The organism is Jannaschia helgolandensis (assembly GCF_900109285.1).
GTDB classification, from domain to species: domain Bacteria; phylum Pseudomonadota; class Alphaproteobacteria; order Rhodobacterales; family Rhodobacteraceae; genus Jannaschia; species Jannaschia helgolandensis.
On the sequence record NZ_FNZQ01000001.1, the window covers coordinates 781,213 to 836,202 of the forward strand.

Genomic DNA, 54,990 nt, shown 5'->3' on the forward strand with positions numbered 1-54,990 from the left:
CATGCGGCCGCACCGGATATGTCATTGACGGAAAACGCGGTTCTGACAGGTACTGCGCGCATGGGGTTGTTGCGAAACGGTTTCCTCAGCTGGTCCCGCGCCCGCAGCTTCGCGAAGGATATCATCGCCCAATTCGACGTGCGCACACCCGGCCCGGGGGTGGCGGCGCGGAGCTTGTCGGGGGGGAACCTGCAGAAGTTCGTGATCGGGCGCGAGGTATTGCAGGGACCCCGTGTGCTGGTGGTCAATCAGCCGACCTGGGGGGTCGATGCAAGTGCCGCCGCGGCCATCCGGCAGGCACTTCTGGACCTTGCCGCCGAGGGGGCCGGAATCGTCGTCATCTCGCAGGATCTGGATGAATTGCTTGAGATTTCCGACAGGTTCGCGGCTCTTAACGGTGGGGCTCTGGGCGAGGCGGTGCCGACCTCCAGCCTGACGATGGAACAGATCGGACTGATGCTGGGCGGGGCGCACGACCTGGAGGAAGCGCATGTGTAACGGACGTGCATACCGCCGTGCATATACAGGTATTACGTCGGTATTACCCTTTTGCGGGGCGATGTCGTGATCCGGCTGGAACGTCGCCCGACCCCGTCCCGCGTCTGGGCCGCCGCCTCGCCCCTGGTGGCAGTGGCGCTGACGATGGTGGCGGGCGGATTGATGTTCGCGGCCCTGGGCAAGGACCCGTTCGAAGCGATCCGCACGATCTTCTGGGACCCGGTGTTCGGCGAGTTCGCCTGGTACTTCCGCGGCCAGCTTCTGGTCAAGGCCGCGCCGCTGATCCTGATCGCGGTCGGGTTGGCGATGGGATTCCGGGCGGGCATCTGGAACATCGGGGCCGAGGGGCAATACATCGTCGGCGCGATCTGCGGGGCTGCCGCCGGTCTGGCGTTCTATCCGTCCGAATCGTGGCTGATCTTTCCGCTGATGGTGATCGCGGGGGCCTTGGGCGGGTTCCTTTGGGCGATGATCCCGGCGCTGCTGAAACTGCGCTTCGGGACGAACGAGATTCTGGTGTCGCTGATGCTGGTCTATGTGGCCGAGAACCTGCTGGCCTCGGCTGCGGTGAACTGGCTCAGGAACCCGGACGCGGTGGGCTTTCCGGGCTCGCGCAATCTGGGCCGTTGGGAGGCGGCGTCGAACCCTGAACTGATCGCGGGCACCGGTGCGCATTGGGGGGTGGTCGCTGCCGTGATCGCGGTGATCTTCGCGCAGATCATGATGACGCGGCACCTGATGGGGTTCCAGATCCGGCTGGCCGGAGCGGCCCCGCGCGCGGCGCGCTTCGGTGGCGTCAACACCGCGCGGCTGGTGATATTCTGCCTTGGTCTGTCGGGGATGCTGGCGGGCCTGGCCGGGCTGTTTGAGGTGGCGGGGCCTGCGGGTCAGATCAGCATCGACTTTGCATCCGGCTATGGCTTCACGGCGATCATCGTGGCGTTTCTGGGCCGGTTGAACCCGCTGGGTATCGTCGCGGCGGGCCTGCTGATGGCGCTGACCTATGTGGGCGGCGAGGCGGCGGCAGCCAATCTGGGCCTGCCCGGCGCGGCGATCTCGGCGTTTCAGGGGATGCTGCTCTTCTTCCTGCTGGCCGTGGACGTGCTGTCGAATTTCCGGGTGCGGGTTGGCCGGGGGGTGGTGGCGTGACGACTGCCGCACAAAGGGTCCGCTCGATGGGCACCATCGGGCAGCCCCCGACGGCCCCCACCCGCGGCCGGGGGCTGCCCTGTATTATATACACCGCGGTCAGTAGCCGATTGCCGAGGATATTATGGACCTGAGCAGTATCTCCCCCACCCTTCTCATTGCGTCCCTGATGGTCGCGGCGACCCCGATTCTGCTGGCCGCCCTCGGCGAAATGGTCGTCGAAAAAGCAGGTGTCCTGAACCTCGGGGTCGAGGGGATGATGATCATGGGTGCGATCAGCGGCTTCATCGCGGGCGTCGAGACCGGGTCGCCGTGGCTGGGCTTTTTCGTCGCGGCCATCGGCGGGGCGGCCATGGCGTTGCTGTTCGGGGTGCTGACGCAGGTGTTATTGTCCAATCAGGTGGCGACCGGACTGGCGCTGACACTGTTCGGGTTGGGGCTGTCGAGCCTGTTCGGGCAGGGATACGTGGGCATCAAGGCGAACTCCCTGAAACGGCTCGACATGGGGTTTCTTTCCGATCTGCCGTTTTTCGGACGTGTCGTCTTCGGTCATGATCCCATCGTCTATCTGAGCCTTCTTCTGGTTTTCGCCGTCTGGGCGTTTCTGAAATTCACCCGCGCCGGGCTGGTCCTGCGGGCGGTGGGCGAGTCGCACGATGCGGCGCATGCGCTGGGCTATCACGTGCGCCGGGTGCGGATGATGGCGATTGCCTTTGGCGGGGCCTGCGCGGGCCTGGGCGGCGCGTATCTGTCGCTGGTCCGCGTGCCACAATGGACCGAGGGCATGACGGCGGGCGCGGGATGGATCGCACTGGCCATCGTCGTTTTCGCGTCATGGCGGGCGGGCCGGGTTCTGATTGGCGCCTATCTTTTCGGCGGTATCGTCGTGTTGCAGCTTAACTTGCAGACGGCCGGGGCGAAGGTTCCGGTGGAGTTGCTGTCGGCGGCCCCCTATCTTGTCACCATCATCGTCCTCGTGCTTATTTCCGGACGTGCCGGGCGGGGCGGAGACACACCTGCCGATCTGGGCAAACCGTTCCACGCGTCCACCTGAGCGACGCGGGTCACCAAAGGGGAGACTACAATGAAATTGACTACACTTCTGGCGGGCGCGATGGCGCTTGGCCTGTCCACGCCAGTCCTTGCCGACGCCCATGACCCGGTGAAGGTCGGCTTCATCTATGTCGGGCCGATCGGCGACGGCGGCTGGACCTATCAGCACGATCAGGGTCGTCTGGCCGTGGAAGCGGAATACGGCGACAAGGTCGAGACCGTGTTCCAGGAATCCGTGCCCGAAGGGGCCGACGCCGAACGCGCGATCACGCAAATGGCGCTGGGCGGGGCGGACATCATCTTCACCACATCCTTTGGATACGGAGAAGCGACGAATGCCGTCGCGGCCAAGTTCCCGGATGTGAAATTCGAACACGCGACAGGTTTCATGCGCGAGTATCCGAACGTGTCGACCTATGATGCGCGCTTCTACGAGGGCCGTGCCGTCACCGGCACACTGGCGGGTTATCTGACCGAGACGAACAAGATCGGCTATATCGGGTCGTTTCCGATCCCCGAGGTGATCCAGGGCATAAACGCCAGCTATCTGCACGCCAAGAAGATCAACCCGGACGTCGAGATGGTCGTGACCTGGGCCTATACCTGGTTCGACCCCGCGAAAGAGGCCGATGCCGCGCGCGCGATGATCGACCAGGGCGTCGACGTGATTCTGCAACACACCGATTCGACCGCGCCGCAGGCCGCCGCGCAGGAAGCCAACGAGAACGGGGGCCGGGTGTTCACCTTCGGTCAGGCGTCCGACATGGCACAGTTCAAGCCGAGCCCGCGGGTCGCATCCATCATCGACGACTGGGCCCCCTACTACATCGAACGTGTGGGCGCCGTCATTGACGGCACATGGGAGCAGCAGGCATCCTGGGGCGGCATGCCCGAAGGCGAGGTCGTCATCGGCGAGATCACCGATGCGGTGCCCGCCGAGGCGAAGGCCGCCGCAGAAGAGATGATCGCGGCGATCACGGCGGGCGAATACCATCCGTTCACCGGCCCGATCAACAAACAGGACGGCACGCCCTGGCTGGCTGACGGCGAAGTGGCCGATGATGGCACGCTGGCGGGCATGGATTTCTACGTCGAGGGTATTTCGGGCGATATCCCGAACTGATTTTCGGGTCAGATAAGATTGAAACGCCCGGCGGAGTGATCTGCCGGGCGTTTCTTGTCGACCACGGAAGCTTATCTATCTTTCCCGGCCTTCATGGTTTGTCGCCTCAGGCCGCGACATCCTTCCGTTTCAGCGTCGGATAGTCCACATATCCCCCGGCCCCGCCGCCGTAGAACGTATTCGGATCCGGGTCGTTGTATGGCCCGTCGGCGGCGATGCGGGCGGGCAGGTCGGGGTTGGCAAGGAACAGACGACCGTAGCAGATGGCGTCGGCCCGGTCCTCGGCCAGCCAACTTGCGCCTTCCGCGGGGTCGAAGCCGCCATTGACGATCAGCGGGCCGTCGAAGGCCGCACGCATCGATGCGACGATCTCGCCTGCCGCGGCTGCGTCACCGCCGCCGTGGCTGTTGGGGCGGACGACGTGCAGATAGGCCAGCCCGCGCCCGGCGCAGAGTTTCGCCACCGCCGTATAGGTGCCCTTGGGGTCGGCGTCGGAACTGCCGCCCGCACCGCCCGATGGCGACAGGCGGATGCCGATGCGGCCCGGATCCATCTCGTCGGCCAGGGCGTCGAGCACCTCGCCGACGATGCGGATGCGGTTTTCGACCGGACCGCCGTACTTGTCGTCGCGCGTATTGACCGACGAGCGGATGAACTGGTCCATCAGGTAGCCGTTGGCGGCATGCAGCTCGACTCCGTCAAACCCGGCGGCCAGCGCGCAGCGGGCCGCATGGCGATAGTCGGCGATCAGGCGGGGGATCTCGTCGGTGTCGAGCGCGCGGGCTTCGGGGTGCGGAAGGGTCGGGCCATCGGGGTGATAGTCACCGACAAAGGCCTCTCCCTCGGGCGTCCAGACCGATGACGACACCGGGGCCGCGTTGTTTTCCTGAAAGCAATTGTGCGAAATCGCGCCGACGTGCCAAAGCTGACAGAAGATGCGCCCGCCCGCGTTGTGCACGGCGTCGGTGACCAGCTTCCAGCCCTCGACCTGCTCGTCGGTATAGATACCTGGCGTCCAGGCGTAGCCCTGACCTTCGCGGCTGATCTGCGTCGCTTCGCCGACGATGAGGCCGGCACCGGCCCGTTGCGCATAATACAAAGCGTGCAGCGGCGTCTGGACGTGCCCCGGTACTTTGGAGCGCGAGCGGGTCAGCGGAGCCATCACGACCCGGTTGTCGAGGGTGATCGGCCCGATATCGAGCGGCGTGAACAGCGAGGCGTTGGCAGGCGTGTCGGTCATTGTCTGGCTCCAGAAGTAATCGGTTCACCTGCGACATAGGAGCGGATCGGCGCAGGCAAAGGTGCGCAGGCGCACGAGGTTCCCGCGATATCCGCCTATTCGCCGAACTCCGCCTGGTCGGGAATTCGACCGAAGGCGATCTTCGCGCCGGTATAAGGCACCTTGTGCGGCGGCAATTCACCGAAGCGGATGGTGTCCTGACCGAACCGGGCATTGAGCGCGTCGATCTGGGTGCAGAGCCGTTCGCGCGCCGTCTGCTGCCCCGCCGCGCGGTCTTCGAAAAGGTCGGCGACATGGGCCTGCCGGTCCTGCAGGCCGCCCAGCATGACCGATACCGACAGGGGGTAAGCACAGGTCAATCGCGCCCAGTAGCGACCGAAGGCCTGCGACAGGGCGAAGGTATCCTGCGTCGCCGTGATTTCCCCGTCGTGCGATTGCCGTCCGTGCTGCGCACATTCCAGACCGATATGCAGCGACCGGGCGAACAGCCCCTCGCGGCGCAGGCGGGAGGCTGATTTGATCAGCAGTCTGCGCGCCACCGCCCGCGCGCCCTCGGGCGTCCGGTTCAGGGGGGTCAGGCGCTGCCCGTGGCCCAGCGAATGACGCCGCGTGGCGGGATAAACCACGGTTTCGCCGTGGAGCTGGCGCAGGAAGCGCTCTCCTTCGACGCTGCCCCAAAGGTGCCGGGCCCGCGCGGGGGTCATCGCGAAAAGCTGAGCCACGGTGTCGATTTCCGCACGCGCCAGACGGGCCCCGATCCCGCGGGAGATGCCGGGCAGGTCCCGCAACTGAAGATGCGCGATCTTGCCCGGCAGCACGTCGACCGTCAGCCAGTCGAGGCCCGCGGGCTTGTGCAGTTCCGCCGCGATCTTGGCCAGAAGCTTGTTCGGCGCGACCCCAACCGAAGATGTCAGCGCCGGGTGCACCTGCGTCAGGATCGCGCGCTGCACCGCCGCCCCGATCTGCAAGGCGCGGGGCAGGATCTGCTGCGACCCGGTCAACCGGCAGGAGAATTCATCCACGGAATGCGTCCGGTCGATCGGCAGAACGGTGTCGACCGCCGCCCGGATACGGTGGTGATACTCGACGAAGACGTCGTGTTTCGCCGCCCGAAAGACGATGCCGGGGCAAAGTTTGCGCGCCTCGGCCACACGGGTGCCCATGCCGATGCCGCGCATCTTGGCCTCGCGGCTGGCGGCGATCAGGGCGGCGCCGGGCGCATCCGTCGTCACCACGCCAAGGGGTCGGCCCATCAGCACCGGCTCCTCTGCCTGACAGACCGAGGCAAAGTAGGAGTTCATATCGAAGAAAAGGGTGGAGACGCGGATTTCCATGGTTCTGCCTGCAGATTCGGGGGCTCAAGCAAGTCTGGAACAAAAAGAGAACATTTGAAAGGTGCACGCTTGGCGACGGGGCTGGCCTGGGCTAGGATCAATCCATGACTGAAATCACAAGCCTGAACGGCACCGCCCTTTCGCCCCTTTGTTTCGGCACGATGCAGTTCGGCGGCAAGGCCGACGCAGCAGACAGCCGGGCAATGTTCGACGCCTGTCGCGCGGCGGGGGTGACATTCTTCGACACCGCCCATGTCTATACCGACGGCGCATCCGAGACCCTGCTGGGGGAGTTTGCGGCGGCCGAGCGCGAGAGTCTGATCGTCGCGACCAAGGCGGCCTATGGTGAGGGCGCAGGACGCAGGAACATTCTCGACAGTCTGGAGACCAGCCGCAAACGGATGAAGATGGACGTGATCGACATCCTGTATCTGCACCGCTGGGACGGCGACACGCCGCTGGAGGAGAGCTTCGAGACGCTGGCCCGCCTGCAATCGGACGGCACGATCCGCCACATCGCCGTCAGCAACTTCGCCGCCTGGCAGGTGGTCAAGGCGCAGGGTGTGGCCGCGACCTTCGACACCCGCATCGACATGATCCAGCCGATGTATTCCCTGGTCAAGCGACAGGCGGAGGTCGAGATTCTGCCGATGGCAGCCGATCAGGGTATCGCGGTCGCGCCCTACTCGCCCCTGGGCGGGGGGCTGCTGTCCGGCAAATACGCGCAGGGCGGCACCGGGCGGCTGACGGAAGACGACCGCTATGCCGCGCGCTATGCCCCGGACTGGATGCATGCCGCGGCGCGCGGGCTATCTGAACTGGCGTCCGAGGTCGGTCTGCACCCTGCGACACTGGCCGTCGCATGGGTCGCGTCGCACCCGGCGGTCACCGCGCCGATCATCAGCGCGCGCAACGCCCAACAGCTGGCTCCGTCACTGGCCGCGTCGGACGTGACGCTGGACCCCGATCTGATGGCACGGCTGACCGCGTTGACACCGACGCCCGCCCCCGCGACCGATCGGCTGGAAGAGGTCTAGGCCGTGGCATCTGTCCACGTCGCTACCATCGAATGGGTTCGCGACGGGGCCGATTTCGCGGATAGCGCCTATGCCCGGCGGCACCACTGGACGTTCGACGGTGGCGCGGTAATCGCGGCCTCCTCCTCGCCACATGTCGTGCCGGTGCCGATGTCCGATGCCAGTGCCGTCGATCCCGAGGAGGCATTCGTCGCGGCCCTGTCGTCGTGCCACATGCTGTGGTTTCTGGACCTGGCGCGGCGCGGCGGGTTCACGGTCGACCGCTACGCAGATGCGGCGACCGGCACGATGGGACGAACCGGCGAGGGTGCGTTCTGGGTCGCGAAGGTCGATCTGCATCCGGTGACGGATTGGGTGGGCGATGGCCCGGACGCGGCGGCATTGCGCGCGTTGCACGACGCGGCGCATCAGGCCTGTTTCATCGCCAACTCCGTCCGGTCCGAGGTCGTCGTGCACCTGGACTGATGCAAGGACCTGACTGATCGGCGCGAAAAACAGGGCGTTCCTGTCGTGCCGCTTGAGGGAGTCTGCCGTGATGTGACAGTGTTCCGCCCGTGGAATGGGATTTTCTGATTATCGGCGGGGGCATCGCCGGGGCATCTGTCGGCGCGGCGCTGGCTGACCATGGCTCTGTCGCCTTGTGGGAGGCGGAGGACGCCTTTGGCTATCACGCGTCCGGCCGGTCCGCCGCCCTGTTCGAGGAGAGCTATGGCCTGCCGCCGGTCGTCGCGCTGAACCGGGCCTCGCGGGCGGATCACGCAGCGAATGGCTGGATGACGCCGCGCGGGCTGATGCTGCTGGCTGTGGCGGGACAGGAAGACACCTTCGATCACGACCTGACGCATATGGCGATGGAACCGCTGTCGCTGGACGAGGCTCGCGCGATGGTCCCGATCCTGTCGCCGGACGTCACGCGCGCCGCGCTCCACGTCGAGGCCTTCGATCTCGATACGGACGCGATGATCCAGACCGGCCTGAGGGCTGTCGGGCAAGCGCGGGCCGGGCGGCGGGTGACCACGATCACACGCATTGCGGGCGGCTGGCGCGTGCAGGCCGGACCGGATGAAGCGACCGCGCGGCAGATCGTGAACGCCGCCGGACCCTGGGCCGACAGGATTGCCGCCATGGCCGGGGTGCGCCCGCTGGGCCTGACGCCACTGCGCCGGTCGATGGCGCGGATCAGGGCACCCGGCGGTCACGACGTCGCCCGCTGGCCGATGCTTATGGGAGCAGGCGAGACATGGTACGCAAAGCCCGATGCGGGCGCGCTGATCGTATCCCCGGCAGAGGAAGCGCCGTCCGACCCGGTGGATGCCTTCGCCGACGACATGACCCTGGCGGAAGGCATGGCCCGCTATCAGGCGGCGGTGACGCCCGAGGTGACGCGCCCGATCTCGACCTGGGCCGGTCTGCGGACGTTCACACCGGATCGCTGTCTGGCGCTTGGCGGATCCGAGGTCGAGGGGTTCTGGTGGTGCGCCGGGCAGGGCGGCTATGGGTTCCAGACGGCCCCTGCCGCCGCGCGTCTGCTGGCCGACCTGATTGCGGGGCGCGCGCCCGAACTCGATACGGCGACGGTTGCGGCGCTTGATCCGGGGCGGCTTCGGTGATGCGCCGCCTTCGATTGCCGGATGCGCCGCTGCCCGACAAGGATGGACGGCTGACCGCCGCTGCCGCCGCCCGCAACCGCGAGGCCATTCTGGGCGTCCTGCTTCCCCGTCTGCCGCGTCAGGGCGATGTGCTGGAAATCGCGTCCGGCACCGGCCAGCATATCGCCGCGCTGGCGGCGCACCGGCCCGATCTGTCGTTCCATCCCAGCGATCCCGACCCGGTGCGCCGGGTGTCCATCGATGCCTATTGCACGGGTTTGCCAAATGTCGCGCAAGCGGGCGATCTGGATGCCTGCCAACCCGGATGGGCGATCGAAGCGGCAATGGATATGGTGTTGATCGTCAACCTGCTGCACCTGATTTCAGATGGCGAACTATCGATTCTGCTGGACGAGGTGCGGCGGATCCTTGCCCCGGATGGTCTGCTGTCGATCTATGGACCGTTTCTGCGGGGCGGCCAGACGACCAGCGACGGCGACCGTGCGTTCGATGCCAGCTTGCGGGCGCAGGACGCGGCCATCGGCTACAAGGAGATCGAGGCGATCCAATCCGTTCTGACCGCACTCGACCTGTCCGTCGAACTTGTCGAAATGCCCGCGAACAATCTGATGATTCTTGCACGAGCGCCGATGGTTTCGGGGCTTTAGACGCCCAACCGCAGGCGCAGATCGTCCAGGTCCGTCTTCTGCGATTTGGTCCACTTCGCCGTCCGCGACCGGAACAAGGTCGCCTGACTGGCATGGATCATGCCGTCGGACAGCACCTTCAGATGGTTCGCGCGCAGGGTCTCGCCGGTCGAGGTGATATCGGCGATCATCTCGGCGGTATGGTTCAGGACGGTGCCTTCGGTTGCGCCCTGACTGTCAACAAGTTGATAGTCAGCCACGCCGTTATCCTGAAGGAATTCGCGCACCTGCCGGTGATATTTCGTCGCGATCCGCAGGCGGTGCCCGTGCCGCGCCCGGAATTGCGCCGCGGCGGCGTCCAGATCGTCCAGCGTGTCCACGTCGATCCAGACCTTCGGCACGGCAAGGATCAGATCGGCGTGACCGAAGTCCATCCTGGCAAGGGTCTCGACCTTGCTGTTCCAGCGGGTCAGCTTTTCGCGCACCAGATCGCTGCCGGTGACGCCCAGATGAAGGCGTCCCTCGGCCAGTTCGCGCGGCACCTCGCCCGCCGAAAGCAGGACCAGCGCGATATCGGCACCGTCCACCCGGCCCGCGTATTCGCGGTCGGACCCGGTGCGCGACAGGGTCAGGCCGTGCTTCCCGAACCAGTCGAAGGTCTTTTCCATCAACCGCCCCTTGGACGGCACGCCAAGCCGGATCATGCAAGATCTCCCAGCAGGCCGGGGCGGATCACGCCACCGACCGCGGGTACACCGCGTCCGCGGCCCAGAACGGATGTCAGCGCATCGTAGCGTCCGCCGGTCGCCAGGGGCGCCAGATCGAGACGGCCCGGCGCGGTAAACGTGAAGGTGAACCCGTCATAATATTCCATCGCCGTGCGGCCCCGTGCGGGTGCGAACGGCAGGGTATCGGGCGTGTGCCCCCGACGGGCCAACGCTGCAGCCCGCGCTTCCAGCCGGTCGATGGCCGGGATCAGGCTGGGCAGGTCGACGGCCATATCCCGCAACGGCGAGATCGCCTGCGCCATCGGGCAATCCAGCGCAAGAAGCATGCCGATCACTTCGGCCTCGGTGTGCGAAACCGGCGGCAGGGCGGCGTCTTCCGTCAGTGCCCTGACACGTGCCGCGATCTCGTCCGCGCTGCGCAACCCGACAGCCGGGCCTGCCGCATCGATCAGCGCTTCGACAGAGGTTTCGGCGACCTGTGCCAGCAAAGCGGTGCGCGTGGCGGGCACCGCGGCCTTGCCGGTGAACCGGTCCATCAAGCGGCGGAAGCGGCTGGGCCGCCAGATGTGACGGCGCAGCGCGGCACGACGCGGCTCGGACGTGGTCAAACCATCGACGGCGGCGGTCAGGATGCCCAGATCGCCGGTCACCGGATGGGTCGACCACGGGGCGAGGGCCGTGGCGATCAGGTCGAAGACCTCCGCATCGGCGGCGGCGGGATCGGTGCCGTCGAAGACCTCGAACCCGACTTGCAGGTATTCGCGGGGGCGGCCCTCGTCGACCTCCTGACGCCGGAAGACTTCGCCCGCATAACAGTACCGTGCGACGTCCGCCCCGTTGTTCATGTGCGCCTGAACGACGGGCACCGTGAAGTCCGGGCGCAGCATCGCCTCGCCCGTCAGCGGGTCATGGGTGGTGAAGGCGCGGGCGCGGATATCTTCGCCATACAGATCCAGCAGGGTGCCCGCCGGTTGCAGGATTTCGGTCTCGACAAGGGTCGCGCCCGCGTCGAGGAAACCTTGCAGAAGGGCCGCGGCCCGTTGGCGGTCGGCGGTGCGGATCATGCCAGAAGCGACTGGATGAATGGCACGAGGTCGGCCAGTTTCACTTCGGTCTGGGAGGGGTTTTCCTTCCATTCCTCGACCGTCGCGTCCTGCGCCAGTTTCGCGCCGAGGATCAGGTCCTTGACCTGCACGACACCGCGCGCGGCCTCGTCCGTGCCCTGGATGATGGCCGCCGGGGAGCCGCGTTTGTCGGCGTATTTCAACTGGTTGCCGAAGTTCTTCGGGTTGCCCAGGTAGACCTCCGCCCGGATGCCCGCCTGCCGCAGCGTGGCGCAGATCGACTGGTAATCGGCCATCCGGTCGCGGTCCATCACGGTCACGATGACCGGGCCCTGCGGCGTTCTGTCGATGCGCCCCTTGGCGGTCAGGGCGGCCAGCAAACGGTCGACGCCGATGGAAACGCCGGTGGCGGGCACGGCCTGTCCGGTGAAGCGCGTGACCAGATCGTCGTAGCGCCCGCCGCCGGCAACGGAGCCGAATTGCCGTGGGCGGCCCTTCTCGTCCTTGATCTCGAAGGTCAGTTCGGCCTCGTAGACCGGGCCGGTGTAGTAGCCGAGCCCGCGCACGACGGAGGGGTCGATGACGATCCGGTCGGGGCCGTAGCCTTGGGCGCCGAGGAGTTGAGAAATCTGACGGAGTTCTTCGATACCATCTGCACCAACAGGGCTTTCGCCCACAGCGATCAGTAAGTTCGCAAGAGTTTCTTTTGAAGTCGAACCCTTTGAAGTTAAAAACGCAATGACAGGGTCCGCTTGAGAATCGGTGAGACCGACCCCATCGATGAACGCACCCGATTCATCTTTTCGGCCTACCGTCAGAAGCTGCTTTACGCCCGTAGCACCGACTCTATCAAATTTATCGATCGTTCTAAGAACGTCATCTCGCTTGGTTGCGGTGTCGTAGGCTGCGCCAAGCTGTGCGTCTTCTGTGCCTTCATCAAAACCGAAAACACTGTGGAGCACCCCAGTCAAAACCTTCCGGTTGTTCACCCGGATCACATAGTCCCCGCGCTCGATCCCCACCGCCTCCAGCGTATCGGCCAGCATCGCGCAGATCTCCGCATCCGCCGCCACGCTCGCCGTGCCCACCGTATCCGCATCGCACTGATAGAACTGCCGAAACCGCCCCGGTCCGGGTTTCTCGTTGCGCCAGACGGGGCCCATCGCATAGCGGCGATAGGGTGTGGGCAGATCGTTGCGGTGCTGGGCATAGACGCGGGCCAGCGGGGCGGTCAGGTCATAGCGCAGGGCCATCCAGTCGCCGTCATCCTCGCCCGCTTCCTGCCACGCGAAGACACCCGCGTTCGGGCGGTCGACGTCGGGCAGGAACTTGCCCAGGCTCTCGACGGTTTCGACGGCGGCGCTTTCCAGAGCCTCGAACCCATAGAGGTGGTAGACCTCGGCGATCTTGTCCAGCATGGCCTTGCGTTCGGTCACTTCAGCGCCGAAATAGTCGCGGAACCCCTTGGGCGTTTCGGCCCGGGGGCGGCGGATCTTGTCTTTTTTGGCCATGTCGCTTCCGATCCCGTCAATCGCCCGCGTGCATACGTCCAGCGCCCTGCGCGCGCAACCTGAGGACACCTTCATGCAAGACCTCGAAGAACGCATCGCTCATCTGACCCGGCAGGTCGAGGACCTGTCCGATGTCGTCGCGCGTCAGGCCGACGAGATCACGACCCTGCAACGCCGCGTGTTGCGCCTTATGGAACGCGCCGCCACTGCGGAGGCCTCAGGCGGGGCTTCCGTCCCGCTGGCCGATCAGCGCCCGCCGCATTGGTAGGGCCGCGCTGATCGACGAACCCACCGAGTTACGCTGGTACAGTCGAGGGACGGGTCGCAGGCTGGCAGGACCCGAGCCTCAGGCGGAGGCGTCTCTGGCCTGCTGCGGTCCCGGTCAGTCGGCGACCGGGATGCGCCCGTCCAGTTCGTCCTCGATATGCGCGCGGATGATGGCATCCATGTCCGGCTCGGCCTCGAACCCCAGGGCGCGGGCACGGGCCGGGTCGAAGGCCTGCGGCCAGCCCGCCACGATCTTTGCGATCGTCGCGTCCGGTTCGCGCCGGATCAGGGCGACGGCTTTCGGTCCCGCGATCCGCTCCAGCGCCGCGATCTCGTCGCCCACTGTGGCATCGACGCCGGGCAGCGACAGGGCGCGGTTCTGCCCAAGCGGCGTCAGATCCATCTCGGCGGCATGGATCAGAAACCCCACGGCGGCGCGGGGTGAGGCAAACCAGTGTCGCGTTGTATCGGGCACCGGCAGAACCGCCGGATCGCCCACCAGAGGCTCCCGCAGGATCGAGGAATAGAAGCCCGAGGCAGCCGCGTTCGGCTTGCCCGGCCGGATGCAGATCGTCGGCAGGCGCAGGGCGATCCCGTCCAGCGCGCCGCGCCGGGACAGGTCGGAGATCAGCATCTCTCCCATCGCCTTCTGCGTGCCGTAACTGGTCAGCGGCAAGGTCGGCTGATCGTCGGGAATGACATCGGGCAGAGGTGCCCCGAAAACCGCGATGGACGACGCGAAAACAAAGCGCGGGCGATAATCCTCCTGCCGGGTGATTGCGTCGCAAAGCGCCAGCGTGCCGTGCAGGTTGACGGCGTATCCCTTGTGCAGATCGGCTTCCGCCTCGCCCGAGACGATGGCGGCCAGGTGGAAGATCACGTCCGGTCGCGCGTCGATCAGGGCGGGGGCGGCGGCGGCGTCCGACAGGTCGGCGGCCAGGGCCGCGCCGGGGACCCCGTCGGGCAGCACCGGAGCCGTGATATCCACCAGGGTCAGTCCGGTGATCGGCTGGTCCTGCAAGCTGCCTTTCGCCACCAGGGCTGCCGTCAATTTGCGACCGATCATGCCGGACGCGCCTGTGATGAGAATGTGCATGGCCGTTCCTTCCGCCAGATATATCGTCACGCTAGGCGACGGGGCGGCCCTGTGCCAGCCCCGCCGGATCGCAGATCGTCAGGTCAGCCCATGTGCGGCGAATAACGCGGCCACATTTTCCTGCGGGCGGGGACCGAAGTGGCCGATGACTTCATGCGCGCAGACCACGCCCATGCGCGCCGCCGTTTCCAGGTCGCGGCCCGATGCCACGCCATACAGGAAACCGGCGGCGAACTGATCGCCCGCGCCGGTGGCGTCGACGACCTGCGTCGGCGTGACGGGCGCGGTCAAGCGGGTATCGCCCGACCGGACCCAGACGTCTTCTCCGCTGCGCGTGCAGACGACGACATCACAAACCTCGGCCGCCTTGCCGATGGCGCGGTCCAGATCGTCGGTTTCATACAGCGTCGTCCATTCGGCGGCGTTGCCGATGGCGATGTCCATACCGTCGGCGATCAGGCGCAGGAAATCGTCGCGGTGGCGGTCGGCACAGAATGGGTCGCTGAGGGTGATGGCGGATCGCCCGCCTGCGGCTTTCATTTTGGCGGCGGCCTCGGCGAAGGCGGTTTTTCCCTCGGGCTTGTCGAACAGGTAACCTTCAAGGAAGAGCAGCCCTCCGCCGTCGAACATGTCGGGCACTTCCGACGACGAGATATCGGCACCCGCCCCCAGATAGGTGTTCATCGACCTCTCCCCGTCGGGCGAGACGAAGATCATCGACCGCGACGTTGGCAGGTCCACGGCCTGCGGCGGATACGGAAAGGCCGTGCCGGACGCTTCCATCGTCTGCGCGTAAAACCGCCCCAGCGCGTCGTCTTTCACCTTGCCGATGAACGCCGTCGACAGGCCCAGCGCACCGATTCCGGCCAGCGTGTTGGCGACCGATCCGCCGGGCGCTTCGACCCGTTCGGACATGGAGGCATAGAGAAGTTCCGCACGCTCCCGCTCGATCAGCTGCATGATGCCCTTTTCGATGCCCATCTGGTCGAGGAATGTGTCCGGCGCGGGCGAGATCACGTCGACGATGGCGTTGCCGATGCCGATGACGTCGTAGGTCTGGTTCATGGAGGCGTCCTTGATGATAGCGTCCGAGCGGGCGTTCTGCCGCCGCACGGTTGAGATATTTGAATGAAGTGATGCGTCAGGCCGGTTCGGTCTTGTCCTCGAACTGGCACAGATCCCGGATCAGGCAAGCACCGCATTTCGGTTTTCGCGCCACGCAGATGTAACGCCCATGCAGGATCAGCCAATGGTGCGCGTGGTGCTGATATTCGGCAGGCACGTTATCCTCGATGGCACGTTCGACGGCATCGACGTCCTTGCCCGGTGCAATGCCGCTGCGGTTGCCGACGCGGAATATATGGGTGTCGACGGCCTGCGCCGGATGACCGAACCACATGTTCAGCACGACGTTTGCCGTCTTGCGACCGACGCCCGGCAGGCGGGTCAGGGCGGCGCGCGACGATGGGACTTCACCGCCATAATCGTCGACGATCATCTGGCTCAGCTTGATGATGTTTTTTGCCTTCTGTCTGAATAACCCGATGGTCTTGATATGTTCGGTCACGCCGTCAAGTCCCAGCGCCAGCATCTTCTGCGGCGTATCGGCCACTGCGAACAATCCACGTGTGGCCTTGTTGACGCCGGCGTCCGTCGCCTGCGCCGACAGGGCCACCGCGACGACAAGGGTAAAGGCATTCACATGCTCCAATTCGCCCTTCGGTTCCGCCTCGGCGGTCTGGAAGCGGGCGAAGATCTCGCGCATTGCGGGGTAGGGAAGCTGTTTGGCCATCGGGCGGGGTATGGCAAGCGCGGGCGCAGGGGGCAAGGTTTCCGCAGGTTCCGGGTCGCGGGACGGGCGCGCCGGGCGTAGGTTGCGGATCAGGAGACAGCCTCATGACCGATCTTGCGCCCCACACCCGACCTGACACCGACAGTCGCTATCACTACGCATTGATGCGGCGTGCCATCGACCTGATCGACGCGCAGGCCGATTCGCCGCAGTCGCTGGACGATCTGGCCCGCCAGATGAATCTCAGCCCCGCGCATTTCCAGCGGGTCTTCAGCGCCTGGGCCGGGGTCAGCCCGAAGCGGTTCCGGCAATATCTGACGCTGGGCCATGCCAAGGTGCTTTTGTCGGAGCGGTTCACCCTGCTGGATACGGCCCTGAGCACCGGCCTGTCGGGCACCGGACGCCTGCATGATCTGTTTCTGCGCTGGGAAGCGATGTCGCCCGGCGAATATGCGCGCGGTGGTGCGGGTCTGACAATTCGCCACGGCTGGTTCGACGGACCTTTCGGCGAGATGCTGGTGATGGCGACCGACCGGGGCATCTGCGGGCTGGCCTTCTCGTCCGAGACCGGGCGCGACGGAGCATACGCCGACATGTCCAGCCGCTGGCCCGCCGCGACCTTCGTGGAAGACGCCGCAGCGCTGGCCCCACAGGCGCAGGCCCTGACGGATTTGCGCGGCGAGGCGCATCTGCACCTGATCGGCGCGCCGTTCCAGATCAAGGTGTGGGAGGCGTTGATGCGCATCCCCTCGGGCCACGTCACCACGTATGGCGAGATCGCGAATGCGGTCGGCAACCCCAGGGCGGTGCGCGCCGTAGGGACGGCTGTCGGCAGAAATCCGGTCAGCTGGCTGATTCCCTGTCACCGGGCGCTGCGCAAATCCGGTGGACTTGGCGGGTATCACTGGGGTCTGCCGGTCAAGCGCGCCATGCTGGCATGGGAGGGTGCACGACTGGACGCGACCGGATGACCGACGACTGTTATTGCCTATCTGGCGATCCGCGCGCACCTGCTGCGGCGGACGCCCGCGCACCAGGTCAGAATCCGACCGTGACGATGGAACGGGTTATCGCAATCGTGCGTTGTGCCACGGCATAACCGAAAAACCGGAAAGACGGACATGACCCTATTCAAGACCCCCCTCGTAATTGCCCTTGGCGGCACGCTGACCCTCGCGGGATGTGTGGATGTCACGACGGGCGAACCGAACCGCACCCGCAACGGTGCCCTGATCGGTGCCGGTATCGGTGCCGCAGCCGGTGCCATCACCGGCGAAGGCAGCCGCCGTGACGAAATCCTGATCGGCGCCGCGGTCGGTGGACTCGCCGGTGGGGCAATCGGTGCCAACTTGGACCGTCAGGCCGCCGATTTGCGCCGCCAGTTGGGCGATGATCGCATCCTGATCACCAACACCGGCAACGAACTCATCGTGACTCTGCCTCAGGATATCCTGTTCGACACCGACAGCGCCGCGCTGCGGGCTGACCTTCAGGCTGACATTCGTGCCCTGGGTCGCAACCTGAACCAGTATCCGAACACCCGCGTACAGGTCATCGGCCATACCGACAGCCAGGGTTCTGCCGCCTACAACCAGGATCTTTCGGAACGTCGTGCCCGCGCCGTCACCAATATCCTGCTGCAGCAGGGTGTGCCGGGCAATCGTGTGATCCCGATCGGTCGGGGCGAATCGCAGCCCGTCGCGTCCAACAATACTGCCGAGGGACGTCGTCAGAACCGCCGGGTCGAGGTCATCATCACACCCACCCGCTGATCCGATCCGATCAATCAGTCGCAGGCCTCCGGTTCATCGCCGGGGGCCTGTTGCATTGGCGGAACCGTAGTTTCCGGAATGCTTCAATGCTGGAATGACTTTTGCCGCCCTCCGCTCCGCCACTCCCGGCAACCGGGCAGGGGGTCACAGTTTCTGGTTGCGTTCCTTCCGCGTGGTCATATCTTCTGACCAATTCCCGGAGAGTCCCCGTGCCATTCCAGAAGATCACGTCCGAAAAGCTGGCCTCTGCCGTGACCCGGCAGATCGAACAGCTGATCCTGCGGGGCATCCTGCGTCCGGGTGATCGTCTGCCGCCGGAGCGGGAGCTGTCGGACAGGATGGGCGTGTCGCGCCCCTCCCTGCGTGAGGCCGTGGCGGAGTTGCAGGACCGTGGACTGCTGGCAACCCGCGCCGGGGCCGGGATCTATGTCGCCGATGTTCTGGGCAACGCCTTCTCGCCCGCGCTGACCCGCCTGTTCGCCAGCCACGAAGACGCGCTCTTCGACTATATTGCCTTTCGTCGTGACATGGAGGGGTTGGCCGCCGCCCGCGCCGCCACACATGGCAGCGATACCGATCTGGCGCTGGTCGACACGATCTTTCGCAAGATGGAAGCCGCCCACGACAAGCGCGACCCGACCGACGAGGCGGCACTGGACGCCGATTTTCACATGGCCATTGTCGAGGCGTCGCACAACGTCATCATGCTGCACATGATGCGCTCCATGATGGACCTGCTGCGCGAAGGCGTGTTCTACAATCGCTCCGTCATGTTCCGGCAACGCACGACGCGCGACACCCTGCTGGATCAGCACCGGACGATCAACTTGGCCTTGCAGGCGCGCGATCCCGAGGCTGCGAAACAGGCGATCGAGGCACATTTGAACTATGTCCGCGGCAGCTTGGCCGACCAGAAGGAAGCCGACCGGCACGAGGGCGTGGCGAAGCTGCGGTTGCAGCAGGAGGTCGGGCGCTAGGCAACGGCAACCAGATCCCCATCACCGGCCACATCACCGCGCGCGCAGATAGTCCATCACTGCGGGCCGGACGGTCTGATCCCCCGCCTCGCGCGCTGTTTCTATGACCCGGCGCACTTCACCCAGATCGGCCTTCAGCAACATGTTCTTGACCGGGCCGATGGAGGCGGGCCGCATCGACAGGCACCGCAGACCCATCGCTGCAAAGCACAGCGCCTCGACCGGGCGACCGGCATCCTCGCCGCAGAACGACACCGGGGTCTTCGTTTCGGCGCAGCGGCTCACGATCTTGTCCAGCAGGGACAGATAGCTGACATTGAGCGTGTCATAGCGACGGCGCACCCGCTCGTTCTCGCGGTCGGCGGCGAAGAAGAATTGCTTCAGGTCATTGCCACCGATCGAGATGAAATCCGCCTCCTCGAAAAACTTGCGCGGAGCGAAGGCCATCGACGGCGTTTCCAGCATCGAGCCGACGCTCAGGCTTTCGGGTAAAGCGTGACCCAGCGATTTCTCGCGATGAACTTCGTTCAAAAGATGCGCCCGCGCCTCGAGAAACTCTTCCATTTGTGCGACGAATGGGAACATGACCCGTAAGGGACGACCGTTGGCGGCGCGCAACAGCGCCTGCAACTGCATCCGCATCACGCCCTTCTTGTCCAGTCCGACACGGATCGCGCGCCAGCCCAGTGCCGGATTCGGCTCCTCGGTGGCCTTCATGTAGGGCAGCACCTTGTCCGAGCCGATATCCAGCGTGCGGAACACCACCGGCTTGTCGCCCGCCGCATCCATCACACCCGAATACAGCGTCGCCAACTCGCCGCGTTTGGGCACCTTGTTGCGGGTCAGGAACTGAAGCTCGGTGCGGAACAGGCCCACGCCCTGCGCCCCCGATGTGGGCAGGGACGGAAGATCCGCCATAAGCCCGGCGTTCATCATCAACTCGATCCGGTGACCGTCTTCCGTTACGCAGTCGGTATCGCGGATCGAAGCATAGCGCTGCTGCGCCCGCTCGGCCATCGCCAGCTTCTCGCCGAAGGCTGACCGCACCATGTCGTCGGGGCGCAGGTGCACGACACCCTGATCGCCGTCGACAAGAATCCTGTCGCCCGACAGCGCCTCGGTGACGATGCCCCGCGCCTGGATGACCAGCGGTATGGCCCAGGCACGGGCCACGACAGCGGCATGACTGCCGACCGATCCGTCCTCCAGCACCACACCGCGCAGCGTGCGCCCGTATTCCAGCAACTCGCCCGGCCCGATGTTGCGCGCCACAAGCACAGCGTTGTCGGGCAGCGTGCCCCGGTCGCGCCCCTGTCCCGTCAGCATCCGCAACAGCCGGTTCGACAGGTCGTCCAGATCCGCCAGCCGGTCGCGCAGATACGGATCGGCCCGCGCCATGCGCGCGCGGGCGACGGTCTGTTCCTTTTCAACGGCGGCCTCGGCGGTCAGGCCGGCGTTGATGTCTTCTTCCATGCGGCGCAGCCAGGACCGGGAATAGGCGAACATGCGAAAGGCTTCGATCACCTCCTCCTGTTCGCGGTCGCCCGAGGCCTGCGTCAGCATCCGGTCGACCGACAGCCGCAGCTTGTCGACGGCTTCATTCAGGCGAACCTTTTCGCCCTCGGGGTCATCGCTGACCGGATTGGAAATCACGACACGCGGATCGTGCAGATGCACGACACCCTCGGTGGCGCCTTCCTGCCCGGTGACACCGCGAAACAGCACCTGCTGACGGTGCCGCGGCTTCAGGGCCTCGCCCTCGCCGGTAAACGCGCCCAGTTCGGTCATTTCGGCCAGAACCATCGCCACGACCTCGAGCGCATAGACTTCGTCGTCGGAAAACTCCCGCGCGTCCTTGGACTGCACCACCAGAACCCCCAGCCGTTCGCCCAGACGCTGTAACGGCACGCCGAGAAAGCTGGAATATACCTCCTCGCCCGTTTCCGGCATGTACCGGAAACCCTTGGTGGATGGAGCATCGGCGGTATTGATCGGTGCCCGTCTGCGGGCGACGCTTCCGACCAGACCTTCGCCCACGCGCATCCGGGTGACGTGGACAGCGTCGGGGTTCAACCCCCGCGTCGCGCATAATTCCAGCGTCTGGTCGTCGCGATGAAGATAAATGGAACAGACCTCGGTCGCCATCGACGAGGCGACAAGCGTCACGATCCGGTCGAGCCGTTCCTGCCCCGCAGCTGCTTCTGCCATGACGGCCTGAAGCCGCCGCAGAAGTTTGCGGCTGTCACTGTCTTTTGGCGCTGACATTTCTTGCCCCGGCTTGCCTGTTGCGACCGACCCTACGCGAGCGGATGCCGAAAGGGGAGGGGCGACGTCGCCCCAATGGCCCTACAGTGTAACGGGATCACGACATTGCCCAACAGACAGGCACGCGCCAGACCCCGGTTTTTCGCGGCCCTGACACCTCCTGTAGCGTCTGAACGTACGGTGTCATGCACTTGCGGTCGGTCTCAGAATGCCGCGTAAGCGCGATGTGCGGCTACGCTTTCTCCAGTCCGAACACGTCATGAAGCGCCTGGACGGCCAGCTCCATGTATTTGCGGTCGATAAGAACGCTGATCTTGATCTCGGAGGTGGTGATGACCTTGATGTTGATGCCCTCCGCCGAGAGTGCGCCGAACATCCTGGCCGCAACGCCCGCGTGGCTGCGCATACCGATGCCGACGACCGAGACCTTGCTGACATCAGTGTCCGCGATCAGATCATGGAAATTGATCTCCTCGCGCGCCATCGCCTCCCGCACCGCTTTTTCGGCCCGCGCGACCTGATCGACCGGCAGACTGAAGGTCATGTCGGTCCGCCCGTCTTCGGCGATGTTCTGCACGATCATGTCGACGTTCACGCCCGCCTCGGCCAGCGGTCCGAAGATCGCCGCCGACACGCCGGGCCTGTCCGCGACCGAGATCAGCGTCATCTTGGCCTCGTCGCGCACGAAGGCGACTCCGGCGACCACGTTGCTTTCCATGATGTCCTCCTCGGCGCAGACCAGCGTGCCCGCATCATCGCCCATATCTTCGAAACTCGACAGCACCCGCAGGCGCACCTTGTAGCGCATCGCCAGTTCGACCGACCGCGTCTGCAACACCTTGGCCCCCAGGGATGCCAGCTCCAGCATCTCCTCGAAGGCGATCCGGTCCAGCTTGCGGGCCTTCGACGTGATCCGCGGGTCGGTCGTATAGACGCCGTCGACGTCGGTATAGATATCGCAGCGCTCCGCCTGATGGGCCGCCGCGAAGGCCACCGCCGTCGTGTCGCTGCCGCCGCGCCCCAGAGTCGTGATCCGGCCTTCCGCCGATACGCCCTGGAACCCCGCGACCACGGCGACCTTCATGCCCTCGGCGAACTTGGCATCGAAGTTGGCAGTCGGAATATCCAAGATCCGCGCCGTGGAATGCGCCGAGGAGGTCTTCACCGGCACCTGCCACCCTTGCCACGACCGCGCATCGACGCCGTTTTCCTGCAGGATCAGCGCCAGCAACCCGGCCGTCACGTTCTCGCCCGACGACACCACCGCATCGTATTCGCGCGCATCAAAAAGCGGCGAGGTCTCGTTCACCCAGCCCACCAGTTCGTTCGTCTTGCCCGACATGGCCGACACCACCACGATCACCTCGTAGCCCTTGGCCACCTCGACGCCCACGCGCTTGGCCACGCGGCGGATGCGGTCGAGATTGGCGACGGAGGTCCCGCCGAATTTCATGACGAGTCGCGGCATGGCGGCCCCCGGTGATTGGTCCGGGGCCTGTTAGGCGAGGGGGGCGTCGGGGGCAAGTCGTCGCGGCGTCGGGATATATACGAACCCGATCCCTAATCGTCCGCAATAAGTTGCCGTCGAATCTGGGCGCGCCGGGGTGACGACTTGTGATAACTGCATTACTTTGCCCGTTATTCGGGCACGAATTGGCATCAGGACAACACCAGTGAATGTATCAGAAGATTTTTCCGAAGACATCGAATCCATAGGCATAAACAAGATTGTCCCGACCCTGCTGGAGACGGCCCTTCTGGCCACGGGCATGGGTTTTGCCGCCGTCGCCCGCGTAACAGAATCCCGCTGGGTCACCTGTCAGGCAGTGGACAACATTTCCTTCGGACTGACTCCGGGCGACGAATTGCCGGTCGAGACGACGCTCTGCCACGAAGTTCGCCAGTTCGATCAGGAAATCGTCATCGACGATGTGGAGGGCGATCCGGTCTATCGCGATCATCATTGCCCCGTCCGGTATCAGTTTCGCAGCTACATCTCGCTTCCGATCTACAGGGCCGACGGTTCGTTCTTCGGGACCATCTGTGCCATCGACCCCGAACCACGCAGCCTGAAACGGGATGCTGTCGTCTCGATGTTCCGGCTGTTTGCGCGTCTGATCGGCGAAAGCCTCGATACCGAGGCGGTCCTGGCGCAGAATCGCGACGATCTGAAGCGCGAACGCAACCTGACTGACGTGCAGGAGAAGTTCATCGCGATCCTGGCCCACGACCTGCGCAACCCGATCAGTGCCTTGTCTGCCGGTTTCCGACTGCTCGAAAGGGACAAACCCAGCCCCAGGTCAAGTCAGCTCATCGGTTTGATGAAGGGGTCCGTGCAACGCATGTCTCTGCTGATCGAGAACCTGCTGGACCAGGCCCGCAGTCGGGACGGCGGCGCGATCATCATCGAGCATAATCCGGAGACGACACTGGAGGCGGCACTCCGTCAGATCCTGTCGGAGTTTCAGGCCACCGCCCCGGAACGGATCATGGACATAGAGATCGACATCCCCGGCACCGTGTATTGCGACAGTGCGCGTATCGCGCAGCTTTTCTCGAACCTGGTATCCAATGCGGTCACCCACGGGACCTCGAACCAACCGATCGTTGTCAGAGCGGTCATCCAGGACGACGACTTCGTCCTGTCGGTCGCCAATTCAGGCACGCCCATCGCGGGCGAACAGATCGAAACGCTGTTCATGCCCTATGAGCGCGGTGCGGACCGGCCCAGCCGGGAAGGTCTGGGACTGGGCCTGTTCATCGCCTCCGAGATTGCCAAGGGGCATGATGGAACGCTGGACGCCTCATCCGACGACCGGATAACGGTTTTCACGTTCCGAATGCCGCGCGACGCGCGGGTGCGTCAGACCGGCTGACGGGAAGTCGGGGTTCAGGTCTGACCCGGTCGCGGCGCCCGCCGTCACGCGCCGGATGCGGTCGAGGTTGGCGACGGAGGTGCCGTCGAATCTCATGACGAGTCGCGGCATGGCGGCCCCCGGTGATTGGTCCGGGGCGTGTTCGGCGCGGGGGACGTCGGGGGCAAGGTGGGCGTGGGGGATGAACCACGTCGCACGAATATCTGATGAGCTCTTTGACCCAATTAGCAACTTTCTGAGGCGCAGCGAATGGCAGCTTTCCTCAGAGCAAATAGAGAGTTACGTCTGACTGGTCACTCTTGCCATAAAGGCTCATGCGATGTTTTCCATCCTTGCAGACCGCACCTATCGACACCTGTTCCTGGCGCAGATCGTCGCGCTGTTGGGCACCGGGATGGCAACCATAGCACTCGGGCTGCTGGCCTACGATCTGGCGGGCGACCGCGCGGCGCTTGTTCTGGGCACGGTGTTCACGATCAAGATGATCGCCTACGTCGGCATCGCGCCCATTGCTGGGGCCTTTGCAAACCGCTGGCCCCGACGCGCTATGCTGGTAAGTCTTGATCTGATACGTGCCGTCGTCGCGCTGAGCCTGCCGTTCGTGACCGAAATCTGGCAGGTCTACATCCTGATCTTCATGCTTCAATCCGCCTCGGCGGCTTTCACACCGACGTTTCAGGCCACGATCCCCGACGTTCTGCCGGAAGAGAACCGCTACACCCGGGCCCTTTCGCTCTCGCGGCTGGCCTACGATCTGGAGAACCTGATCAGTCCGGCACTGGCCGCGATCCTGCTGGCTTTCGTCAGCTACCAAGTGCTGTTCTATGGAACTGTCATCGGGTTTATCGCCTCCGCTCTGCTGGTCGTCTCGGTGGTGTTGCCAAGTCCGCAACCCATGGCCCCGCGCGGCATCTATGACCGAACCACGCGCGGCCTGCGTATCTATCTGGCAACGCCAAGGCTGCGTGGACTTCTATCACTGAACCTCGCGGCGGCTTCTGCCGGGGCGATGGTTCTCGTGAACACCGTCATTTTGGTGAAATCCGATCTGGGCCTTGGCGATACGCAGGTTGCCATGGCGCTTGGTGCCTTCGGTGGCGGCTCCATGTTGGCGGCACTGGGCCTTCCCCGTCTTCTTGACAGTCGGCCAGATCGACCTGTGATGATTGCGGGTGCGCTAAGTCTGGTCGTCGTGCTGCTGGCATCGGGCTTGTGGGTCGCCGTCGTTGGACCTGTTTGGAGTGTCCTGCTTATCGGCTGGCTCGCAATCGGCGTTGGCTATTCCGTTGTGCTGACGCCCTCGGGCCGGCTTCTGAAAAGGTCCGCCCACCCTGAGGATCGACCTGCGGTCTACGCCGCCCAATTTGCACTATCGCATGCCTGCTGGCTGCTGACCTATCCGTTGGCAGGGTGGCTGATCACGGCGTTCGGGGCCGTCGTCGGATTTATCGTCCTGGCACTGGTGGCAGGCGCTGGGCTATTGGGAGGGATGCTGTTTTGGCCACATCAGCAGGATGCGTCGCTTCCGCATAATCATGATGATCTACCACCGGATCATCCCCATCTCGCGGGTCGGCTTACGCATAGCCACCCGATCGTGATCGACGATTACCATCCGCATTGGCCACGGGCATGAGGGACGCCCTTTTGACATCGACCTTATAGCAGACCTGCAAGCGACCAAGGTCAGGGTCCATAAAGTCCTGCGAAGCGGTCGCTGCGCCCGAAGCGATCTAAGCCCTCCGGAACGCCGCGACCCGCGCCGGATCCCGCTTCGCCAGATCCCGCAGCCACCCTTCCACCGCCTGCCGGATCACGGGGCGGTCGTCCCCGGCCATTCCGGCCAGCCAGCCCAGCACCCGCTCCCGCGCGGCAAGGTCTGCCTCTGACGGATGATTCATCTTGGCCCAGGGCGCGGTCGCTGCAATTGCCGTGCGCCGGGTCCAGACGTTGGCCGCCTGCATCCAGTCCGCGACCACATCCAGCCGCGCCGGGTCCGCCATCAGACGGCGGGAAATCGCACCGGCCCCTGCGTCGGCAATGGCCCGGCAGTCGAATTGCACCACCCATTCCGTCAGCCGCGCCCAGACCCCGTCGTCGGGCCGGATGCGCGCCTGCGTCAGAAGTCGCAGCGCCAGAAGCCGGGCATCGAAAGTGCCGTCCTGCCACAGCGCGTCTGCAAGGATGACCCGGTGATCCACCGACAGCTTCTCGCGCAGCGTTCTGGCCAAGTCCCCGAGGGCAGAAGCAGGCACCCCCAACGTCTTGCGCGTCGTCCTGTTGGCCGCCTTGTCCCGCGCCGCGCGACCCGCGTCGCCAAGAGTGTGCAATTGCGCCAGCGCCTCAGCCACTTTCGCCGTCAAGCCGGTGTCATGTGCGGGGGACGTGGCAGATGTCTCATCCGTCATGTCGGCAACCGTCCGTCCGTGGACGCGGCGCACCGCACCGTTGCCGATGAAGAGCCAATGCTCGGTGCGAAAATCAGGTATGATCTGGATAATACCTTCGTATGCACTGTCGTATGTACGTCCCGCAGGCCCGTCATTCGACCGTCACCGACTTCGCCAGATTACGCGGCTGATCCACGTCGGTGCCTTTGTGGACCGCCGTGTGATAAGCCAGCAACTGCGCCGGAAGGGCATAGAGGATCGGGGCGAAAACCGGGTCGATCCTTGGCATCACCAACACCTCCCAGACCCCGTCGGAGGCCTGTTTTGCCCCATCGGCATCGGTCACCAGCAGAACCTGGCCTTCACGGGCCATGACCTCCTGCATGTTGCTGACGGTTTTCTCGAAAAGCGGGTCCATCGGCGCGAAAACAACCACGGGCAGCGTGCGATCGACCAGCGCGATGGGGCCGTGCTTCAATTCACCGCTGGCATAGGCTTCGGCATGTATATAGCTGATTTCCTTCAGTTTAAGAGCGCCTTCATGGGCCATTGGGTACATCGGGCCCCGGCCCAGGAACAGGATGTCCGACGCCTCCGACAGGCGTGAAGCCAAAGCCTCGCAGCGTTCCTCGATGGTAAGACCTTGCGACATCAACCCCGGCAGGAGCTTCAATCCCGCAACCAGTTCCGCCTCGCGCTGGGCGTCGATCTCGCCGCGCTGCACCCCTGCCGCGATGGCAAGACACAGAAGCACCGCGAGCTGATTGACGAAGGCTTTGGTCGAAGCCACGCCGACCTCGACCCCGGCATGGATCGGGTAAATGATGTCGCTGTCGCGCGCGATGCTGCTTTCGACAACGTTCACCACCGACAGAATCGCCCGCGCTTTTCCCCTGGCATAACGCAAGGCCGCCAAAGTGTCGGCAGTTTCGCCCGACTGGCTGACAAAAAGTGCTGTGGTATCAATGCCTACCGGCCCTTCACGGTAGCGATATTCCGATGCGATATCGACTTCGGCAGGCAGGCGGGCCAGGGCTTCGAACCAGTATTTGGCGACCGAACAGGCGATCTGCGCCGTGCCGCAGGCGACCATCTGTATGCGGTCGGTCGCGGAGAAATCGTAATCGGTGGGCAGAACGATCCGATCACCCTCGATGTAGCGGGAAAGCACACCCGACAGGGTTTGCGGCTGTTCGTGAATTTCCTTGCCCATGAAATGCCGGTGACCGGCCTTTTCGATCCGCGTGGCATCGACATGAATGCGCTTCATTTCCCGGTTGGTCTGGCGGCCATCGGCGTCGAAGATGCGAACACCGGCACGGGTCACCACGGCGCGGTCGCCCTCCTCCAGATAGGTCAGGCGGTCGGTCAGCGGGCCGAGCGCGATTGCGTCGGAGCCTACGAACATTTCGTTGTCGCCATGGCCGATGGCCAGGGGCGATCCGACGCGCGCGGCAATCAACAGGTCAGGTTCGCCGTCGAACAGGAAACACAGGGCATAAGCCCCTTCCAGCCTGTCGATGGTCGCAAACGCCGCATCCTGCGGCTCCATTCCGTCTTCGAGAAACAATTCGCAAAGGCGAACGATGACCTCGGTGTCGGTCTCGCTTTCGTAGGGGCCGGAGGCTTCGCGGCGCAACTCGCGGAAGTTTTCGATGATGCCATTATGGACGACGGCGACGCGGTCCGCGCGGTGCGGGTGAGCGTTGGCGACGGAGGGCGCGCCATGGGTCGCCCAGCGCGTATGTCCGATGCCGGCGAAACCCGACAGGGGGTCCGTCACCAGAAGATCGGCAAGGTTCACCAGCTTGCCGACCGCGCGGCGACGATCCAGCACGCCATCTTCGACGGTGGCGATCCCGGCGCTGTCATAGCCGCGATATTCCAGCCGTTTCAGTGCCTCGACCATGATCGGCGCGGCCTGGTGTTTGCCCAGTATTCCGATGATACCACACATCAGCTTGTCTCCTTTGCGGCGCGCAGCTTTGCCATCAACCGACGCGCGAAGCCGTCCTTGTTGACCTGTCTTGCCCGGCCCAGCGCCAGCGCACCGTCCGGGACGTCCATTGTCACGACCGAGCCGGAGGCCGTCATCGCATCGTCCCCCACGCGGACCGGGGCCACCAGCGCGGTGTTCGACCCGATGAAGGCATTCGCACCGATCACCGTGCGATGCTTGAATACGCCGTCGTAATTGCAGGTGATCGTGCCCGCGCCGACGTTGGCCCGCGCCCCCACGTCGGCGTCGCCGATATAGGACAGGTGGTTCAGCTTCGCGCCTTCGGCCACTTGCGCATTCTTGACCTCGACGAAGTTGCCGACGCGCACACCCCGGTCCAGCTCCGCGCCGGGACGCAGGCGGGCGTAGGGCCCAACGACGCATTCGTCCGCAACATGGCAGCCTTCCAGGTGGCTGAAGGCACGGATCGTGGCACCGGATTCGATGGTGACATCGGGACCGAAGACCACGTGCGGTTCGATCACGACGTCACGCCCGATTACCGTGTCATAGGCCAGAAAAACCGTATCGGGTGCCGTCAGCGTGGCACCGTTGTCCATCGCCTGGGCCCGCGCCCTGTCCTGAAAGGCGGCTTCCGCAGCGGCAAGATCGGCGCGCGTATTGACGCCCATCGTCTCGACCTCGGGGCAGGTCACGACCCGTGCCGACATGCGCGCCGCCCGCGCCAGACTAACGATGTCGGTCAGGTAATATTCACCCGCCGCGTTGTCGTTGCCCACATGGTCGATCAGATCGAAAAGGGTGTTGGCATCAGCCGCGATCACGCCGGAGTTGCACAGGGTAATCGCCAGTTCTTCGGGCGTGGCGTCCTTGGCCTCGACGATCTTTTCCAGCCGGTCGCCGTTCGCGACCAGACGCCCATACCGACCGGGTTCAGTGGCGCGGAATCCCAGAACCACGATATCCGCGCCATCGCGCCGGGCGGCCTGCATCGCCTCCAGCGTTTCCGGGCGGATGAATGGCGTATCGCCGTAAAGCACGATAACATCGCCATCGAACCCGTCCAGTGCAGCGCGGGCCTGCGCCACCGCATGCGCAGTGCCCAGTTGTTCGGTCTGACGCACGACGACGGCGTCTGCGTCATGAATTCGAACCATCGCCGCCACCCGGTCGCCGCCGTGGCCCGCGACGATGACAGTGCGGTCCGGTGACAGACTTTCGCCCGACCGCAATGCATGGACCAGAAGCGGCGCATGCGCCACGCGGTGCAGCACCTTCGGCAGGTCGGATTGCATGCGGCTGCCCTGTCCGGCGGCCAGAACGATCAACGCTGTCGGCATCAAATGTCTTTCCCTGAGTCACAGGCCGTTCTAACCGAGGGGCGATATGCTGCAACCCGCCATGGGATCAGGATAGCGAAAGGGTGCCGACAATGAAACGATGCGTGATCTTCGATCTGGACGGAACGTTGTGCGACACATCCGGCGATCTGCTGGCCGCCGCCAACGTGGCGTTCGCGCATCTGGGGCACGATATCCGGCTGGACCCGATGGCGGCGCAGGACCGGGCCGCGGCTTTGAAGGGCGGGCGGTCAATGCTGCGTCTCGGGTTCTCGCGGGCAGGGGACGTGGATGAAGGGCAGGTCGACGCCGGATATCAGCCCCTGCTGGATGCTTATGACGGGTCCATTGCGGTTCATACGACGTTCTACCCGGGTGCGCTGGATGCGGTGCGGCGTCTGCGCGCGCGCGGCGATGCCGTGGCGATCTGCACCAACAAGCCCGAAGCGCTGGCGATCAAGCTGGTGGCGCAACTCGGCGCAAGTGACCTGTTCGACGCGCTGGTCGGGGCCGACACGCTTCCGGTGCGCAAGCCGGACCCGGAACACCTATGGGAAACCATACGTCGGGCGGGCGGCGACCCGGCGCGCGCGGTGTTGATCGGTGACACCGATACCGATCGCAATACGGCGGCGGCGGCGGCGGTGCCTTGCGTGCTGGTGACCTTCGCGCCTGCAGGTCAATCGGTGGCGGAGCTTTTGCCCGAGGCATTGCTGGACGATTATGCCGATCTGGACGGTATTCTGGAGGGGTTGCTGACATGACCGAGGTTTTCACCAAGCCGTTCATCCGCCAAGAGCCGATCCCCGAGTCCGCGATCGCCGCCGCGGTCGAGGTCCTGCGTTCCGGCGCGCTGCACCGTTATGGCGCGCAGCCGTCGCAGGTCGCGGCACTGGAGATCGAATTCGCCGCCCAGACCGGCGCGGCGCATGCGCTGGCAGTGGCATCGGGCGGATACGCGATGGGCTGCGCCCTGCGCGCGCTGGGGGTGGGTCCGGGCGATCCGGTGCTGACCAATGGCTGGACGCTGGCCCCGGTGCCGGGTGCCATCGCCGCCGTCGGCGCGCGCCCCGTGCTGGTCGAGGTCGGGCGCGATCTGTGTATCGACCTGGATGATCTGGAAGCGAAAGCCCCGCAGGCAAACGTCCTGATGCTGTCGCATATGCGCGGGCATATCGCCGACATGCGCCGTCTGATGGCAATTTGCGATGCCCACGACATCGCCGTGATCGAGGATTGTGCGCATACCATGGGCGCCGACTGGGACGGCCATCCATCAGGACGCTGGGGCGCGATCGGCTGCTATTCCTGCCAGACCTACAAACATGTCAATTCGGGCGAGGGCGGGCTGATCGTCACCGACGACGCCGATCTGGCGGCGAAGATGATCCTGCTGTCGGGCAGTTACATGCTTTATGCGCGCAATGGCACGGCGCCGTCCGAGGAGGTATTCGCGCGGCACAAGGGCACGATGCCCAACGTATCGGGCCGTATGGACGAGTTGCGTGCAGCGATCCTGCGTCCGCAACTGGCCGACCTTCCGGCACAGGTCGCGCGCTGGAACGAACGCTACCGCGCGCTGGAGACGGGGTTTCGCAACCTGCCCGGCCTACACGTCATCGACCGCCCCGCGTCCGAGGGCTATGTCGGATCGTCGATCCAGCTGCTGGCGGACGACCCCGAAAAGATCCCCGGTTTCATTGCGGGCTGTGCGGCGCGCGGCGTCGACTGGAAATGGTTCGGCCATGCGACGGCGCAGGGCTTTACCTCGTCGCATCACCACTGGGCCTATGTCGAAGCGCAGAGCCTGCCGCAAACCGATGCCGTGCTTGCCCGGCTTCTGGATATGCGCGTGCCGCTGACGTTCGATCTGGCCGACTGCGCCGTTATCGCGCGGATCGTGGCAGAAGAGGCAGCCGAAAGCCTGCGCTAACTATGCGATAAACTCACGACATCATCGAATATTATGAATTTTTCTTAGGTGTGCTCAGCGCCTATCTGTCCCTCAAGCCGAAGGGCCTCCGCCGGTTTCGCCGTCGGACCTGACTTTCCTTGAAAGGGATTTCACGATGAAAACGATCGCTACACTCGCTGCCACGACTGTGCTCGCGCTGACCGTCTCCATCCCTGCCTTCGCGCAGGACAACCTGACCGGTGTTTCGCGTCTTGATGACCGCATCGACGACATCACCGAAGCCGCCCAGGACGATCTGGACCGTGGCGAAGATGACGAGCGCTTCAGCCCCAACGGCGTCGTTCAGGGCTTCCGCGGCTCGGCCGCACTGACCGCATCCGGCGCGTCGGGCAACACCGACACGGGCGAGCTGTCGTTCGCCGGTCGCTTGTCCTATGGCCTTGGCGAATGGAGCCACCTGATCGGTTTTGCCGGTGAATATGGCGAAGCCAACGGTATCAAGAACGAAGAAGAATTTTTTGCGATCTACGAAGGCAGCCGCTATTTCACGCCGCAGGTCTATGCCTTCGGCACCGGCCGTTTCGAATACGACGGCTTCGACACCAACGAGCGTGACGCGTTCATCGGCGGCGGTCTGGGCTATCGCATCGTAAATACCCGCCAGATGGCCTGGCGCGTTCAGGCCGGACCCGGCATTCGCTATATCGCCGATCAGGCGGGCAACGATGAAACCGAAGGCGCAGGCATCGCCTCGTCGCGCTTCTATTATGGCTTCAACGACGTCGTATCGCTGACCAATGACACCGACATCCTGTCGTCGTCGGCGGATACCGTGGTGACCAACGACTTCGGCGTGAACTTCAGGATGACCGACACCCTGTCGACCCGCGTCAGCTATCGTACCGACTATACGTCGAACCCGCTGCCCGGCCTGAAGTCCACCGACAACACAGTCGGCCTGTCGCTGGTCGTTGGCTTCTGAGGCGAATTCGGCCCGTCCAGACTGACGAATGTCAGGGTCGGATCAACAGGGGGCGGCGCAAGTCGCCCCTTTCGTCATCTCACCGACGGAGGCAGATGCAAATCGTGACTCAGAGCAAGACCGCTTCATTTTTCAAAGCCCCGAACCGCATTGCATCGAATTGCCGGATCGCCAGCCGACTTGGTGGTCTGCGCCCCGGTCCCGCGCTGCTGGTGGCCACGGGTCCGGGTCTATTCGATCCGCTTGGCCAACGTCTCTCAGCCCTGCCCAGCCTGCCCTGGATGCGCGGCAGTATGACACTGGTATCGCTGTGGGACGCCTGCGACACCCTGCCGGATCGTGATTTCGATGACGTTCTGACCCTGCTGCAGGTCGACATCCACCCGGATACGGTCAGTGCCGCCTATTGGACGATTCTGCGCAAAGCCACGGTTCTGGGCATGATCGAAGGGCGCGGTGTTCCGGTTTTCCCAAACGCCTGACACCACGGGCGGTCAGCCCAGCGCCCCGCCCATTTCGGCTTCGTCGTCCAGCACGATCAAACGGAGCAGCGCCTGCGCATTGTCCAAGGTCGTGACATGGTCCCGGATCGCCCGCAACAGATCGCCCGGCGATTTGGCGTGTGGCATCGACAGGCCCAGTGCATAGGCAATCAGTTCCGAGCAATACCAACGCCCCCGCGAATTGCGGCGAAAGTTGAACAACTGGCTCAGAACCATCGACCAGAGTTCATAGGGCGGACCCAATTTCTCGGCGACCTCGGCCGCGATAGAAGGCGACGTAATACCGCATCGTAATTCTCCTTCGGGCAATGGCGGCAGGCTGCGTGCAGATCAGCTGTACGTAAAATAAGGTAAACCTGAAGGTCCGCCTTGACCGGAGGCCCGGTCGCGCCGGTATGATCTGTCGAAAAGCGGCATCGCGGAAGGAAACGTCATGAGGATTCTGGTGGTCGGGGCCGCGGGCGACATCGGACAGGTCGTCTGCGATGAGCTGGGTCAGCGGCATGACCTGATCCGCGCCGGGCGGAGCAGCGGTGACGTGCAGGTCGACCTGGCCGATGCGGCATCGGTTGCGGCGATGTATGCCAAGATCGGGCCGCCCGATGCCGTTATTTCGACCACCGGCGACGTGCATTTCGCGCCCGTGTCACAGCAAACCGCGCAGACCTTTCTGGACAGCCTGCAACAGAAGGTGATCGGACAGGTCAATCTTGTCCTCGCCGGGCTGGACGTGGTGGCGGATGGCGGGTCGTTCACGCTGACCAGCGGCATCCTCGACCGCGTGCCGATTCCGATGGGGTCCGCCGCGGCGATGGCCAACGGCGCTCTGGGCGGTTTCGTGCGCGGTGCGGCGGGCGAAATGCCACGCGGCCTGCGCATCAATGTCGTCAGCCCCGGTCTTCTGGAGGTGTCGGTCCCGCGCTATGGCGCATGGTTCCCCGGCCATGTCCCGGTCGCATCGGACCGTGTCGCGCAGGCCTTCGCCTTCAGTGTGGAGGGCACCGCCACGGGGCAGGTCATCACTGTCGACTAACCGGGCCATTGGTCCGATCCTGAAAGCGATGGTAGACGCAAGACAACTGCCGCACTATGAACTGAACAAGTGTTCAATTCCTGGGGAGGAAGCCTGATGTTCACCGCCACGATGCAGTTTGATCTTGGGGAAGACGTGAACGCCCTGCGCGAATTGGTGCATCGCTGGGCGCAGGAGCGCATCAAGCCGCTCGCGGGTGAAATCGACGCGACCAATACTTTTCCCGCCGACCTCTGGACTGAAATGGGCGATCTGGGCTTGCTGGGCGTTACCGTGCCCGAGGCGGATGGCGGAGCCGACATGGGATACCTCGCCCATGTAATCGCGGTCGAGGAAATTGCCCGCGCCAGTGCCTCCGTCTCCCTGTCGTATGGCGCGCACAGCAACCTGTGCGTCAATCAGATCGCGCTGAACGGCACGGCGGAGCAGAAGGCGAAATACCTGCCGGGGCTGATATCGGGCGAACATGTCGGTGCGCTTGCCATGTCCGAGGCCGGGGCAGGGTCCGACGTCGTGTCGATGAAATTGCGCGCTGAAAAACGGAACGACCACTTCCGCTTGAACGGCACGAAATACTGGATCACCAACGGTCCCGACGCCACCACGCTGGTCGTCTACGCCAAGACCGACCCCGACGCCGGGTCCAGGGGCATGACGGCCTTCCTGATCGAAAAGTCGATGACGGGGTTCAGCACCAGCCCGCATTTCGACAAGCTGGGGATGCGCGGATCGAACACGGCGGAACTTGTGTTCGAAGACGTCGAAGTCCCCTTTGACAACATCCTGGGCGAGGAAGGCGGCGGCGTGCGCGTCTTGATGTCCGGCCTCGATTACGAACGCGTGGTTCTGTCGGGCATCGGCACCGGCATCATGGCCGCCTGTCTCGACGAGGTGATGCCCTATCTGGCCGAGCGCAAGCAATTCGGCAAACCCATCGGGTCGTTCCAGCTGATGCAAGGCAAGATTGCCGATATGTATACAGCGATGAACTCCGCACGGGCCTACGTCTACGAAGTCGCCAAGGCCTGCGACCGGGGTCAGGTCACGCGGCAGGACGCAGCGGCCTGCGTTCTCTATGCGTCGGAGGAAGCCATGAAGCAGGCCCATCAGGCGGTGCAGGCGATGGGCGGTGCGGGTTTCATGAACGACAGCCCCGTCAGTCGCATCTTTCGCGATGCCAAACTGATGGAGATCGGGGCTGGGACCAGTGAAATCCGTCGCATGCTGATCGGACGGGAACTGATGGAGGCGATGAGGTGAAAATAATGCCGACAGCCCCGGTTTGTTTCATGATACCGATAATCCTACGGTAAACACATGGAACAGAACTCCTCCTCTTTTTTCGACTACGTCCGCGAAGACGCCATTCTGCAAGACGAAATCTATTGGCTTGTCTACGTCCTGGAATGGGCCGCAACGGCCATCGACATTTTCGCCTCTCTGATCCTGCTGCTCGGCGCGATTCGGTTCATCTGGGGCTTCGTGAAAGCCGAATTCAGCCGCGATGCTGACACCCGCGTCAAAGGTGTCAACAGGGAGCGGGTGGAGCTTGGTCGGTATATCCTCGCCGGTCTGGAATTGCTGATCGTCTCCGATATCATTCTCACCGCGCTCAGCCTCGCGATGGCGGACCTTGTGTTCCTCGGCCTGCTCGTGGTGATCCGCTCGCTGGTCTCCTTCTTTCTCGACCGGGAGCTGGAGCAGGTAAAAAAGGAGCTCAAGACATGATCCGCACGTTCGTTTTCCTGTTTCTGCTGGCCACGCCTGCTGCTGCGCAGTTCGCCGAGCCGGATATGTTCCGCGCCCGGTTCGACGCATGCGTGTCGGGCGCTGATACCGCGTCCGGTCTCGCCAGTTGCAAAAACCTTGCAGCAAATCTCTGCCAGGCAGAGATCGAGGGTGGCCAGACGACGCTGGGCATCACCAGCTGCAACCAGGTGGAAGCGGCGCTCTGGGACGATCTGCTGAATGCCGACTGGCCGAAACATCGGAAGTTGGCCAAGGCCGGAGACGATGCGGAGCGACCGTATTTCGACGGCCGGTTCACCAACCGCGCCGAAACGCTTCTGACGGCGCAGCGCGCCTGGATCGCTTTCCGCGACGCGGAATGCGCGCTGGCCTATGCGTCCTGGGGTTCCGGTTCGATGCGCAACATCGCAGCTTCCGCCTGCATGGCGGATATGACGGCGGACCGAGTCATCGCCTTACGCCAACTAACCGAAGGATACTGACCATGACCCTGCATCCCAAGGCCGAGGCCACCTGCGGTCCCGACAACCGCGACGCCCCCGATTACAGCGGGCTCAAGGCTGTTTTCGTCAATACGTCGCTGAAGGCCGCGAACGGTGACAGTCACACCGCGATCCTGCTTGAACAGATCGCCACACTGATGACGCGGGCCGGGGTATCGGTCGACAACATCCACATGCGCGACCACCATGTCGCCTATGGGGTGCAACCCGATATGACCGAACACGGGGAAGACCGCGATGACTGGCCCGCCCTTTGGCAGCGGATCAAACCGGCCAATATCCTTGTCGTCGGCACACCGCTTTGGCTGGGTGAGGAATCGTCTGTCTGCCGGGTACTGATCGAGCGGTTGTATGGCATGTCAGGGGAACTCAACGACAAGGGCCAGTCCAGCTACTACGGTCGCGTCGGTGGCAGCGTCGTGACCGGCAACGAAGATGGCATCAAACACGCCGCCATGACCATCGGCTACGCCCTCTCGCATCTGGGCTACACCATCCCGCCGCAGGCCGATTGCGGCTGGATCGGCGAAGCGGGGCCGGGGCCGTCCTATGGCGACCCCAAGGAGGACGGCACCAAGGTGGGTTTCGACAACGACTTCACCGCCCGCAACGCGACGATCATGGCGTGGAACCTGATGCACATGGCGCACCTGTTGCGCGACGGTATCTCGAACCACGGCAACGATCGTCGCGTCTGGCAGGCCGAAGGCTGCGACCCCAGCTTGCCCAACCCGGAACATCGGGTGTGATGATCCGTCTCACCGTTGTTCCTGCGCTGCTCTCTACATCCGGTGCCGCGCTGCATCGCGCAGAGGATACCGAGAACGTCTTCCGGGGCCAGTTGAACCTGCGGGACGTGCAGCGGACATGGATCGCCTGTCGCGCCGCAACCTGCGACCGGGAACGCGCGCAATGGGGGAGCGGGACCGGGCAGGGGGCAGTCGGGGCGAAGTGCCTGAATAGCGACCGGACGCTATTTATGGAATCGCGATTTGAGGGGCGAACATGAAACTTGCCTCGACCCTCATCCCTGCCTCCGAACAGGCGAAAGCCAACCGCGCGGCCCATCTTGCCGCGCTGACCGAGGTTCGCGAGGCCGCCGAACGCGCGGCGGCAGGCGGTGGCGGGACATCCCGCGACCGGCATCTGTCGCGCGGCAAGATGCTGCCCCGCGACCGGGTGGCGGGCCTGCTGGACCCGGGCTCTCCGTTTCTCGAAATCGGCGTCTTCGCGGGTCACGGCATGTACGACGATGCCTCCCCCGGCGGCGGCGCGATTGCGGGCGTGGGCCGGGTGCACGGCCGCGATGTCATGGTCGTCTGCAACGATGCCACCGTGAAGGGCGGCACGTATTATCCGATCACCGTCAAGAAGCACCTGCGCGCACAGGAAATCGCCGAGGAATGCCGTCTGCCCTGCGTCTATCTGGTCGACTCGGGCGGGGCGAACCTGCCCAATCAGGACGAAGTATTCCCCGACCGCGACCACTTTGGGCGCATCTTCTACAATCAGGCGCGGATGTCGGCCAAGGGCATCGCCCAGATCGCCGTCGTCATGGGGTCCTGCACGGCGGGCGGGGCCTATGTGCCTGCAATGTCTGACGTTTCGATCATCGTGCGGGATCAGGGGACGATCTTTCTGGCCGGTCCACCGCTGGTGAAAGCCGCGACGGGCGAAGTCGTCACAGCCGAAGACCTTGGCGGCGGCGACGTGCACACCCGGCTGTCCGGCGTCGCGGATTACCTTGCCGAAAGCGACGCCCACGCGCTTGCCCTGGCGCGTCAGGCGGTGGGAAACCTGAACCGGGGACCGGGTCTGGCCGTTGCTGCGGGGTTCGAACCGCCGGCCTATGACCCGGAGGAATTGCTCGACGTCGTGCCTGCCGACCTGCGCACGCCCTATGACATCCGCGAGGTCATCATGCGCCTGGTCGATGGCAGCCGCTTCGACGAGTTCAAGGCGCGTTTCGGCGAAACGCTGGTGACCGGATTCGCCCATGTCGAAGGTATGCCGGTGGGGCTTGTCGCCAACAACGGCGTGCTGTTCTCCGAGGCCGCGTCGAAGGGTGCGCATTTCATCGAACTGTGCAGTCAGCGGAATATCCCGTTGGTCTTCCTGCAGAATATCACCGGCTTCATGGTCGGGCGAAAGTACGAAAACGAAGGTATCGCGCGGCACGGGGCCAAGATGGTCACCGCCGTCGCCACCACCAATGTGCCCAAGATTACCATGATCGTCGGCGGCAGTTTCGGCGCCGGCAATTACGGCATGGCGGGCCGCGCGTATCAGCCGAACTTCCTGTGGACCTGGCCGAATTCGCGCATCTCGGTGATGGGCGGGCCGCAGGCGGCGGGAGTTCTGGCGACCGTCAAACGCGACGCCATGGAGCGTGCCGGGCAGGACTGGTCGACCGAGGCGGAGGCCGCATTCAAACGTCCGACGGAGGAGATGTTCGCGCGGCAATCGCACCCGCTCTATGCCTCGGCACGGCTTTGGGACGACGGCATCATCGACCCGCGCAAGTCCCGCGATGTGCTCAGCCTGAGCCTGAGGGCCGCGCTCAACGCACCGATCGAGGATACACGCTTCGGCGTGTTCCGCATGTGATGGGTGCGCTGATGCCGATGCACCCCCCGTGCACCCCCGGTACACCCCCCGTGCAGACGCGGGATGCCGGGTGGAAGGCCGCGTCGTGGAAGGCCGCGTGGGAATATTTGCAGTGCAAAGACGGAGGGAGCGCGCGATGAGCCGGACCTTGCAGGAGATCATCGACGCCAACCCGGAGGCGGAGACGTTCCGTTTCGGAGACAGCAAGGCGCTTTGCGATGAAATTCTGGCGCTCGTGCGGGCGGGCACCAAGACCGCGACCTGCGAGGCCGCCCGGCACTATGGCCCGAAGGGTGACACCTGGCCCGAGGTCGGGCGGCAGGACGTGGCGCTGGAATGGGACGGCATGCCCGCCGTGATGATCGAGACGGTCGAGGTCTCGACGCGGCGCTGGTCGGAAATGGACGCGGAATTCGTCGCGGCCCAGGGTGAATTCCGCGATCTGGACCATTGGCGTGAGGTTTACCGTCCGTATTTCGAGCGAACGGGCGGTTGGTCGGAGGACATGAAGATCATGTGCGAGCGTTTCCGCGTGGTCGAGGATTATGCGGAAGGGAAATCCTGATGTTCACCAGGATCCTGATCGCCAACCGGGGCGAGATCGCCTGTCGGGTGATCGACACCTGCCGTCGTCTGGGCGTCCAGACGGTCGCGGTGCATTCCGACGTGGACGCGCGCGTCCGGCACGTGGCGATGGCGGATCAGGCGGTGTCTTTGGGCGGGGCGGCACCGGCGGAAAGCTATCTGCGGGGCGATGCGATCATCGACGCGGCACGGGCCACAGGGGCGCAGGCCATCCATCCCGGATATGGTTTCCTGTCCGAGAATCCGGAGTTCGTCGAGGCGGTGGAGGCGGCAGGACTTGTGTTTATCGGGCCGTCGGCCAGTGCGATCCGGGCGATGGGGCTGAAGGACGCGGCCAAGGATCTGATGGCGCAGGCGGGCGTACCCGTGGTGCCGGGGTATCAGGGCCAAGGGCAGGTCCCGGCGGATCTGGCGGCGGAGGCCGACAACATCGGGTATCCGGTGCTGATCAAGGCGGTCGCGGGCGGCGGCGGCAAGGGGATGCGCAAGGTCGATGTGCCGGGCGGATTCGCGGACGCGCTGGAATCGGCGCAGTCGGAGGCCAGGAAAGCCTTTGGCAACGCGCATGTCCTGATCGAAAAGTGGGTCACCACGCCGCGCCACATCGAGGTGCAAGTCTTCGGGGATGGCGAGAAGGCCGTGCATCTGTTCGAGCGCGATTGTTCGTTGCAGCGCCGCCATCAGAAAGTGATCGAGGAGGCCCCCGCGCCGGGGATGACGGTAGAAATGCGGGAGGCCATGGGGGACGCCGCCGTGCGTGCCGCCGAAGCCATCGGATATTCCGGGGCGGGGACCGTGGAATTCATCGTCGATGCCTCGGATGGCCTGCGCGCGGATGGATTCTGGTTCATGGAAATGAACACGCGGTTGCAGGTCGAACACCCCGTGACCGAGGCGATCACCGGCGTCGATCTGGTGGAATGGCAGTTGCGCGTGGCCAGTGGTGAGGGGTTGCCGATGTCGCAGCACCAGTTGTCGATCAACGGGCATGCTTTCGAGGCGCGGCTCTATGCCGAGGATACCGCGAACGGCTTCCTGCCACAGACCGGGACGCTGACTCATCTGCGGTTTCCCGACGGCGCGCGGGCCGAAACCGGGGTGCGTCCGGGCGATGCGATTTCGCCGTGGTACGATCCGATGATTGCCAAGATCGTGGTTCACGGGCCGACGCGGGCGACGGCGTTGCTGTCGCTGGAACGGGCGCTGGCGGGGACACAGGTGGCCGGGACGGTGACGAATTTGTCGTTCCTGCGAAAGCTGTCGCAACATGATGCATTTCGCGCGGGCGACGTCGATACCGGGCTGATCGACCGCGATGTCGAGGTGTTGTCGGCGCGGCCCGACCCATGTTCGCGGGCGCGCGCGATTGCGGCACTGGCGGCACTGGGGCTGCACCGGGCGCAGGGGGCCGAGGCGCTGCACCTGTGGGTCCCGATGGTCTGGACGGCGCATCTGGTCTGGGGCGACGAGGCGATTGCCGCGCGTGTCGAAGGGCTGGGCGGGGATCGGTATCGGGTGACACTGGACGGGGCGAGCCATGTCGTGACGCGCGTCGGCGGATGGCGGGTCGATGACGTGGCGGTGTCGGCCGAAGTGGGACATGGGCCGGGGATCGTCCATGTCTTCTGGGGCAACGTCTATTCTTTCGCCGTGCCCGACCCGCTGGCGGTGGATGCGGCGGGGGGCGCGGGCTCCGGTGTGATCGAAGCGCCGATGCCGGGGCTGGTGAAGTCGGTTCACGTCGCGCCGGGCGACAGTGTCGTCGCGGGCGCGCGGCTGGCGGTGCTGGAAGCGATGAAAATGGAACACGCGATGGTCGCGCCACGCGACGGCATCGTGGGCGAGGTGCTGGTGGCGGCAGGCGATCAGGTCGAGGCCGGGGCCGCGCTGGTGCGGATGGAAGAGGACGCATGAGCGAGATCATCCTGCACCACGTTCCCGGCAGCCGCTCGCAGCGGGTTTTGTGGTTGCTTCACGAGTTGGAACTGGATTTTGACGTTCGGGTCTGGCCCTTCGACAAGACGCTGCGGAGCGCGGAGTTTCTGGCGCTGAATCCGGCGGGACGGGTGCCTGCGCTGGAACTCGATGGACGGTCGATCTGGGAGACGGGCGCACTCATCGAGATACTTTGCGAACGGACGGGACGCCTGGGCCGTCCGCCCGGTGATGCGGAGCGTGTGGACTGGCTGATCTGGGTGCATTTCGCCGAGACGATTTCCCAGCATGCGGCGACCTGCACGCAACAGCATCTGATGCTGCGCGAGGCATCGATGCGCTCCCCTGTCGTGATGAAGCTGGAGTCGGCGCGGATCGGCAAATGCTTCGATGCCATCGAGGCGCGGCTGGCGGGCGATTGGCTGCTGTCGTCGTTTTCGGCGGCGGACGTGGCGGTCGGCCAGGCGGCGATGATGGCGCGGCGGTTCCACCGGGTGGGGGATCGCCCGCGGATGGCCGGTTGGATCGATCGGATCGAGGCGCGGGACGGTTGGCGCAGGGCCAGCGACGCCAAGGGATTCTACGACAGGGACTTCTATGAGGTGCCGGATGTCTGAGCAGATCGAAATCTTCGAGGTCGGCCCGCGCGACGGTTTGCAGAACGAAAAGCGGATGATTCCCGCGTCCGAGAAAATTGCCCTGATCGACCTTTTGTCGCGCGCCGGTTTCCGCCGTATCGAAGTGGCGAGTTTCGTGTCTCCCAAGTGGGTTCCGCAGATGGCCGATGGCGCCGAGGTGCTGGCCGGTCTCGCGCGTGCGCCGGGCGTGTCCTATGCCGCACTGACACCCAACATCAAAGGATACGAGAGAGCGCGCGCGGCCCGCGCGGACGAGGTGGCGATTTTCGTCAGCGCATCGGAAGGGTTCTCCAAGGCAAATCTGAACGCGACTATCATTGAAAGCCTGGAACGGTTCAGCCCCGTCGTCGCTGCGGCCAGGGCCGACGATGTGCCGGTGCGGGGCTATGTGTCCTGCGTCACGGACTGCCCGTTCGACGGGCCGACCGCGCCCGGCGATGTCGCGGCGGTGGTTGCGGCGATGCAGGCGTTCGGCTGTTACGAGGTCAGTCTGGGCGATACCATCGGACGCGGCACACCCGAGGCGGTGGACGCGATGCTGGACGCCGTGCTGGACGAGATCGGGGCGGATCAGCTGGCCGGACATTTCCACGACACGGCGGGGCGCGCGCTGGCCAACGTGGATGTCGCGCTGGCGCGCGGGTTGCGGGTGTTCGATGCCGCCGTGGGCGGGCTGGGGGGATGTCCCTATGCGCCCGGCTCGGCCGGCAACGTGGCGACCGAGGCGGTGATGACCCATGCCGCGGCGGCGGGGTTCGAGACCGGGCTGAACCCGGAAATCGTCGCGCAGGCCGCGGCGATGGCGAAGGAGATGCGGGGATGACGTATGACACGCTGGACGTGAGCCGCGATGGGCGGGGCGTCGTGACGGTGCGCCTGACCCTGCCGGAGACGCACAACGCGCTTTCGGCGCGGATGATGGACGAACTGACAGCGGTGGCGGGTGTTCTGGGCGGGGACGAGAGCCGGGTCGTCGTGCTGACCGGGACCGGAAAGTCGTTTTGCGCCGGTGGTGATCTGCGCTGGATGCGGGCGCAATTCGATGCCGATGCCGCCGGTCGTGCCCGCGAGGGCAAGCGGCTGGCAGGCATGTTGCAGGCGTTGAACACGATGCCCAAGCCGTTGGTGGTCAGGGCGCAGGGCAACGCCTTCGGCGGTGGTGTGGGCCTGTGTTGTGTGGCCGATGTGGCGATCGGGGCAGACACGGCGCTGTTCGGCCTGACCGAGACGCGGCTGGGCCTGATCCCTGCGACAATCGGGCCTTATGTCATCGCTCGGATGGGCGAGGGGCGGGCGCGCCGGGTGTTCATGAATGCGCGGCGGTTCGATGCGTCCGAAGCGGTCGATCTGGGCATTCTGGCCCGCGCCGTCGCCGCCGACGATCTGGATGCGGCCGTGGAAGCGGAAGTCATTCCCTATCTGGCCTGCGCGCCCGGTGCGGTGGCGGATGCCAAACGCCTGGCGCGCAGCCTGGGCCCGGTCATTGACGAGACGGTGATTGCCGCGACCATCGACGCATTGGCCGCACGGTGGAAGGGCGACGAGGCGGTCGAGGGGGTCGGTGCGTTCTTCGATAAGCGCAAACCGAAATGGGCGAAGTAAGCGGCGGGATTCCACCGGATTCTGCAATGGCCCCTTGGTCCGACTGCGGGCGCACGATAGGCTGCCGAAAACCCCTCGTCAGAAGGATCAACAGGCATGTTTACCCGTCGCACATTCACCCTGCTGCTTGCCGCAGTCCCCTTGTCGGCCTGCGCCGCCGACCCCGTGATTTCAGCGGGGTCCAGCGCCCGGACCACCGATCCGGCCCTGCTCCCGCAGCCGAATCCGGGCTGGAGCGACTGGGTCGCAGGTTTCAAGGGACGGGCCGCTGCCAAGGGCATCCGGGCGGACGTGACCGACAGGGCGTTTCGGGGGGCAGGATACCTGCCTGGCGTGGTCGCGCGCGATCGCAACCAGACCGAATTCAAGCGCAGTTTCGAGGACTACATCGCCATCGTCGCCCCCGAGTCGAAGGTTCAGGCCGGGCGCGCGGCCTTTGCCCGCAATCGCAACACCTTGAATGCCATCGAGAGCCGATACGGAGTGCCCGCGCAGATCGTCTGCGCGATCTGGGGCGTCGAGAGCAATTACGGCGTGCGGCGCGGCGATATCCCGACCATATCGGCCCTGTCGACGCTTGCCTATGACGGACGTCGCGGCGCGTTTTTCGAGGGGCAGTTGATCGCTGCGCTGCAAATCCTCCAGGCCGGAGACGTGACGCCTGCGCGCATGGTCGGAAGCTGGGCGGGGGCGATGGGGCACACACAGTTCATTCCGACGTCTTATCTGCAATCCGCCGTCGATTTCACCGGCGACGGGCGACGCGATATCTGGGGTGACGACCCGGCCGATGCGCTGGCCTCGACGGCATCCTATCTTTCGGGCGCGGGCTGGAAGCGCGGGGCAAGCTGGGCGGTCGAGGACGCGGATGGCAATCTGACGCCCGACGCGGGCGGCCCGTCGTTCCGCACCGGGCCGAATTTCCGTGTCATCAAGCGCTACAACAATTCTGACAGCTATGCGCTGGGTGTCGGACATCTGGCGGATCGGATCGCTGGCGGTGGTCCGCTGCGACAGGCATTCGGGCCCGACCGCTTTGGCATGACCATCGACCAGCGGAAGGCATTGCAGCGCAAACTGACCGCCGCCGGGTTCGATACCGACGGCAGTGATGGTGTGATCGGACCGAAAAGCCGGGCCGCCATCTCTGCTTATCAGCAGTCACGCGGGATGGCGGTGACGGGCGATCCGTCCCTGACTTTGCTGAACGCGATCTAGGCGTTCGGGTTCCGGCATCCTGTCTCTGACCGTGTTGGAGACAGGCTGCTCTGGAGCGCGGGGTCGGGATTGTATGCGGAAAGGCGCGCTGTTTCTTGGCTATGTCGCAGCTTCCATATCTTTCGGCGCGATTCGCGGCGGGGGCAGCCAGACTGTCGGCAGCGGGGCGGGTAGCCACGACACTGCGCGACTTATAAAACCGTCAGGGCCGGAGTCGGAATACGGCGAGCGAGTTGCGGGCGGCGATGGGCGTGGTTATTCAATAACTTCCGCATGGGCCGGTCGGGTTCTTGCACAAACCGCAGCCTGTCTGCCATTGCGGGCAAAGCATTGCATACAGGGTCAGGTCGGATATCAGCCCGATGTCGTCGACCGGATCTGACAACGGGAGCTTGCCATGAAATCAGCCGTTCTTGCCCTTCTCATGCTGGTGAGTCCGTCGTTCGCGGTCGCGGAACCGATGCGCAATGCGAACACCTATCCGGTCAACATGCGGGGCGGGCCGGGGGTCGGATTCGCCGTGCTGGACCAGCTTGATCCGGGTGAAGTGGCCGAGCGGGGACGCTGTGACCTGCGTGGATTGTGGTGCCTGATGTCGACGGACCAAAAGGTCGGATGGATCAATACGTCCATCCTGCGGACGACACAGGCGGAGGTCGTGCCTGGGACTGACCAGGCAGCGCCCGCCGATCCGCTGACGGTCGGCCCTGTTCCGATCAATCCGGTCTTCGTCGAACCGTTGCCAGAGGCCCCGACGGCAGAACCCCGTGCCTCCGTCGGAAGTGGCATCACGCGATCTCAGCCGGAGCCGGATAACGAGACGCCCGGACAGATTGCGCCGGTCCGCCCCCTGCCGGACGACACGGATACAGTCCGGACCCTTCCGGACGACACGGATACTGTCCGGACCCTTCCGGACGCTGCAAACCCGGTTCTGTCCGAGCCGGACCCCGTCGAGCCGGTCTGGCCCCGGCGGGACGTGGCCGGCCTGATCGTACCGGGCGCCGACATACCGCTGATCTTCGCGACCGATGCGCCGTTCTATAACGTCACGGATGGGTATGTGAATCTTCGCGCCGGACCGGGGACTGACAACGAGATCATCGGACAGTTGCAGCCGGGCGAGGGGGGATATCTGGATATCTGCGCGCCGGGGCAGAGCTGGTGCAGGGTTGAGACACCCGGCGTCGGGCTGGCCTGGGTCAAGATGACGCTGATGGGCACGCGGGGGTTCTGATGCCCTGCGTTGACGCCATGCCGCGCCAGGCTTAACAGCAAAGTGACAGATACCTCCGGAGGTCCCGATGGACGAGATGCTGCGTGAATACCTGCCTATCATGATCTTCCTTGGCGTGGCCATCGCGCTGGGCCTCATGCTGATCATGGCGGCCGCCATCATCGCCGTGCGCGCGCCGGACCCGGAAAAGGTCTCGGCCTACGAATGCGGGTTCAATGCCTTCGATGATGCGCGGATGAAATTCGACGTGCGGTTCTATCTGGTTGCGATCCTGTTCATCATCTTCGATCTGGAAATGGCCTTCCTGTTCCCCTGGGCGGTGTCGTTCGCCGGGCTGACAGACGCGGCCTTCTGGTCGATGATCGTGTTCCTGGTCGTCCTGACGGTAGGGTTTGCCTACGAGTGGAAAAAGGGCGCGATGGAGTGGGATTGAGCGCGGGCGTTCACTGACGTCGCTGGCGAATGCCGGGAGTGTGACGCCGCGCCTCTGGCAATTGCTCCAAGCGGGGGATTACCCGTTCTGGACCGATGTATGATTGTAAATCAGGTCGCCCTGTCCGGCGATGCCCCCCCTCGCTGGAATTACCCGCAGACCCGTCCTCAGGGTTTCGTGGCGGGCAGGCGGTCAGTCCGTATCGTGAAGACGGCAATCAGACGGCGAAAGTATTGTTGCAGATCGCTTCGGGCCAGCCTTGACCGAAAGGGATGAATCGTCTTGGGCGCGGCTCGCGGCAGCGAATGGCCCAGGCCGACGATGCGGCGACCTGGCGATGGCTGGAAAGTCGCGCGATCGGACCGATATCATAAAGGTGTCCGCGTTGACCCTTCATGGGGCGCGGGATACACCGCAACGCGACCGGGGGCTTCGTGCCCCCGCGAGATTCCCGAAGGAGCGGCATCATGGGCGTGCAGACCGGATTGAACACCGCAGGTGGCGACAAGGAACACGGCACGCAACTTCTGAACCGGGAGTTGCAGGACAAGGGGTTCCTGCTGACCTCGACCGAGGACATGATCAACTGGGCGCGCACCGGGTCGCTGCACTGGATGACCTTCGGGCTGGCCTGCTGCGCGGTCGAGATGATGCACACCGCCATGCCGCGGTATGACATGGAGCGTTTCGGCACCGCGCCCCGCGCGTCCCCCCGCCAGTCGGACCTGATGATCGTGGCGGGCACGCTGACCAACAAGATGGCACCCGCTCTGCGCAAGGTCTATGACCAGATGCCCGAGCCTCGATATGTGCTGTCGATGGGGTCCTGTGCGAACGGCGGCGGTTATTATCACTACAGCTACAGTGTCGTGCGCGGGTGTGACCGGATCGTGCCGGTCGATCTGTATGTGCCGGGCTGCCCGCCGACCGCGGAAGCGTTGCTCTACGGTTTGTTGCAACTGCAGCGGAAGATCCGCCGCACGGGGACTTTGGTGCGCTGATGGAAACTCAGGTTCAGATTGACCAACTGGAAGAACTGGCCACGCATATCGAGTTGCGGCAGGCCGATCTGGTATCGTCGCATTCGATCACGCTGGGCGAGCTGACGCTGGAAGCGACCGCATCGGACATTCCCGCGCTGGTGGAGTTCCTCAAGTCCGACGAACAGTGCCGTTTCGCGTCTTTGGTCGACATCACGGCGATCGACTATCCGGGTAACGAACGACGATTCTGCGTCGTTTATCACTTCCTGTCGATGTATCTGAACCACCGCATCCGCGTGAAGGTTCGCGTCCGCGAAGAAGAGATCGTGCCATCCATCACCGGCATCCATCCCTCGGCCAACTGGTTCGAGCGGGAGGTCTTCGACATGTTCGGCATCCTTTTCTCGGATCATCCGGACCTGCGGCGCATTCTGACGGATTACGGATTTCGCGGCTATCCGCTGCGCAAGGACTTCCCGACCACGGGCTATACCGAGGTGCGGTATGACGAAGTGCAGAAGCGTGTCGTCTATGAGCCGGTGTCGCTGACGCAGGAATATCGGCAGTTCGACTTCATGTCGCCCTGGGAGGGTGCGGAATACGTGCTGCCCGGTGACGAAAAGAAGACAGGGGAGGCGAAGTGATGGACGCTTCCGTCCCGTCTCTGGACGTTGTGCGCGAGCTTGCCGTCGCCTATTGTAACGGCATTCACCATTCGCGGACCGAAATTTTCGAGACCATGTGTCACGACCGCTTTATCATGACCGCAGTCACTGGGTCAGGCGGCGCACAGTTCTGGGACAAGGCGGCTTACCTGGAGCGTGTCAGCGGACGGGAGCCGTTTCCGGGTGAGCCTTCCTATGAGATCCTCGGCGTGGATGTGGCAGGGGACGAAACGGCGCGCGTCCATCTGTGGGTCGATGTGCCGCCACGGCGGTTCGAGGATCATCTGGGCTTCATCCGCGCAGATGGGCAATGGAAACTTATCACCAAGGTGTTCCGGACCATGCGCGGTCCGGCACTCGAAGGTTGAGGAGACGACGCGATGACGTATGGAATGGGGTTTTCGGGTCTTCTGGTGATGCTCGTCATGGCTGTGCTGCTGGTCGTGCCATTCTGGAAGCTCCTGCCCAAATTCGGATATTCGTCATGGATTTCGCTTGTCGCAATTATCCCGCTCGGAGCCTTGGTTCTGATCTGGATTCTTGCGTTCAGTGAACCGAAACCGAGGAATGCAGCATGATGGACGGCGATCTGACCAATCCGCGCGGGTATCAAGACGCTCTGACCGGCGAGCAGAAGATCCGCAATTTCAACATCAACTTCGGGCCACAGCATCCGGCGGCGCACGGCGTGCTGCGGCTGGTGCTGGAGTTGGACGGAGAAATTGTGGACCGCTGCGATCCGCATATCGGCCTGCTGCACCGTGGCACCGAAAAGCTGATGGAAAGCCGGACGTATCTGCAGAACCTGCCCTATATGGACCGGCTGGATTACGTGGCACCGATGAACCAGGAACATGCCTGGTGTATGGCGATCGAGCGACTGACCGGCACGCCGGTGCCGCGCCGCGCGTCCCTGATCCGGGTGTTGTTCAGCGAGATCGGACGTATCCTGTCGCACCTGTTGAACGTGACGACACAGGCGCTTGATGTTGGCGCGCTGACGCCACCGCTCTGGGGGTTCGAGGAGCGCGAGAAGCTGATGGTGTTCTATGAACGCGCATCCGGTGCACGTCTGCACGCCGCGTATTTCCGGCCCGGTGGCGTGCATCAGGATCTGACGCCCGACCTGATCGACGATATCGAGGCGTGGTGCGAAACCTTCCCGAACGCGCTGGCCGATATTGACGAGTTGCTGACAGAGAACCGCATCTTCAAGCAGCGCAACGTCGATATCGCCATCGTCTCCGAGCAGGAGGTCATGGACTGGGGCTTTTCGGGCGTCATGGCGCGCGGGTCGGGTCTGGCGTGGGATTTGCGGCGGGCGCAGCCTTATGAATGTTATGATGAATTCGATTTCCTGATTCCGACGGGCAACAACGGTGACTGCTATGACCGTTTTCTCGTTCGGATCGAGGAGATGCGGCAGTCGATCCGCATCATGAAGCAGGCCATCGCCAAGCTGCGGGAGCCTGAGGGTCAGGGCGACGTGCTGGCGCGCGGCAAGATGACGCCGCCGTTGCGCGCCGATATGAAAACGTCGATGGAAAGCCTGATCCATCACTTCAAGCTGTATACCGAAGGGTTCCACGTGCCTGCCGGAGAGGTCTATGCCGCCGTCGAGGCCCCCAAGGGCGAGTTCGGCGTCTATATGGTGTCGGACGGATCGAACAAGCCGTACCGCGCCAAGCTGCGTGCGCCGGGGTTCCTGCATCTGCAGGCGATGGACCACATCGCACGCGGGCATCAACTGGCCGATGTGGCCGCGATTATCGGGACGCTGGATGTGGTGTTCGGGGAGATCGATCGGTGAGGAAGTTCGCATTCACAAGCCTTGCAATCCTGTCTATCGGGACGATTGCCACTGCCCAGACCGCTGCGGAATACGAGGCCGGAGTTCTCGACGCGCTGAGTCTGCGGAACTGTTCGTTCGATGCGTCCACGCCTGAAGATCGCCTGGCGTTTGCCCGTCAGATGTCGATTCATATCGGCGTCCCTGCCGCGGAACTGGTTGCAAGAAACGGGCTACATTATGCCCGGCTTACCCGTGCCATCGGTGAACTGGCCGACCGCGGTGTCGTGACGGTCGATGGGGCCATGCTGACCCGTACAAACTGCAAGCGTTAGGGTCCGACCGCTTGTGGGTCGATCCGCTTTGTTCCAGATAGCCTGCGCCATACCGAAGGAACCGAAATGCTCCGCCGCCTCCACAAAGACCAGCCCGAGACCTTCGCCTTCACGCCCGCCAATCAGGCCTGGGCCGAGGCGCAGATGACGAAATACCCCGAAGGGCGGCAAGCTTCCGCGATCATCCCGCTTTTGTGGCGTGCGCAGGAGCAGGAGGGGTGGCTGACGCGGCCTGCCATCGAGCACATCTCCGAGATGCTGGGCCTTGCCTATATCCGAGGGCTGGAGGTGGCGACGTTCTATTTCATGTTCCAGCTTCAACCCGTCGGCAAGACAGCGCATATCCAGATTTGTGGCACCACGTCCTGCATGATCTGCGGGGCCGAGGACCTGATCGCTGTCTGCCGCGAGAAGATCGCCATGCGACCGCATGACATCAGCGAAGACGGTCAGTTGTCGTGGGAAGAGGTCGAGTGTCTGGGGGCCTGTTCCAACGCGCCGATGGCCCAGATCGGCAAGGATTATTATGAAGATCTGACGGTCGAGCGGTTCAGCGAAATGCTGGACGAGTTCCGTGCGGGCCAAGTGCCGGTGCCAGGTCCGCAGAACGGGCGCTTTGCGTCCGAACCTATGGGCGGCGCGACAACGCTGACCGATGCAGCAGGCAACAAAGACCACGATCAGAACGCCAGCGTCGCCCTGGCGACCGAACTGGGCGACACGATCAAGCGGATCGACGGCACGGAAGTGCCTCTGCGCGCGCCGTGGCGGAAAGCCGAACAGGCCGATCCCAATGCTGAGGTTGCCGCGCGCGACCCGATGTTGCCGCCCAGCGGGCCGGATGGAAAACAGGCCGGACGTGTTCGCGGACAGTCCGATGCGAACCGCAGGCGGGGCGATGCAAGCGACGGCGTGGCCGAAGTGCGCGGATCGGATGCCCAGACCAAGGGCAGGCCCGATAGCGGCGAAGTTGCACCAGCGACAAAATCGGGTGCAGGGGCCGATTTCCGCGCAGAACCCGAAGTAGTGCTGGAACCGGATGCATCCGAATCGCCTGAAACGCCTTCCGATGTGGCCAGGCCAGCGGGTCTGAGCGCCCCGCGCGACGGTAAGGCCGACGACCTGCAGTCCATCAGGGGAATCGGGCCGAAGTTGGAAAAAATATGTAATTCCATGGGGTTCTGGCATTTTGACCAGATTGCATCCTGGTCTGCGGACGAAATCGCCTGGGTCGATTCGCACCTTGAAGGGTTCAAGGGGCGCGTGACGCGTGACGAATGGGTCAAACAGGCTAAGGTGTTGACGGAAGGCGGGCAGAAGACGGAGTTTCCGACCCGCACGAACTAGGGGGCCGATCCAGGATCTGATCCCCCGCCAGTCTGGGGAGATATATCATGGACGACACCGGAACTACTGTTCACCGCAATCGGATGCCTATCGCTGCCGGCAGCGGCGTGATTTTTTTTCTGCTGTTCTGGCTTGCCATGGGCTGGGGGTTCTTCTGGGCTCTGATCGGCGGGGTCGTCATATTCGCGATCCTGCTGGTCGTTCTGGGAATGATCGGTGACGACAGCGCAAGCGCGACGGGAACCTCCGGAACTGCGATGCAGGGTGATCCGCCCGCATCCGCCTCCGAGACCGCGCGGCCCGCCGGTCATGTCGGCGCGGATGCTGGCGGCAGCACGGTTCCCCCCTCGGTTGCCGGGGGAGGCGCCGCCGCCGGGGGCGGCGCCGCTGGCGGCACATCGCCCGCCGCAACCGGAACGTCGATCGGCGAAGGTGCCGACGCAGCTTCGGCCAGAACCGACGCGGACGCCGCAGCCGCATCAGCCACACACGACAGCGCGCCCGTGAAAACGTCGGCCGCCGCTCCGACCAGCGCGGTGCCATCCGGCGGTGTCATCGGCACCAAGCCCGAAACCCTGGATGCCCCGCGCGGGACCGGTGCGGACGATCTGAAGAAAATCAAGGGTGTGGGGCCGAAGCTGGAGGCGATGTGCAACCGTATGGGCTTTTGGCACTATGACCAGATCGCAGGGTGGTCCGAACGCGAGGTGGCTTGGGTCGATGATAATCTGGAAGGTTTCAAGGGCCGGGTGCAGCGCGACGATTGGGTCAGTCAGGCCAAGACCCTGGCATCGGGAGGCGAGACGGCGTTTTCCCGCAAGGCCAGCAAGGAGCGCTGATCCAGTCATCGGGCCGGGCCGCGACCCTCTGGCCGCTTGACGACACCTGTCGCGACCTGTTCAACAGGGCCCGAAATGACCGGACCTTCTGACCTAGACACGGCGATCGCCAAACGCTCCGGCAGGGTGGCCATCCTGATCCTTGCCGTGTTCGCGGGTTGGGGTCTGCTGCAATTCCTGGGCGTGCAGTTGGAGCTGTCGCGCCGTGTCATGGGTCTGGGGGATGCGGTTGCGCTGGTCGGGATGGGCTGGGCGATCTATGAGACGGCTATGATCTGGCGGATGCGCCGCGAGAAGGAGTGACGACATGCTGCAAGACCGGGACCGGATCTTCACCAATATCTATGGCATGGCCGACCGCAGCCTGAAGGGCGCGCAGTCGCGGGGGCAGTGGGACGGCACCAGGGACCTGATCGGACTTGGCCGCGACAAGATCGTCGAAATCATGAAATCTTCCGGTCTGCGCGGTCGTGGCGGCGCTGGCTTCCCGACCGGTCTGAAATGGTCGTTCATGCCCAAGGAAAGCGACGGGCGTCCTTCCTATCTGGTGATCAATGCCGACGAATCCGAGCCGGGCACCTGCAAGGACCGGGAGATCATGCGCCATGATCCCCACACCCTGATCGAAGGCGCGCTGATCGCGTCTTTCGCGATGAACGCGCACGCCTGCTACATCTATATCCGCGGCGAGTATATCCGCGAGAAAGAGGCGCTGCAAAACGCCATCGACGAGGCCTATGAAGCCGGTCTGCTGGGAAAGGATGCCGCGAAATCCGGCTGGGACTTCGATCTGTATCTGCACCACGGCGCGGGGGCCTATATCTGCGGCGAGGAAACCGCGCTTCTGGAAAGCCTCGAGGGCAAGAAGGGGATGCCGCGCATGAAGCCGCCGTTCCCGGCGGGTGCGGGTCTGTATGGCTGTCCGACGACGGTGAACAACGTCGAGTCGATTGCCGTTGTGCCGACGATCCTGCGACGTGGCGCGGAATGGTTCGCGGGCTTCGGGCGGGCGAACAATGCTGGCACCAAGCTGTTCGCGATATCGGGTCATGTAAATCGGCCCTGCGTTGTCGAAGAGGCCATGTCGATTTCCTTCGAAGAGCTTATCGAGACCCATTGCGGCGGTATCCGCGGCGGCTGGGACAATCTGAAGGCCGTGATACCCGGCGGGTCGTCGGTGCCGATGATCCCCGGTCGCGACATGCGCGAAGCGATCATGGATTTCGACTATCTGAAAGAACAGAAATCCGGCCTGGGCACGGCGGCGGTAATCGTGATGGATAACTCCACCGACGTTATCAAGGCGATCTGGCGGCTGTCTGCATTCTACAAGCACGAAAGCTGCGGCCAGTGCACGCCCTGTCGCGAAGGCACGGGCTGGATGATGCGGGTCATGGACCGGCTGGTGAAGGGTGACGCGGACGTCGAAGAGATCGACATGCTGCTGGATGTCACCAAGCAGGTCGAAGGGCATACGATCTGTGCTCTGGGCGATGCGGCGGCCTGGCCGATCCAGGGTCTGATCCGCCATTTCCGCGACGAAATCGAGGATCGCATCAAACACAAGCGGACGGGTCGCGTGTCGGCGGTGGCTGCCGAATGACTGATGCGATTGCTCATAGCCCATACGCGCTGGCTGTTTCAGATGGCTGGGCAATGCTGGCTGTCGGACCCTGCGCGCTGTGATGCGTCTGGTGATCCTCGTCCTGGCAGCGACGCCCGCAATGGCACAGGACACCGTTCCTGCACCGGAATATTTCGTCACCTCCGCCATGGCGACGTCCACGGCGCAGATCGTGGCGGTGAATTGCGGCACGCTTTCGGTGAACCCGGCCGCGATGACGCAAAGCACCGATGCCACGCTCGCCGCATTGGCCGAGGACGGGTTCACGCCCGAGAATCTGACCACGCGGATGCAGGACCCCGGCGACCGGATTGCCGTGTTGCAACAGGCGTTCATGGAAAAGCACGGTCTGACCGATGGCGCGACCGAAACGACGGTCTGCGCGGCGGGACGCCGGGAAATCACTGAGGGGACCGAGATCGGCGCCCTGCTTCTGGAGGTCGAAAGATGAAGTTCACGGTTCTGTTGGTCGGCGCAGCATTCGCGCTGTCGGGCTGCGGCGCGATCGGAAGCTTGGCGTCGGGGGCTTCGGGTCCATTCAGCGGCGGCGGGTTGCGCGGCAGCGGCACTGAGATCGACGGCGTGCGGTTCCGAACCCGTGTCCAGTCCAGCAAGGAAAACCGCCGCGACTTCACGACCGTGACACGGAATGCAGGCCGCGATCTGAGCGGTGCGGTCGAGGCCGGTCGGGTTCAGGCGGTGGAATACTGTCTGCGCCAGGTCGGAGGGTCGGAAATTCTGTGGTCGCAGGGACCCGACC

The 54,990-nt window shown here is 64.3% G+C and carries 59 protein-coding genes (2 of these 59 cut by a window edge); 45 read left to right on the forward strand and 14 right to left on the reverse strand.

Translation table 11 applies throughout. The features are described from left to right. The 4 genes from BMY38_RS03730 to BMY38_RS03745 form a co-directional block, all read left to right on the forward strand. Positions 1 to 498, forward strand: the final stretch of a protein-coding gene (locus BMY38_RS03730) for an ABC transporter ATP-binding protein (protein WP_092759864.1). 1,017 nt of this gene lie to the left of the window's left edge; 498 of the gene's 1,515 nt are visible here — the last part of the coding sequence; its start codon lies beyond the left edge, outside the window; its stop codon occupies positions 496 to 498. Between the two features lie 66 nt (positions 499 to 564). Further along, positions 565 to 1,647 carry an ABC transporter permease gene (locus tag BMY38_RS03735; protein ID WP_092761171.1) on the forward strand — a complete coding sequence of 361 codons (1,083 nt, stop codon included), beginning with the start codon at positions 565 to 567 and terminating at the stop codon, positions 1,645 to 1,647. A gap of 124 nt (positions 1,648 to 1,771) precedes the next feature. Further along, entirely contained in the window at positions 1,772 to 2,701 is a 930-nt protein-coding gene (locus BMY38_RS03740; protein WP_092759866.1) for an ABC transporter permease, read from the forward strand. A gap of 30 nt (positions 2,702 to 2,731) precedes the next feature. Further along, entirely contained in the window at positions 2,732 to 3,823 is a 1,092-nt protein-coding gene (locus tag BMY38_RS03745) for a BMP family ABC transporter substrate-binding protein (protein WP_092759868.1), read from the forward strand. 106 nt (positions 3,824 to 3,929) lie between these two features. On the opposite strand, the gene BMY38_RS03750 is transcribed toward BMY38_RS03745, so the two are convergent. Both BMY38_RS03750 and BMY38_RS03755 read right to left on the reverse strand, forming a co-directional pair. After that, positions 3,930 to 5,063 (reverse strand): alkene reductase, encoded by a 1,134-nt coding sequence (locus BMY38_RS03750; RefSeq protein ID WP_092759870.1) that lies wholly within the window; start codon positions 5,061 to 5,063, stop codon positions 3,930 to 3,932. 95 nt (positions 5,064 to 5,158) lie between these two features. After that, positions 5,159 to 6,397, reverse strand: a complete 1,239-nt coding sequence (locus BMY38_RS03755) for a Y-family DNA polymerase (protein WP_092759872.1) — start codon at positions 6,395 to 6,397, stop codon at positions 5,159 to 5,161. A gap of 104 nt (positions 6,398 to 6,501) precedes the next feature. Between BMY38_RS03755 and BMY38_RS03760 the strand changes: the two genes are divergently transcribed. From BMY38_RS03760 to BMY38_RS03775, 4 genes are all read left to right on the forward strand, one after another. Continuing rightward, entirely contained in the window at positions 6,502 to 7,434 is a 933-nt protein-coding gene (locus BMY38_RS03760) for an aldo/keto reductase (protein ID WP_092759874.1), read from the forward strand. A 3-nt stretch (positions 7,435 to 7,437) separates the two neighbouring features. After that, on the forward strand, positions 7,438 to 7,899 hold the full coding sequence (locus BMY38_RS03765; RefSeq protein WP_092759876.1) for an OsmC family protein: 462 nt from the start codon (positions 7,438 to 7,440) through the stop codon (positions 7,897 to 7,899). 89 nt (positions 7,900 to 7,988) lie between these two features. Next, on the forward strand, positions 7,989 to 9,044 hold the full coding sequence (locus BMY38_RS03770; RefSeq protein WP_092759878.1) for an NAD(P)/FAD-dependent oxidoreductase: 1,056 nt from the start codon (positions 7,989 to 7,991) through the stop codon (positions 9,042 to 9,044). Further along, a complete protein-coding gene (locus tag BMY38_RS03775; protein WP_092759880.1) occupies positions 9,044 to 9,691 on the forward strand; it encodes a DUF938 domain-containing protein in 648 nt (215 codons plus the stop codon). The genes BMY38_RS03770 and BMY38_RS03775 overlap by 1 nt, the downstream gene beginning before the upstream one ends. On the opposite strand, the gene hisG is transcribed toward BMY38_RS03775, so the two are convergent. Genes hisG through hisS form a run of 3 tightly spaced genes read right to left on the reverse strand, consistent with a single transcriptional unit; the run spans position 9,688 to position 12,973 of the window. Continuing rightward, positions 9,688 to 10,374, reverse strand: a complete 687-nt coding sequence (gene hisG / locus BMY38_RS03780; RefSeq protein ID WP_092759882.1) for an ATP phosphoribosyltransferase — start codon at positions 10,372 to 10,374, stop codon at positions 9,688 to 9,690. The two genes, BMY38_RS03775 and hisG, sit on opposite strands and share 4 nt — an antisense overlap. Continuing rightward, positions 10,371 to 11,462: an ATP phosphoribosyltransferase regulatory subunit gene (locus tag BMY38_RS03785; protein ID WP_092759884.1), complete on the reverse strand. Its 1,092-nt coding sequence runs from the start codon at positions 11,460 to 11,462 to the stop codon at positions 10,371 to 10,373. The genes hisG and BMY38_RS03785 overlap by 4 nt, the downstream gene beginning before the upstream one ends. After that, on the reverse strand, positions 11,459 to 12,973 hold the full coding sequence (gene hisS, locus BMY38_RS03790; RefSeq protein WP_092759886.1) for a histidine--tRNA ligase: 1,515 nt from the start codon (positions 12,971 to 12,973) through the stop codon (positions 11,459 to 11,461). The genes BMY38_RS03785 and hisS overlap by 4 nt, the downstream gene beginning before the upstream one ends. Before the next feature lie 73 nt (positions 12,974 to 13,046). Between hisS and BMY38_RS03795 the strand changes: the two genes are divergently transcribed. Further along, positions 13,047 to 13,241, forward strand: coding sequence for a SlyX family protein (locus BMY38_RS03795; protein WP_092761173.1), 195 nt, complete (start codon positions 13,047 to 13,049; stop codon positions 13,239 to 13,241). Positions 13,242 to 13,355: 114 nt separating this feature from the next. Here the strand turns inward: BMY38_RS03795 and denD are convergent, their stop codons facing one another. The 3 genes from denD to nth all read right to left on the reverse strand — a co-directional run bounded on the left by denD (position 13,356) and on the right by nth (position 16,128). After that, positions 13,356 to 14,336 carry a D-erythronate dehydrogenase gene (gene denD / locus BMY38_RS03800; protein WP_092759888.1) on the reverse strand — a complete coding sequence of 327 codons (981 nt, stop codon included), beginning with the start codon at positions 14,334 to 14,336 and terminating at the stop codon, positions 13,356 to 13,358. 78 nt (positions 14,337 to 14,414) lie between these two features. Beyond that, positions 14,415 to 15,401: an adenosine kinase gene (locus BMY38_RS03805; protein WP_092759890.1), complete on the reverse strand. Its 987-nt coding sequence runs from the start codon at positions 15,399 to 15,401 to the stop codon at positions 14,415 to 14,417. Between the two features lie 76 nt (positions 15,402 to 15,477). After that, the gene (nth, locus tag BMY38_RS03810; protein ID WP_092761175.1) at positions 15,478 to 16,128 is read right to left on the reverse strand and encodes an endonuclease III; all 651 of its coding nucleotides are present in this window, start codon (positions 16,126 to 16,128) and stop codon (positions 15,478 to 15,480) included. A 104-nt stretch (positions 16,129 to 16,232) separates the two neighbouring features. On the opposite strand from nth, the gene BMY38_RS03815 reads away from it, so the two are divergent. The 3 genes from BMY38_RS03815 to BMY38_RS03825 all read left to right on the forward strand — a co-directional run bounded on the left by BMY38_RS03815 (position 16,233) and on the right by BMY38_RS03825 (position 18,877). Next, positions 16,233 to 17,099 carry a methylated-DNA--[protein]-cysteine S-methyltransferase gene (locus BMY38_RS03815; RefSeq protein ID WP_092759892.1) on the forward strand — a complete coding sequence of 289 codons (867 nt, stop codon included), beginning with the start codon at positions 16,233 to 16,235 and terminating at the stop codon, positions 17,097 to 17,099. A gap of 150 nt (positions 17,100 to 17,249) precedes the next feature. Beyond that, positions 17,250 to 17,900 (forward strand): YiaD family glycine zipper/OmpA-like lipoprotein, encoded by a 651-nt coding sequence (locus BMY38_RS03820; RefSeq protein WP_092759894.1) that lies wholly within the window; start codon positions 17,250 to 17,252, stop codon positions 17,898 to 17,900. A 209-nt stretch (positions 17,901 to 18,109) separates the two neighbouring features. Further along, complete coding sequence (locus BMY38_RS03825; RefSeq protein WP_092759896.1) at positions 18,110 to 18,877, forward strand: FadR/GntR family transcriptional regulator; 768 nt, start codon at positions 18,110 to 18,112, stop codon at positions 18,875 to 18,877. Between the two features lie 33 nt (positions 18,878 to 18,910). On the opposite strand, the gene ptsP is transcribed toward BMY38_RS03825, so the two are convergent. Together ptsP and BMY38_RS03835 are read right to left on the reverse strand one after the other, a co-directional pair. Beyond that, positions 18,911 to 21,142, reverse strand: a complete 2,232-nt coding sequence (ptsP, locus tag BMY38_RS03830; protein WP_092759898.1) for a phosphoenolpyruvate--protein phosphotransferase — start codon at positions 21,140 to 21,142, stop codon at positions 18,911 to 18,913. A 232-nt stretch (positions 21,143 to 21,374) separates the two neighbouring features. Further along, positions 21,375 to 22,610, reverse strand: coding sequence for an aspartate kinase (locus BMY38_RS03835; RefSeq protein WP_092759900.1), 1,236 nt, complete (start codon positions 22,608 to 22,610; stop codon positions 21,375 to 21,377). A gap of 205 nt (positions 22,611 to 22,815) precedes the next feature. On the opposite strand from BMY38_RS03835, the gene BMY38_RS03840 reads away from it, so the two are divergent. Together BMY38_RS03840 and BMY38_RS03845 are read left to right on the forward strand one after the other, a co-directional pair. Then, on the forward strand, positions 22,816 to 24,018 hold the full coding sequence (locus BMY38_RS03840) for a GAF domain-containing sensor histidine kinase (protein WP_245737491.1): 1,203 nt from the start codon (positions 22,816 to 22,818) through the stop codon (positions 24,016 to 24,018). Positions 24,019 to 24,337: 319 nt separating this feature from the next. Then, positions 24,338 to 25,654: an MFS transporter gene (locus BMY38_RS03845; RefSeq protein WP_092759902.1), complete on the forward strand. Its 1,317-nt coding sequence runs from the start codon at positions 24,338 to 24,340 to the stop codon at positions 25,652 to 25,654. Between the two features lie 97 nt (positions 25,655 to 25,751). On the opposite strand, the gene BMY38_RS03850 is transcribed toward BMY38_RS03845, so the two are convergent. The 3 genes from BMY38_RS03850 to glmU all read right to left on the reverse strand — a co-directional run bounded on the left by BMY38_RS03850 (position 25,752) and on the right by glmU (position 29,708). After that, complete coding sequence (locus tag BMY38_RS03850) at positions 25,752 to 26,426, reverse strand: DNA alkylation repair protein (RefSeq protein WP_092759904.1); 675 nt, start codon at positions 26,424 to 26,426, stop codon at positions 25,752 to 25,754. A gap of 133 nt (positions 26,427 to 26,559) precedes the next feature. Next, the gene (glmS, locus tag BMY38_RS03855) at positions 26,560 to 28,365 is read right to left on the reverse strand and encodes a glutamine--fructose-6-phosphate transaminase (isomerizing) (protein WP_092759906.1); all 1,806 of its coding nucleotides are present in this window, start codon (positions 28,363 to 28,365) and stop codon (positions 26,560 to 26,562) included. Continuing rightward, positions 28,365 to 29,708 carry a bifunctional UDP-N-acetylglucosamine diphosphorylase/glucosamine-1-phosphate N-acetyltransferase GlmU gene (gene glmU, locus BMY38_RS03860; RefSeq protein ID WP_092759908.1) on the reverse strand — a complete coding sequence of 448 codons (1,344 nt, stop codon included), beginning with the start codon at positions 29,706 to 29,708 and terminating at the stop codon, positions 28,365 to 28,367. The genes glmS and glmU overlap by 1 nt, the downstream gene beginning before the upstream one ends. Before the next feature lie 92 nt (positions 29,709 to 29,800). Here glmU and BMY38_RS03865 point away from each other — a divergent pair, with 92 nt between their 5' ends. The 4 genes from BMY38_RS03865 to BMY38_RS03880 all read left to right on the forward strand — a co-directional run bounded on the left by BMY38_RS03865 (position 29,801) and on the right by BMY38_RS03880 (position 33,087). After that, positions 29,801 to 30,472, forward strand: coding sequence for an HAD family hydrolase (locus tag BMY38_RS03865; protein ID WP_092759910.1), 672 nt, complete (start codon positions 29,801 to 29,803; stop codon positions 30,470 to 30,472). Further along, the gene (locus BMY38_RS03870) at positions 30,469 to 31,641 is read left to right on the forward strand and encodes a DegT/DnrJ/EryC1/StrS family aminotransferase (protein WP_092759912.1); all 1,173 of its coding nucleotides are present in this window, start codon (positions 30,469 to 30,471) and stop codon (positions 31,639 to 31,641) included. The genes BMY38_RS03865 and BMY38_RS03870 overlap by 4 nt, the downstream gene beginning before the upstream one ends. Before the next feature lie 136 nt (positions 31,642 to 31,777). Beyond that, the gene (locus tag BMY38_RS03875) at positions 31,778 to 32,605 is read left to right on the forward strand and encodes a DUF481 domain-containing protein (protein WP_092759914.1); all 828 of its coding nucleotides are present in this window, start codon (positions 31,778 to 31,780) and stop codon (positions 32,603 to 32,605) included. 95 nt (positions 32,606 to 32,700) lie between these two features. Continuing rightward, entirely contained in the window at positions 32,701 to 33,087 is a 387-nt protein-coding gene (locus BMY38_RS03880; RefSeq protein WP_092759916.1) for a hypothetical protein, read from the forward strand. Positions 33,088 to 33,099: 12 nt separating this feature from the next. Here BMY38_RS03880 and BMY38_RS03885 read toward each other — a convergent pair whose 3' ends face one another. Beyond that, entirely contained in the window at positions 33,100 to 33,351 is a 252-nt protein-coding gene (locus tag BMY38_RS03885) for a hypothetical protein (RefSeq protein WP_139204647.1), read from the reverse strand. A gap of 190 nt (positions 33,352 to 33,541) precedes the next feature. Here BMY38_RS03885 and BMY38_RS03890 point away from each other — a divergent pair, with 190 nt between their 5' ends. From BMY38_RS03890 to BMY38_RS04025, 27 genes are all read left to right on the forward strand, one after another. After that, a complete protein-coding gene (locus tag BMY38_RS03890) occupies positions 33,542 to 34,141 on the forward strand; it encodes a short chain dehydrogenase (protein WP_092759920.1) in 600 nt (199 codons plus the stop codon). 96 nt (positions 34,142 to 34,237) lie between these two features. Beyond that, positions 34,238 to 35,401, forward strand: a complete 1,164-nt coding sequence (locus BMY38_RS03895; RefSeq protein ID WP_092759922.1) for an isovaleryl-CoA dehydrogenase — start codon at positions 34,238 to 34,240, stop codon at positions 35,399 to 35,401. Positions 35,402 to 35,458: 57 nt separating this feature from the next. Further along, positions 35,459 to 35,869, forward strand: a complete 411-nt coding sequence (locus BMY38_RS03900) for a DUF1622 domain-containing protein (protein WP_092759924.1) — start codon at positions 35,459 to 35,461, stop codon at positions 35,867 to 35,869. After that, positions 35,866 to 36,372 carry a lysozyme inhibitor LprI family protein gene (locus BMY38_RS03905; RefSeq protein ID WP_092759926.1) on the forward strand — a complete coding sequence of 169 codons (507 nt, stop codon included), beginning with the start codon at positions 35,866 to 35,868 and terminating at the stop codon, positions 36,370 to 36,372. Before BMY38_RS03900 ends, BMY38_RS03905 begins: the two co-directional genes overlap by 4 nt. Positions 36,373 to 36,374: 2 nt before the next feature. After that, positions 36,375 to 37,142 carry a flavodoxin family protein gene (locus BMY38_RS03910; RefSeq protein ID WP_092759928.1) on the forward strand — a complete coding sequence of 256 codons (768 nt, stop codon included), beginning with the start codon at positions 36,375 to 36,377 and terminating at the stop codon, positions 37,140 to 37,142. Next, positions 37,142 to 37,402, forward strand: a complete 261-nt coding sequence (locus BMY38_RS03915) for a lysozyme inhibitor LprI family protein (protein WP_092759930.1) — start codon at positions 37,142 to 37,144, stop codon at positions 37,400 to 37,402. Before BMY38_RS03910 ends, BMY38_RS03915 begins: the two co-directional genes overlap by 1 nt. Next, positions 37,399 to 39,000: a carboxyl transferase domain-containing protein gene (locus tag BMY38_RS03920; RefSeq protein WP_092759932.1), complete on the forward strand. Its 1,602-nt coding sequence runs from the start codon at positions 37,399 to 37,401 to the stop codon at positions 38,998 to 39,000. Before BMY38_RS03915 ends, BMY38_RS03920 begins: the two co-directional genes overlap by 4 nt. A gap of 136 nt (positions 39,001 to 39,136) precedes the next feature. After that, a complete protein-coding gene (locus tag BMY38_RS03925; protein WP_092759934.1) occupies positions 39,137 to 39,565 on the forward strand; it encodes an ASCH domain-containing protein in 429 nt (142 codons plus the stop codon). Then, positions 39,565 to 41,499: an acetyl-CoA carboxylase biotin carboxylase subunit gene (locus BMY38_RS03930; RefSeq protein ID WP_092759937.1), complete on the forward strand. Its 1,935-nt coding sequence runs from the start codon at positions 39,565 to 39,567 to the stop codon at positions 41,497 to 41,499. Before BMY38_RS03925 ends, BMY38_RS03930 begins: the two co-directional genes overlap by 1 nt. Next, positions 41,496 to 42,137, forward strand: coding sequence for a glutathione S-transferase family protein (locus BMY38_RS03935; protein WP_092759939.1), 642 nt, complete (start codon positions 41,496 to 41,498; stop codon positions 42,135 to 42,137). The genes BMY38_RS03930 and BMY38_RS03935 overlap by 4 nt, the downstream gene beginning before the upstream one ends. Then, positions 42,130 to 42,981 (forward strand): hydroxymethylglutaryl-CoA lyase, encoded by an 852-nt coding sequence (locus BMY38_RS03940; protein WP_092759941.1) that lies wholly within the window; start codon positions 42,130 to 42,132, stop codon positions 42,979 to 42,981. The genes BMY38_RS03935 and BMY38_RS03940 overlap by 8 nt, the downstream gene beginning before the upstream one ends. Beyond that, on the forward strand, positions 42,978 to 43,760 hold the full coding sequence (locus BMY38_RS03945) for a crotonase/enoyl-CoA hydratase family protein (RefSeq protein WP_092759943.1): 783 nt from the start codon (positions 42,978 to 42,980) through the stop codon (positions 43,758 to 43,760). Before BMY38_RS03940 ends, BMY38_RS03945 begins: the two co-directional genes overlap by 4 nt. A gap of 96 nt (positions 43,761 to 43,856) precedes the next feature. Further along, entirely contained in the window at positions 43,857 to 44,978 is a 1,122-nt protein-coding gene (locus BMY38_RS03950) for a lytic murein transglycosylase (RefSeq protein WP_092759945.1), read from the forward strand. A gap of 397 nt (positions 44,979 to 45,375) precedes the next feature. Further along, the gene (locus tag BMY38_RS03955; protein WP_092759947.1) at positions 45,376 to 46,215 is read left to right on the forward strand and encodes an SH3 domain-containing protein; all 840 of its coding nucleotides are present in this window, start codon (positions 45,376 to 45,378) and stop codon (positions 46,213 to 46,215) included. Between the two features lie 67 nt (positions 46,216 to 46,282). Next, positions 46,283 to 46,648: an NADH-quinone oxidoreductase subunit A gene (locus tag BMY38_RS03960; RefSeq protein WP_092759949.1), complete on the forward strand. Its 366-nt coding sequence runs from the start codon at positions 46,283 to 46,285 to the stop codon at positions 46,646 to 46,648. A gap of 467 nt (positions 46,649 to 47,115) precedes the next feature. Beyond that, a complete protein-coding gene (locus BMY38_RS03970; protein ID WP_092759953.1) occupies positions 47,116 to 47,649 on the forward strand; it encodes a NuoB/complex I 20 kDa subunit family protein in 534 nt (177 codons plus the stop codon). Further along, positions 47,649 to 48,275 (forward strand): NADH-quinone oxidoreductase subunit C, encoded by a 627-nt coding sequence (locus tag BMY38_RS03975; protein ID WP_092759954.1) that lies wholly within the window; start codon positions 47,649 to 47,651, stop codon positions 48,273 to 48,275. Before BMY38_RS03970 ends, BMY38_RS03975 begins: the two co-directional genes overlap by 1 nt. Then, a complete protein-coding gene (locus tag BMY38_RS03980; protein WP_092759955.1) occupies positions 48,275 to 48,664 on the forward strand; it encodes a nuclear transport factor 2 family protein in 390 nt (129 codons plus the stop codon). Before BMY38_RS03975 ends, BMY38_RS03980 begins: the two co-directional genes overlap by 1 nt. 12 nt (positions 48,665 to 48,676) lie before the next feature. Continuing rightward, a complete protein-coding gene (locus BMY38_RS03985; RefSeq protein WP_245737492.1) occupies positions 48,677 to 48,874 on the forward strand; it encodes a hypothetical protein in 198 nt (65 codons plus the stop codon). Beyond that, positions 48,871 to 50,106: an NADH-quinone oxidoreductase subunit D gene (locus BMY38_RS03990; protein ID WP_425431617.1), complete on the forward strand. Its 1,236-nt coding sequence runs from the start codon at positions 48,871 to 48,873 to the stop codon at positions 50,104 to 50,106. Before BMY38_RS03985 ends, BMY38_RS03990 begins: the two co-directional genes overlap by 4 nt. Next, positions 50,103 to 50,420, forward strand: a complete 318-nt coding sequence (locus BMY38_RS03995; RefSeq protein ID WP_092759956.1) for a hypothetical protein — start codon at positions 50,103 to 50,105, stop codon at positions 50,418 to 50,420. Before BMY38_RS03990 ends, BMY38_RS03995 begins: the two co-directional genes overlap by 4 nt. Before the next feature lie 66 nt (positions 50,421 to 50,486). Further along, positions 50,487 to 51,767, forward strand: coding sequence for an NADH-quinone oxidoreductase subunit E (locus tag BMY38_RS04000; RefSeq protein WP_092759958.1), 1,281 nt, complete (start codon positions 50,487 to 50,489; stop codon positions 51,765 to 51,767). 47 nt (positions 51,768 to 51,814) lie between these two features. Then, positions 51,815 to 52,606, forward strand: coding sequence for a helix-hairpin-helix domain-containing protein (locus tag BMY38_RS18025; protein ID WP_175495757.1), 792 nt, complete (start codon positions 51,815 to 51,817; stop codon positions 52,604 to 52,606). A gap of 75 nt (positions 52,607 to 52,681) precedes the next feature. Beyond that, positions 52,682 to 52,909, forward strand: a complete 228-nt coding sequence (locus BMY38_RS04010) for a DUF5337 family protein (protein ID WP_092759959.1) — start codon at positions 52,682 to 52,684, stop codon at positions 52,907 to 52,909. A gap of 4 nt (positions 52,910 to 52,913) precedes the next feature. Continuing rightward, on the forward strand, positions 52,914 to 54,209 hold the full coding sequence (nuoF, locus tag BMY38_RS04015; RefSeq protein WP_092759961.1) for an NADH-quinone oxidoreductase subunit NuoF: 1,296 nt from the start codon (positions 52,914 to 52,916) through the stop codon (positions 54,207 to 54,209). 91 nt (positions 54,210 to 54,300) lie between these two features. Continuing rightward, positions 54,301 to 54,681, forward strand: a complete 381-nt coding sequence (locus BMY38_RS04020) for a DUF5333 family protein (protein WP_139204648.1) — start codon at positions 54,301 to 54,303, stop codon at positions 54,679 to 54,681. After that, positions 54,678 to 54,990 carry the 5' portion of a hypothetical protein gene (locus BMY38_RS04025; RefSeq protein ID WP_092759965.1) on the forward strand. Its footprint extends 71 nt past the window's final position, so the window shows 313 of its 384 coding nt (coding positions 1-313); it begins with the start codon at positions 54,678 to 54,680; the stop codon falls past the right edge of the window. The genes BMY38_RS04020 and BMY38_RS04025 overlap by 4 nt, the downstream gene beginning before the upstream one ends.

What these genes read in the sequence shown, in the direction of transcription:
- BMY38_RS03740 (WP_092759866.1), top strand. Translation starts at nt 1,772, where the DNA reads ATGGACCTGAGCAGTATCTCCCCCACCCTTCTCATTGCGTCCCTGATG.
- BMY38_RS03745 (WP_092759868.1), top strand. Translation starts at nt 2,732, where the DNA reads ATGAAATTGACTACACTTCTGGCGGGCGCGATGGCGCTTGGCCTGTCC.
- BMY38_RS03750 (WP_092759870.1), bottom strand. Translation starts at nt 5,063, where the DNA reads ATGACCGACACGCCTGCCAACGCCTCGCTGTTCACGCCGCTCGATATC.
- BMY38_RS03755 (WP_092759872.1), bottom strand. Translation starts at nt 6,397, where the DNA reads ATGGAAATCCGCGTCTCCACCCTTTTCTTCGATATGAACTCCTACTTT.
- BMY38_RS03760 (WP_092759874.1), top strand. Translation starts at nt 6,502, where the DNA reads ATGACTGAAATCACAAGCCTGAACGGCACCGCCCTTTCGCCCCTTTGT.
- BMY38_RS03775 (WP_092759880.1), top strand. Translation starts at nt 9,044, where the DNA reads ATGCGCCGCCTTCGATTGCCGGATGCGCCGCTGCCCGACAAGGATGGA.
- hisG (WP_092759882.1), bottom strand. Translation starts at nt 10,374, where the DNA reads ATGATCCGGCTTGGCGTGCCGTCCAAGGGGCGGTTGATGGAAAAGACC.
- BMY38_RS03785 (WP_092759884.1), bottom strand. Translation starts at nt 11,462, where the DNA reads ATGATCCGCACCGCCGACCGCCAACGGGCCGCGGCCCTTCTGCAAGGT.
- hisS (WP_092759886.1), bottom strand. Translation starts at nt 12,973, where the DNA reads ATGGCCAAAAAAGACAAGATCCGCCGCCCCCGGGCCGAAACGCCCAAG.
- BMY38_RS03795 (WP_092761173.1), top strand. Translation starts at nt 13,047, where the DNA reads ATGCAAGACCTCGAAGAACGCATCGCTCATCTGACCCGGCAGGTCGAG.
- denD (WP_092759888.1), bottom strand. Translation starts at nt 14,336, where the DNA reads ATGCACATTCTCATCACAGGCGCGTCCGGCATGATCGGTCGCAAATTG.
- BMY38_RS03805 (WP_092759890.1), bottom strand. Translation starts at nt 15,401, where the DNA reads ATGAACCAGACCTACGACGTCATCGGCATCGGCAACGCCATCGTCGAC.
- nth (WP_092761175.1), bottom strand. Translation starts at nt 16,128, where the DNA reads ATGGCCAAACAGCTTCCCTACCCCGCAATGCGCGAGATCTTCGCCCGC.
- BMY38_RS03815 (WP_092759892.1), top strand. Translation starts at nt 16,233, where the DNA reads ATGACCGATCTTGCGCCCCACACCCGACCTGACACCGACAGTCGCTAT.
- BMY38_RS03820 (WP_092759894.1), top strand. Translation starts at nt 17,250, where the DNA reads ATGACCCTATTCAAGACCCCCCTCGTAATTGCCCTTGGCGGCACGCTG.
- ptsP (WP_092759898.1), bottom strand. Translation starts at nt 21,142, where the DNA reads ATGTCAGCGCCAAAAGACAGTGACAGCCGCAAACTTCTGCGGCGGCTT.
- BMY38_RS03835 (WP_092759900.1), bottom strand. Translation starts at nt 22,610, where the DNA reads ATGCCGCGACTCGTCATGAAATTCGGCGGGACCTCCGTCGCCAATCTC.
- BMY38_RS03845 (WP_092759902.1), top strand. Translation starts at nt 24,338, where the DNA reads ATGTTTTCCATCCTTGCAGACCGCACCTATCGACACCTGTTCCTGGCG.
- BMY38_RS03850 (WP_092759904.1), bottom strand. Translation starts at nt 26,426, where the DNA reads ATGACGGATGAGACATCTGCCACGTCCCCCGCACATGACACCGGCTTG.
- glmS (WP_092759906.1), bottom strand. Translation starts at nt 28,365, where the DNA reads ATGTGTGGTATCATCGGAATACTGGGCAAACACCAGGCCGCGCCGATC.
- glmU (WP_092759908.1), bottom strand. Translation starts at nt 29,708, where the DNA reads ATGCCGACAGCGTTGATCGTTCTGGCCGCCGGACAGGGCAGCCGCATG.
- BMY38_RS03865 (WP_092759910.1), top strand. Translation starts at nt 29,801, where the DNA reads ATGAAACGATGCGTGATCTTCGATCTGGACGGAACGTTGTGCGACACA.
- BMY38_RS03870 (WP_092759912.1), top strand. Translation starts at nt 30,469, where the DNA reads ATGACCGAGGTTTTCACCAAGCCGTTCATCCGCCAAGAGCCGATCCCC.
- BMY38_RS03875 (WP_092759914.1), top strand. Translation starts at nt 31,778, where the DNA reads ATGAAAACGATCGCTACACTCGCTGCCACGACTGTGCTCGCGCTGACC.
- BMY38_RS03880 (WP_092759916.1), top strand. Translation starts at nt 32,701, where the DNA reads ATGCAAATCGTGACTCAGAGCAAGACCGCTTCATTTTTCAAAGCCCCG.
- BMY38_RS03890 (WP_092759920.1), top strand. Translation starts at nt 33,542, where the DNA reads ATGAGGATTCTGGTGGTCGGGGCCGCGGGCGACATCGGACAGGTCGTC.
- BMY38_RS03895 (WP_092759922.1), top strand. Translation starts at nt 34,238, where the DNA reads ATGTTCACCGCCACGATGCAGTTTGATCTTGGGGAAGACGTGAACGCC.
- BMY38_RS03900 (WP_092759924.1), top strand. Translation starts at nt 35,459, where the DNA reads ATGGAACAGAACTCCTCCTCTTTTTTCGACTACGTCCGCGAAGACGCC.
- BMY38_RS03905 (WP_092759926.1), top strand. Translation starts at nt 35,866, where the DNA reads ATGATCCGCACGTTCGTTTTCCTGTTTCTGCTGGCCACGCCTGCTGCT.
- BMY38_RS03910 (WP_092759928.1), top strand. Translation starts at nt 36,375, where the DNA reads ATGACCCTGCATCCCAAGGCCGAGGCCACCTGCGGTCCCGACAACCGC.
- BMY38_RS03915 (WP_092759930.1), top strand. Translation starts at nt 37,142, where the DNA reads ATGATCCGTCTCACCGTTGTTCCTGCGCTGCTCTCTACATCCGGTGCC.
- BMY38_RS03920 (WP_092759932.1), top strand. Translation starts at nt 37,399, where the DNA reads ATGAAACTTGCCTCGACCCTCATCCCTGCCTCCGAACAGGCGAAAGCC.
- BMY38_RS03925 (WP_092759934.1), top strand. Translation starts at nt 39,137, where the DNA reads ATGAGCCGGACCTTGCAGGAGATCATCGACGCCAACCCGGAGGCGGAG.
- BMY38_RS03930 (WP_092759937.1), top strand. Translation starts at nt 39,565, where the DNA reads ATGTTCACCAGGATCCTGATCGCCAACCGGGGCGAGATCGCCTGTCGG.
- BMY38_RS03935 (WP_092759939.1), top strand. Translation starts at nt 41,496, where the DNA reads ATGAGCGAGATCATCCTGCACCACGTTCCCGGCAGCCGCTCGCAGCGG.
- BMY38_RS03940 (WP_092759941.1), top strand. Translation starts at nt 42,130, where the DNA reads ATGTCTGAGCAGATCGAAATCTTCGAGGTCGGCCCGCGCGACGGTTTG.
- BMY38_RS03945 (WP_092759943.1), top strand. Translation starts at nt 42,978, where the DNA reads ATGACGTATGACACGCTGGACGTGAGCCGCGATGGGCGGGGCGTCGTG.
- BMY38_RS03950 (WP_092759945.1), top strand. Translation starts at nt 43,857, where the DNA reads ATGTTTACCCGTCGCACATTCACCCTGCTGCTTGCCGCAGTCCCCTTG.
- BMY38_RS03955 (WP_092759947.1), top strand. Translation starts at nt 45,376, where the DNA reads ATGAAATCAGCCGTTCTTGCCCTTCTCATGCTGGTGAGTCCGTCGTTC.
- BMY38_RS03960 (WP_092759949.1), top strand. Translation starts at nt 46,283, where the DNA reads ATGGACGAGATGCTGCGTGAATACCTGCCTATCATGATCTTCCTTGGC.
- BMY38_RS03970 (WP_092759953.1), top strand. Translation starts at nt 47,116, where the DNA reads ATGGGCGTGCAGACCGGATTGAACACCGCAGGTGGCGACAAGGAACAC.
- BMY38_RS03975 (WP_092759954.1), top strand. Translation starts at nt 47,649, where the DNA reads ATGGAAACTCAGGTTCAGATTGACCAACTGGAAGAACTGGCCACGCAT.
- BMY38_RS03980 (WP_092759955.1), top strand. Translation starts at nt 48,275, where the DNA reads ATGGACGCTTCCGTCCCGTCTCTGGACGTTGTGCGCGAGCTTGCCGTC.
- BMY38_RS03985 (WP_245737492.1), top strand. Translation starts at nt 48,677, where the DNA reads ATGACGTATGGAATGGGGTTTTCGGGTCTTCTGGTGATGCTCGTCATG.
- BMY38_RS03990 (WP_425431617.1), top strand. Translation starts at nt 48,871, where the DNA reads ATGATGGACGGCGATCTGACCAATCCGCGCGGGTATCAAGACGCTCTG.
- BMY38_RS04000 (WP_092759958.1), top strand. Translation starts at nt 50,487, where the DNA reads ATGCTCCGCCGCCTCCACAAAGACCAGCCCGAGACCTTCGCCTTCACG.
- BMY38_RS18025 (WP_175495757.1), top strand. Translation starts at nt 51,815, where the DNA reads ATGGACGACACCGGAACTACTGTTCACCGCAATCGGATGCCTATCGCT.
- BMY38_RS04010 (WP_092759959.1), top strand. Translation starts at nt 52,682, where the DNA reads ATGACCGGACCTTCTGACCTAGACACGGCGATCGCCAAACGCTCCGGC.
- nuoF (WP_092759961.1), top strand. Translation starts at nt 52,914, where the DNA reads ATGCTGCAAGACCGGGACCGGATCTTCACCAATATCTATGGCATGGCC.